Origin of the sequence: Pedobacter suwonensis, from assembly GCF_044762335.1 — a bacterium.
GTDB lineage: Bacteria > Bacteroidota > Bacteroidia > Sphingobacteriales > Sphingobacteriaceae > Pedobacter.
This window is the reverse complement of record NZ_JBIWEB010000002.1, coordinates 1-57,671: the sequence shown is the minus strand read 5'-3', so window position 1 is coordinate 57,671 and position 57,671 is coordinate 1. Positions and strand designations below refer to the sequence as shown.

At 39.2% G+C, this 57,671-nt stretch carries 53 protein-coding genes, 1 tRNA gene and 1 pseudogene (1 of these 55 running past the window's edge); 20 read left to right on the top strand and 35 right to left on the bottom strand.

Going from position 1 to position 57,671, the window contains the following annotated elements:
* Together ACIQXP_RS03895 and ACIQXP_RS03890 are read left to right on the top strand one after the other, a co-directional pair.
* Positions 1-1,615, top strand: partial view of a TolB family protein gene (locus ACIQXP_RS03895; protein ID WP_387504549.1) — the 3' portion only. It extends 1,190 nt beyond the left edge of the window; the window shows 1,615 of its 2,805 coding nt (coding positions 1,191-2,805); its start codon lies beyond the left edge, outside the window; it ends in the stop codon at positions 1,613-1,615.
* A 2-nt stretch (positions 1,616-1,617) separates the two neighbouring features.
* Positions 1,618-1,905 carry a LapA family protein gene (locus ACIQXP_RS03890; RefSeq protein WP_293741516.1) on the top strand — a complete coding sequence of 96 codons (288 nt, stop codon included), beginning with the start codon at positions 1,618-1,620 and terminating at the stop codon, positions 1,903-1,905.
* A gap of 341 nt (positions 1,906-2,246) precedes the next feature.
* Here ACIQXP_RS03890 and ACIQXP_RS03885 read toward each other — a convergent pair whose 3' ends face one another.
* Together ACIQXP_RS03885 and ACIQXP_RS03880 are read right to left on the bottom strand one after the other, a co-directional pair.
* Positions 2,247-2,543, bottom strand: a complete 297-nt coding sequence (locus ACIQXP_RS03885; protein ID WP_293741515.1) for a response regulator — start codon at positions 2,541-2,543, stop codon at positions 2,247-2,249.
* Positions 2,544-2,600: 57 nt separating this feature from the next.
* Positions 2,601-3,323: a pirin family protein gene (locus tag ACIQXP_RS03880; RefSeq protein WP_293741514.1), complete on the bottom strand. Its 723-nt coding sequence runs from the start codon at positions 3,321-3,323 to the stop codon at positions 2,601-2,603.
* 315 nt (positions 3,324-3,638) lie between these two features.
* Here ACIQXP_RS03880 and ACIQXP_RS03875 point away from each other — a divergent pair, with 315 nt between their 5' ends.
* The gene (locus ACIQXP_RS03875) at positions 3,639-4,895 is read left to right on the top strand and encodes a hypothetical protein (protein WP_387504548.1); all 1,257 of its coding nucleotides are present in this window, start codon (positions 3,639-3,641) and stop codon (positions 4,893-4,895) included.
* Between the two features lie 73 nt (positions 4,896-4,968).
* On the opposite strand, the gene ACIQXP_RS03870 is transcribed toward ACIQXP_RS03875, so the two are convergent.
* From ACIQXP_RS03870 to ispE, 3 genes are all read right to left on the bottom strand, one after another.
* Positions 4,969-6,135 (bottom strand): trans-sulfuration enzyme family protein, encoded by a 1,167-nt coding sequence (locus ACIQXP_RS03870; protein ID WP_387504547.1) that lies wholly within the window; start codon positions 6,133-6,135, stop codon positions 4,969-4,971.
* A 108-nt stretch (positions 6,136-6,243) separates the two neighbouring features.
* Positions 6,244-6,663, bottom strand: a complete 420-nt coding sequence (locus ACIQXP_RS03865) for an OsmC family protein (protein ID WP_387504546.1) — start codon at positions 6,661-6,663, stop codon at positions 6,244-6,246.
* A gap of 134 nt (positions 6,664-6,797) precedes the next feature.
* Complete coding sequence (gene ispE / locus ACIQXP_RS03860) at positions 6,798-7,601, bottom strand: 4-(cytidine 5'-diphospho)-2-C-methyl-D-erythritol kinase (protein ID WP_387504545.1); 804 nt, start codon at positions 7,599-7,601, stop codon at positions 6,798-6,800.
* A gap of 238 nt (positions 7,602-7,839) precedes the next feature.
* Here ispE and ACIQXP_RS03855 point away from each other — a divergent pair, with 238 nt between their 5' ends.
* The 5 genes from ACIQXP_RS03855 (at position 7,840) to ACIQXP_RS03835 (ending at position 15,407) form a co-directional block, all read left to right on the top strand.
* Positions 7,840-8,634 carry a thymidylate synthase gene (locus tag ACIQXP_RS03855; RefSeq protein ID WP_387504544.1) on the top strand — a complete coding sequence of 265 codons (795 nt, stop codon included), beginning with the start codon at positions 7,840-7,842 and terminating at the stop codon, positions 8,632-8,634.
* A 166-nt stretch (positions 8,635-8,800) separates the two neighbouring features.
* On the top strand, positions 8,801-9,310 hold the full coding sequence (locus tag ACIQXP_RS03850; RefSeq protein ID WP_387504543.1) for a dihydrofolate reductase: 510 nt from the start codon (positions 8,801-8,803) through the stop codon (positions 9,308-9,310).
* A gap of 341 nt (positions 9,311-9,651) precedes the next feature.
* On the top strand, positions 9,652-12,633 hold the full coding sequence (secDF, locus tag ACIQXP_RS03845; RefSeq protein ID WP_387504542.1) for a protein translocase subunit SecDF: 2,982 nt from the start codon (positions 9,652-9,654) through the stop codon (positions 12,631-12,633).
* A gap of 450 nt (positions 12,634-13,083) precedes the next feature.
* Entirely contained in the window at positions 13,084-14,418 is a 1,335-nt protein-coding gene (locus tag ACIQXP_RS03840) for an NAD(P)/FAD-dependent oxidoreductase (RefSeq protein ID WP_387504540.1), read from the top strand.
* A 128-nt stretch (positions 14,419-14,546) separates the two neighbouring features.
* Positions 14,547-15,407 (top strand): hydroxymethylglutaryl-CoA lyase, encoded by an 861-nt coding sequence (locus tag ACIQXP_RS03835; protein WP_387504539.1) that lies wholly within the window; start codon positions 14,547-14,549, stop codon positions 15,405-15,407.
* A 139-nt stretch (positions 15,408-15,546) separates the two neighbouring features.
* Here the strand turns inward: ACIQXP_RS03835 and ACIQXP_RS03830 are convergent, their stop codons facing one another.
* The 3 genes from ACIQXP_RS03830 to fbaA form a co-directional block, all read right to left on the bottom strand.
* The gene (locus ACIQXP_RS03830; RefSeq protein WP_387504538.1) at positions 15,547-15,969 is read right to left on the bottom strand and encodes a GNAT family N-acetyltransferase; all 423 of its coding nucleotides are present in this window, start codon (positions 15,967-15,969) and stop codon (positions 15,547-15,549) included.
* Positions 15,944-16,450 (bottom strand): low affinity iron permease family protein, encoded by a 507-nt coding sequence (locus ACIQXP_RS03825; RefSeq protein WP_387504537.1) that lies wholly within the window; start codon positions 16,448-16,450, stop codon positions 15,944-15,946. Before ACIQXP_RS03825 ends, ACIQXP_RS03830 begins: the two co-directional genes overlap by 26 nt.
* Positions 16,451-16,586: 136 nt before the next feature.
* The gene (gene fbaA / locus ACIQXP_RS03820; RefSeq protein WP_293741504.1) at positions 16,587-17,666 is read right to left on the bottom strand and encodes a class II fructose-bisphosphate aldolase; all 1,080 of its coding nucleotides are present in this window, start codon (positions 17,664-17,666) and stop codon (positions 16,587-16,589) included.
* Between the two features lie 309 nt (positions 17,667-17,975).
* Here fbaA and accD point away from each other — a divergent pair, with 309 nt between their 5' ends.
* The 3 genes from accD to ACIQXP_RS03805 all read left to right on the top strand — a co-directional run bounded on the left by accD (position 17,976) and on the right by ACIQXP_RS03805 (position 22,031).
* Positions 17,976-18,821, top strand: a complete 846-nt coding sequence (gene accD / locus ACIQXP_RS03815) for an acetyl-CoA carboxylase, carboxyltransferase subunit beta (RefSeq protein ID WP_090987525.1) — start codon at positions 17,976-17,978, stop codon at positions 18,819-18,821.
* Positions 18,822-19,151: 330 nt separating this feature from the next.
* Positions 19,152-20,699 carry a M20/M25/M40 family metallo-hydrolase gene (locus ACIQXP_RS03810; RefSeq protein ID WP_387504536.1) on the top strand — a complete coding sequence of 516 codons (1,548 nt, stop codon included), beginning with the start codon at positions 19,152-19,154 and terminating at the stop codon, positions 20,697-20,699.
* A 117-nt stretch (positions 20,700-20,816) separates the two neighbouring features.
* Positions 20,817-22,031: a S41 family peptidase gene (locus tag ACIQXP_RS03805; protein WP_293741501.1), complete on the top strand. Its 1,215-nt coding sequence runs from the start codon at positions 20,817-20,819 to the stop codon at positions 22,029-22,031.
* A gap of 124 nt (positions 22,032-22,155) precedes the next feature.
* On the opposite strand, the gene ACIQXP_RS03800 is transcribed toward ACIQXP_RS03805, so the two are convergent.
* The 6 genes from ACIQXP_RS03800 to glmM all read right to left on the bottom strand — a co-directional run bounded on the left by ACIQXP_RS03800 (position 22,156) and on the right by glmM (position 30,033).
* A complete protein-coding gene (locus ACIQXP_RS03800; protein ID WP_387504535.1) occupies positions 22,156-23,160 on the bottom strand; it encodes a cytochrome d ubiquinol oxidase subunit II in 1,005 nt (334 codons plus the stop codon).
* 67 nt (positions 23,161-23,227) lie between these two features.
* Positions 23,228-24,562, bottom strand: coding sequence for a cytochrome ubiquinol oxidase subunit I (locus ACIQXP_RS03795; RefSeq protein WP_387504534.1), 1,335 nt, complete (start codon positions 24,560-24,562; stop codon positions 23,228-23,230).
* 305 nt (positions 24,563-24,867) lie between these two features.
* Positions 24,868-25,767, bottom strand: coding sequence for an MBL fold metallo-hydrolase (locus ACIQXP_RS03790; protein WP_387504533.1), 900 nt, complete (start codon positions 25,765-25,767; stop codon positions 24,868-24,870).
* A 74-nt stretch (positions 25,768-25,841) separates the two neighbouring features.
* Entirely contained in the window at positions 25,842-26,045 is a 204-nt protein-coding gene (locus ACIQXP_RS03785; protein WP_205058282.1) for a hypothetical protein, read from the bottom strand.
* A 1,323-nt stretch (positions 26,046-27,368) separates the two neighbouring features.
* Positions 27,369-28,517 carry a cysteine desulfurase family protein gene (locus tag ACIQXP_RS03780; protein ID WP_293741497.1) on the bottom strand — a complete coding sequence of 383 codons (1,149 nt, stop codon included), beginning with the start codon at positions 28,515-28,517 and terminating at the stop codon, positions 27,369-27,371.
* A gap of 130 nt (positions 28,518-28,647) precedes the next feature.
* Positions 28,648-30,033, bottom strand: coding sequence for a phosphoglucosamine mutase (gene glmM, locus ACIQXP_RS03775; protein WP_293741496.1), 1,386 nt, complete (start codon positions 30,031-30,033; stop codon positions 28,648-28,650).
* 331 nt (positions 30,034-30,364) lie between these two features.
* Between glmM and ACIQXP_RS03770 the strand changes: the two genes are divergently transcribed.
* The 4 genes from ACIQXP_RS03770 (at position 30,365) to ACIQXP_RS03755 (ending at position 33,139) form a co-directional block, all read left to right on the top strand.
* The gene (locus ACIQXP_RS03770; protein WP_293741495.1) at positions 30,365-31,096 is read left to right on the top strand and encodes a class I SAM-dependent methyltransferase; all 732 of its coding nucleotides are present in this window, start codon (positions 30,365-30,367) and stop codon (positions 31,094-31,096) included.
* Positions 31,093-31,656 carry a phosphatase PAP2 family protein gene (locus ACIQXP_RS03765; protein ID WP_387504532.1) on the top strand — a complete coding sequence of 188 codons (564 nt, stop codon included), beginning with the start codon at positions 31,093-31,095 and terminating at the stop codon, positions 31,654-31,656. The genes ACIQXP_RS03770 and ACIQXP_RS03765 overlap by 4 nt, the downstream gene beginning before the upstream one ends.
* A 3-nt stretch (positions 31,657-31,659) precedes the next feature.
* The gene (locus ACIQXP_RS03760) at positions 31,660-32,376 is read left to right on the top strand and encodes a ZIP family metal transporter (RefSeq protein WP_387504531.1); all 717 of its coding nucleotides are present in this window, start codon (positions 31,660-31,662) and stop codon (positions 32,374-32,376) included.
* 169 nt (positions 32,377-32,545) lie between these two features.
* Complete coding sequence (locus ACIQXP_RS03755) at positions 32,546-33,139, top strand: Uma2 family endonuclease (RefSeq protein ID WP_387504530.1); 594 nt, start codon at positions 32,546-32,548, stop codon at positions 33,137-33,139.
* 73 nt (positions 33,140-33,212) lie between these two features.
* Here ACIQXP_RS03755 and ACIQXP_RS03750 read toward each other — a convergent pair whose 3' ends face one another.
* From ACIQXP_RS03750 to ACIQXP_RS03715, 8 genes are all read right to left on the bottom strand, one after another.
* Positions 33,213-33,356 carry a C1orf53 family protein gene (locus ACIQXP_RS03750; protein WP_293741492.1) on the bottom strand — a complete coding sequence of 48 codons (144 nt, stop codon included), beginning with the start codon at positions 33,354-33,356 and terminating at the stop codon, positions 33,213-33,215.
* Between the two features lie 93 nt (positions 33,357-33,449).
* Entirely contained in the window at positions 33,450-34,391 is a 942-nt protein-coding gene (locus tag ACIQXP_RS03745; protein WP_387504529.1) for an exonuclease, read from the bottom strand.
* Between the two features lie 44 nt (positions 34,392-34,435).
* Entirely contained in the window at positions 34,436-35,053 is a 618-nt protein-coding gene (gene coaE, locus ACIQXP_RS03740) for a dephospho-CoA kinase (RefSeq protein ID WP_387504528.1), read from the bottom strand.
* Complete coding sequence (locus ACIQXP_RS03735; RefSeq protein ID WP_387504527.1) at positions 35,053-36,000, bottom strand: YbbR-like domain-containing protein; 948 nt, start codon at positions 35,998-36,000, stop codon at positions 35,053-35,055. Before ACIQXP_RS03735 ends, coaE begins: the two co-directional genes overlap by 1 nt.
* A gap of 121 nt (positions 36,001-36,121) precedes the next feature.
* Positions 36,122-36,439: a preprotein translocase subunit YajC gene (yajC, locus tag ACIQXP_RS03730; protein WP_090987555.1), complete on the bottom strand. Its 318-nt coding sequence runs from the start codon at positions 36,437-36,439 to the stop codon at positions 36,122-36,124.
* 64 nt (positions 36,440-36,503) lie between these two features.
* Positions 36,504-36,962: a DUF1573 domain-containing protein gene (locus ACIQXP_RS03725; protein ID WP_134203270.1), complete on the bottom strand. Its 459-nt coding sequence runs from the start codon at positions 36,960-36,962 to the stop codon at positions 36,504-36,506.
* 2 nt (positions 36,963-36,964) lie between these two features.
* The gene (gene nusB, locus ACIQXP_RS03720; RefSeq protein ID WP_293741488.1) at positions 36,965-37,915 is read right to left on the bottom strand and encodes a transcription antitermination factor NusB; all 951 of its coding nucleotides are present in this window, start codon (positions 37,913-37,915) and stop codon (positions 36,965-36,967) included.
* A gap of 50 nt (positions 37,916-37,965) precedes the next feature.
* A complete protein-coding gene (locus ACIQXP_RS03715) occupies positions 37,966-39,054 on the bottom strand; it encodes a Glu/Leu/Phe/Val family dehydrogenase (RefSeq protein WP_090987560.1) in 1,089 nt (362 codons plus the stop codon).
* 565 nt (positions 39,055-39,619) lie between these two features.
* Here ACIQXP_RS03715 and ACIQXP_RS03710 point away from each other — a divergent pair.
* Both ACIQXP_RS03710 and ACIQXP_RS03705 read left to right on the top strand, forming a co-directional pair.
* Positions 39,620-41,410 (top strand): ABC transporter ATP-binding protein, encoded by a 1,791-nt coding sequence (locus ACIQXP_RS03710; RefSeq protein WP_387504526.1) that lies wholly within the window; start codon positions 39,620-39,622, stop codon positions 41,408-41,410.
* Between the two features lie 79 nt (positions 41,411-41,489).
* Positions 41,490-41,813, top strand: coding sequence for a DUF3276 family protein (locus ACIQXP_RS03705; RefSeq protein ID WP_090987565.1), 324 nt, complete (start codon positions 41,490-41,492; stop codon positions 41,811-41,813).
* Positions 41,814-41,881: 68 nt separating this feature from the next.
* On the opposite strand, the gene ACIQXP_RS03700 is transcribed toward ACIQXP_RS03705, so the two are convergent.
* Positions 41,882-42,346 (bottom strand): hypothetical protein, encoded by a 465-nt coding sequence (locus tag ACIQXP_RS03700; RefSeq protein ID WP_293741486.1) that lies wholly within the window; start codon positions 42,344-42,346, stop codon positions 41,882-41,884.
* 259 nt (positions 42,347-42,605) lie between these two features.
* Between ACIQXP_RS03700 and ychF the strand changes: the two genes are divergently transcribed.
* Entirely contained in the window at positions 42,606-43,706 is a 1,101-nt protein-coding gene (ychF, locus tag ACIQXP_RS03695; protein ID WP_387504525.1) for a redox-regulated ATPase YchF, read from the top strand.
* A gap of 906 nt (positions 43,707-44,612) precedes the next feature.
* Here the strand turns inward: ychF and ACIQXP_RS03690 are convergent.
* Complete coding sequence (locus ACIQXP_RS03690) at positions 44,613-45,227, bottom strand: HAD hydrolase-like protein (RefSeq protein WP_145860654.1); 615 nt, start codon at positions 45,225-45,227, stop codon at positions 44,613-44,615.
* Positions 45,228-45,236: 9 nt separating this feature from the next.
* Complete coding sequence (gene mgtE, locus ACIQXP_RS03685) at positions 45,237-46,613, bottom strand: magnesium transporter (RefSeq protein WP_293741484.1); 1,377 nt, start codon at positions 46,611-46,613, stop codon at positions 45,237-45,239.
* A 388-nt stretch (positions 46,614-47,001) separates the two neighbouring features.
* On the opposite strand from mgtE, the gene ACIQXP_RS03680 reads away from it, so the two are divergent.
* Positions 47,002-47,742, top strand: a complete 741-nt coding sequence (locus ACIQXP_RS03680; RefSeq protein ID WP_293741483.1) for a LytR/AlgR family response regulator transcription factor — start codon at positions 47,002-47,004, stop codon at positions 47,740-47,742.
* Between the two features lie 225 nt (positions 47,743-47,967).
* Positions 47,968-48,039, top strand: a tRNA-Arg gene (locus ACIQXP_RS03675).
* A 586-nt stretch (positions 48,040-48,625) separates the two neighbouring features.
* Here the strand turns inward: ACIQXP_RS03675 and ACIQXP_RS03670 are convergent.
* The 10 genes and pseudogenes from ACIQXP_RS03670 to ACIQXP_RS03625 all read right to left on the bottom strand — a co-directional run.
* Positions 48,626-49,555, bottom strand: a pseudogene (locus ACIQXP_RS03670) (recombinase family protein); the annotation flags it as partial.
* Positions 49,556-49,646: 91 nt separating this feature from the next.
* Positions 49,647-49,817, bottom strand: coding sequence for a hypothetical protein (locus ACIQXP_RS03665; RefSeq protein ID WP_387504524.1), 171 nt, complete (start codon positions 49,815-49,817; stop codon positions 49,647-49,649).
* A 987-nt stretch (positions 49,818-50,804) separates the two neighbouring features.
* The gene (locus tag ACIQXP_RS03660; RefSeq protein ID WP_387504523.1) at positions 50,805-51,668 is read right to left on the bottom strand and encodes a hypothetical protein; all 864 of its coding nucleotides are present in this window, start codon (positions 51,666-51,668) and stop codon (positions 50,805-50,807) included.
* A gap of 573 nt (positions 51,669-52,241) precedes the next feature.
* Positions 52,242-53,042 carry a hypothetical protein gene (locus ACIQXP_RS03655; RefSeq protein ID WP_387504522.1) on the bottom strand — a complete coding sequence of 267 codons (801 nt, stop codon included), beginning with the start codon at positions 53,040-53,042 and terminating at the stop codon, positions 52,242-52,244.
* Positions 53,043-53,048: 6 nt separating this feature from the next.
* Positions 53,049-54,299, bottom strand: coding sequence for an ArdC family protein (locus tag ACIQXP_RS03650; RefSeq protein ID WP_387504521.1), 1,251 nt, complete (start codon positions 54,297-54,299; stop codon positions 53,049-53,051).
* Positions 54,256-54,897: a M23 family metallopeptidase gene (locus ACIQXP_RS03645; protein WP_387504520.1), complete on the bottom strand. Its 642-nt coding sequence runs from the start codon at positions 54,895-54,897 to the stop codon at positions 54,256-54,258. The genes ACIQXP_RS03650 and ACIQXP_RS03645 overlap by 44 nt, the downstream gene beginning before the upstream one ends.
* Positions 54,857-55,279, bottom strand: coding sequence for a hypothetical protein (locus ACIQXP_RS03640; protein WP_387504519.1), 423 nt, complete (start codon positions 55,277-55,279; stop codon positions 54,857-54,859). The genes ACIQXP_RS03645 and ACIQXP_RS03640 overlap by 41 nt, the downstream gene beginning before the upstream one ends.
* 39 nt (positions 55,280-55,318) lie before the next feature.
* Complete coding sequence (locus ACIQXP_RS03635) at positions 55,319-57,355, bottom strand: type IV secretory system conjugative DNA transfer family protein (RefSeq protein ID WP_387504518.1); 2,037 nt, start codon at positions 57,353-57,355, stop codon at positions 55,319-55,321.
* 9 nt (positions 57,356-57,364) lie between these two features.
* Complete coding sequence (locus ACIQXP_RS03630) at positions 57,365-57,556, bottom strand: DUF4138 domain-containing protein (protein WP_387504855.1); 192 nt, start codon at positions 57,554-57,556, stop codon at positions 57,365-57,367.
* The coding region (locus ACIQXP_RS03625; protein ID WP_387504517.1) for a hypothetical protein at positions 57,478-57,671 on the bottom strand (194 nt) is incomplete at its 5' end. The genes ACIQXP_RS03630 and ACIQXP_RS03625, both read right to left, overlap by 79 nt.

The following is a 57,671-nucleotide window of genomic DNA, read 5'->3' as shown; positions in this document are numbered from 1 at the left end:
GAGCAGCAAAAGCAGGCTCTTCTCTCCCAGCCTATCTGAGGACGGAAAGAAAATTATTGCAGCTAAGATTGAACTTAATAATAAATTTAATTTAGTAGAGATCGATGCCAGCTCAGGAAAGATTTTAAAGACTTATGCAAATCCTGAAAACGAAATCCAGCAAACAGCTTCTTTTGACCGGTCAGGAAATAAGGTAGCTTATATCAGCGTAAGCGAGAAAGGAAAAAGTTTATGGCTCGTTGACGGAGAGAAAAAATCCATACTCATTTCCAACAGCCGACAACAACTCAGCCGACCGGTTTTTATTCAAGATAAAATTGTTTTCAATGCACACTTTAACGGCATCGATAATATTTACGAAATAGATCCCGTTTCAAAAAAAATCACAGCACTTAGCGCATCTAAATACGGAGCCTTCAACCCTACAGAAAGCGGTGATGGAAAAATTATATTTAACGATTACAAAATCAACGGTTATGAAATTGCCGAAATTCCTGTCAAAGAGAAACCGTTAGGCGAAAATAACTTTGTGGATTTTTCGGCAGCAGCAGAAAAGCAGGAAAATGTTGGTAATGTTTTTCAAAACATTCCAGATAGCATCTACCCATCGAAGCGGTACCATACAGCCTTAAATCTTTTCAACATCCACAGTATAGTTCCGGTAATTGACAACGAATATGTTTTTGGTTTAGCACTGCAATCAAACAACCTGCTTAACACAATGGATTTTTATTCCGGCGCAAAATACCACCGGGATTTAAAGCGTTTTGAATACACTGCAGATATCAGTTATAAGGCACTTTATCCTGTATTGAGCATCTTGTATCGGAACAGACCTAAACGCACGTTCTACCGCACTAAAAACACCATACAACAAGGCGATTGGCGGGAGAACTATATCAAACTTAACGCATCCCTTCCATTATCATTTAATGCACGCAATAACAACTATAGTTTTACCCTGAATACAGCAACCAGTTTTACGCAAAGGTACATGCCTGAAAACATGCCTGCCGGTTTTATACGCGAGCTTAAATTTCCGATGGAGTATAATTTTACTTTTAACCACAGCGTACGCACGACCGAGAGAGACATTGCACCCAGATGGGGACAGGTGTTCAGGGCAACTTACAATCACCAGCCCTTTGATCAAAATTTGAAAGGAGAAATTTTAGCGCTCGAAAGCTTCCTTTACTTTCCGGGTTTTGCAAAAAACCATTCCTTTCTGGCGAGCTTCAATTATCAAAAAGCAACCGGGGTAAATCAGTACGCAACAGAGATTGCAACTGTTTATGGGTACAACAATATTTTAGCTAAAAGTAAACTACAAAACAGCCTGCTTTTCAATTACCGTTTTCCATTTGCCTTTCCTGATTGGGAGTTAGGTCCTTTGGCCTATGTCAGAAATTTTAGGGCTGGTTTATTTTGCCATTATGAGAATATCGGGAAAGGCACAACTTTTAATGATCCTAAAACATATGGGGTAGAATTAAACACCAGTGTAAACATTTTACGCTACCAACCTGTTGTAGATTTAGGGGCAAGATTGGTTTTTGTTAATCAGATTTACAATCAAAATCCGATATTAGAGTTTTCATTTAATTATAGTTTTTAAACATGAGCGCAAAAACAATTTCGATAATCATATTAACGGCCCTATTAACCGCCTTCTTATTTCTGAACAGTGATGAGGTACCATTTAACTTTATCGTTGCAAACGATGTTCAGGTTTCCAAACTGATCGTTATCGGTGTTTGTATCATCGTCGGTTTCATTATTGGCTTTGTGGTTGGCCGGCCAAAAAAGACAGTAAGCAGTTATGATGATGAGATTGAGAGAAATCAACCTACGATAGAAAATAATAAAAATACCTTAAGCGACGAGGATAGAGATTACATTAGCTAAAGCCAAAAAATCCCATGGTCTGTGTCTCACAGACCATAAGGATTTATTTTTCCTGCGTACAACTAGCTTTAATGAGATTAGCTTAAAGTCTTTTGAAAAGCAAGTCCTGCAGCGCTATTGACTGACAGTCGGGCTTTTCGCTAAATCTTTTAAAATGCAATTGTCATGCTGAGGTACGAAGCATCTGTTTCATCGCTTAAAGATGCTTCGTACCTCAGCATCGCAGTGAAATGGCAGCAGGTGCTAATTTTAAAAGGATATCGCTGCAATCCCGTTTAGGTGGATTGGCAACTGCTGCTATTTGAGGGAGTAATAGCAAAGTGCAAAAAATATTTCTTTACTTAATTTAGTGCCGTCATAATTTCACCATAAAGAAGCCCGCTTCCACCGCCATAATGCTGGATAATTTTAATCTGAGGTTTAATTTCAGTTAATTTTGCCCTCAATATCTTTTCACATCCTTCATCAATTCCGTTTCCGAGCAGAACCAGATCTATTTGCTGTTCCCTGCAAATGGAAATGGCTTCATCATCCGAACACACGCAGATTCCTTTCCACTCCGGTCTGGCATTTAACAATCGGTTCATCACAGTTGTAATTTCAGTATCCCTGCCGATATAAAGTATGGTAGTTTGCATATTTTTACATAAATAAACCCCGCAGGTTTTAAATCTGCGGGGTTTGGTTAAATTATTTTAATTCAATTCCATCGGCACATCCATTAACAATACCTCTGCATCTGCAGTATTGGCTTTAAAACTGATTTTATCGGTATCCCAAACACCCAGGCCATCTCTTTTGCTCAACACTTGTTCGTTTATGGTTACTTCGCCATTGATCACAAAAGCATAAACACCGTTGCCAGCTTTTTTGATTTTGTATTCGGTATCAAATCCGGCATTGAATTTACCTAATGAGAACCAGGCATCCTGATGGATCCATACACCGGCATCATCAGCATTTGGCGATAAAATCTGCTGGAAGTTATTGTGTCTGGCTTCCACATCCAATGTTTGCTGATCGTAGCGTGGCGTAACATTTTTCTTGTTAGGGAATAACCAGATCTGCAGTAAATTCAATTGCTCATCAGCATTAGCATTAAACTCGCTATGACTTACACCTGTTCCGGCACTCATCACCTGAATTTCTCCATTCTTAATAACGGCCGAATTACCCATACTATCTTTGTGTGCAATTGCACCAGCTAACGGAATGGTAATAATTTCCATGTTATCATGCGGATGGGTACCAAAACCCATACCACCATCAATCAAGTCATCATTTAAAACCCTCAAAACCCCGAAATGCATTCTTTCCGGATTGTAGTAATTGGCAAAACTAAATGAGTGATGCGCATTTAACCAGCCATGATTGGCATGACCCCGGGTGTTTGCTTTATGCAAAATAAACTGTGACATAAATTTCCTTTCTTATTTATGATACAAATTTACAGCAGTGATGTTTAACAGGCATTGATGTAGGGTAAGAAAGTTTGGTGTGGAGAGCGTAGAACCTCTGGCATTGATTTAACTAAGCATTCAGCTTTACAGGTATAATGCCTCGTTTAAGCTATCAATATATCATAGCATTTGAAATTCTTTCCACATCAATCGAAAGGCATATAAATGCAAATCATTAAAGATAATCTATCGTTAACATGGTTTCAGTTTTAAGTTTATCTGTACCCCATAAACTTGCGCTAATTTAACCAGAACAATCAACCTTATAAACTCATGCAAAAAAATATGTTCGGGATACTATTGGTGTCCTGCCTATTTACATTCTCCTGCGAAAAGAACACCTCGACAGCAGATCAGACCAGTACGCCAAACCACGACAAAAACATATTGATGGCCGGTAACGTAGCAGTTAGCGCTGCCGCAAGCGTAAATACTTATTCTAATACATCGGCTTATATCAGCGCCGGTTTTTCATTTTTAAACCCTACACAAATTGATAAAAACCGCCAGGCCATTGGTGGTAGTGCTTATACTGAGGTATACGGCTTTAATGTGCCCGAAGAAAACAGGGTAAGGGGTATCAGATGGAATGAAGATGATGAAACCACTTCTGTTTGGCGCCCTCAGGGTATTGCAGGTTTCTCCAGGAATGGTGTGCGTTACTTGCTGGTGAGCTGGTACGCCAAAGATGCGGCTGAAAGCAAAGGATCGAGAATAAGCCTCATCGATATTAGTCCGAGTTCGAGCACTTATTTAAATTACAGGCACATTTTGCTGGTACAGCCTACCCTACCAACCGGGACGTTAGATTATACACAATACGGTTCGTATGCGCCACTAAATGTACATGCAGGTGGAATCGCTTATTTTAATGGTAAAATTTATTTAAGCAGTACAAGCTTAGGCCTAAGGGTATTTGATTTAGATAAAATTATCGAAGTAAGTTCTGGAACCGGCACCGAAAATAAATGCGGCAAGGATGCCAGTGGTAACCTTTATGCTTTTAATTACAGGTATATCCTCCCACAAGTAGGTTATTATAAAATCAATGATGCAAGTCCATTTTCTACAGTACAGGTAAATTACGAAAACAACCAGCTATGGACGGGCCAATATTATGCTGGCAGCGCCGATGCCTCAATTGTACCCAAAATATTTGGATTTCCAATTAACGGTTCTGGAGAACTGCAAAATTCTGGTATACAAACCGTGATCCCTAAAAACAGTTTGTTTGCTTCCGATCATGCCCATGGCATACAGGGCGTTTTCAGAAAAGGCAACAGAACATGGCTCTCCTGCACAGGATCACCCAGCGAATCATACGGGTCTACCGCCCGCCTGGCAAGATACACCGATGGCGATACCAATGCGATAAGATACAGGTGGCCTTATGGTGCCGAATCATTATATCTTGAAACGCAATATGGATATTTATGGAGTTTAACAGAATTTGAACCTAACGCTGGTGCCAATAATGGAAGTCAGGTTAACCGTTGCATCTTTGCAGTTGATTTCTCCAAATATGAATAAGATATTGACTCAAAGCAAAAAAAGGGAGATGTAAATAAACCTCCCTTCTTCATCATTTATTTTTGAGATTAAACTAAGCCAGAGCCTGCTCAATATCAGCCAAAATATCGTTAATATGCTCCAAACCGATCGACAAACGGATAGATCCCTGCTCAATCCCCACTTCATTACGTTGCTCTTCAGTGAGCTTGCTGTGCGTACTTGTTGCAGGATGTGTTGCTATGGAACGGGTATCAGCCAGATTTGCCGAGATAGAAAACAGCTGCAAACCATCCATAAATTTACGTGCGGCATCGATACCGCCCTCAACCACGATGGTTACAATGCCTCCACCTTGCTTCATTTGCTTTTTAGCAATATCATATTGAGGGTGCGATGGTAAAAAAGGATATTTAACCAGCTTAATTTTCGGGTGCTTTTCTAAATATTCAGCAACTTCCAAAGCATTTTCGCAATGGCGGTCCATACGGATGGCCAGGGTTTCTAAACTTTTAGACAATACCCAAGCATTGAAAGGCGACAATGCTGGTCCGCTGTGACGGGCAAAACCAATTACATCGGCAATCAGTTCTTTTGCACCTAAAATAATCCCTCCCAATACTCGGCCTTGTCCATCGATGTATTTGGTAGCTGAATGAATGGAAATGTGAGCGCCCAACTTAATTGGCTGCTGCAGATACGGCGTGGCGAAGCAATTATCCACAACCAGCAACAGGTGATGTTTTTTAGCCAGGTTCCCCAGGAACTCCAGATCAATAATATCAATACCGGGATTGGATGGGGTTTCTACAAAAATCATTTTAGTGTTTGGCTTAATTAAAGCCTCCCAGTCCTGTGGTTTATCAAGATCGGCATAATCAAAAGTTACGCCCCAATTCGAAAAAACATTGGTTAACAACTGGTGCGTAGAACCAAAAACAGAACGGCTTGATACCAGATGGTCGCCATTTTTCAAAAATGCACCAAACGTGGTAAAAATTGCCGCCATACCAGTCGCTGTAGCAAATCCATCTTCTGCTCCCTCCAAAAGACACATTTTTTCGATAAACTCTGAAGTATTTGGATTTGAATAACGGCTATAAACATTCCCCTCCTTTTCATTGGCAAACAATGCACGCATTTCTTCTGCATCATCGAACTTATAACTCGAAGTTAGATAAATCGGCGATGAATGCTCCTTATGTAAACTGCGTTCGGTTTGTGTGCGTATAGCTATGGTTTCAAAATTTTCGGATTTCATTTTATTGTGAGATGTGAGATATGAGATGTGAGATGTGAGATATGAGATGTGAGATTTGAGATGTTAGACAGGAGATTTTCACCCTAAACCCTACACCATAAACCTTTTTTACCCCTTATTAATGGTATAAGTAAAATTAATTCTGGCTGAACGGCCTAAAATGTTCGATACGGAGCAGTATTTATCGAAAGTCATGGCTAATGCACGCTCCACTTTTTGGATGCTTAAATCACCGAATAAATCGAAGCGGATATCAATTACATCAAAAATCGGCGGCATTTCTTCCTCTTTTCTTGTGGCATTTATAGCGATTTTGATATCATCAAGCGGCTCCTTCTGCTTGGTAAGCACATTTACCATATCAATGCCACTACAGCCCCCTAATCCGACAAGTAACATTTCCATCGGCCTGAAACCTTTTCCCTCGCCACCAATAGCTGCTTTTGCATCGAGCTCTACCGTAAAACCGTTCTCGTTTTCTGCTTCAAAATTAAATTTCCCGCTCTTGCGGACTAGATTTATATTCATATCGATAGTATCAAGTATTAAGTACCAGGCATCAAGACCTTAAGCCTTCTACCTACAACTCTCTACCTTAATTTTAATTTAATATTTATACCCTAACATTTTGCTATCCCAATGCCATGCGCCACGCGCTCAGCTTATACACCGTAATAGACAAAGTTGTTTTGCTCCAGTTCAGGCAATTTAACCGGATGGTCAAACATTGCAAAAACCGACGAACCGCTGCCACTCATTAAAGCGAATGTTGCGCCTGCATCGTATAAACTGGTTTTTATTTGACGAATTTGGGGATACTTTGCGAATACCGATGGCTCGAAATCGTTGATAACCTTATTTTTCCATGTTGTTGGATGCAAATGTATCATTTCTTTTAACGATTGCAAAGGTTTTTGCGGTTTTACATGGGCGTAGGCATCGGCCGTGCTGACATGTACAGGCGGCTTCACCAAAACTTTAAACCAGGCTGACAAATCTACTTCGCACTTTTCAAATTCATCCCCCTTACTAAAGGCATAAACGGGCTTGTTTTCAATAAAAAATGCACAGTCAGCGCCTAACTGACGAGCATAACCCTCCATTTTATCAACAGACAGCCCCAAACTGAATTTATCATTTAAAAGTTTGATCAGAAAAGCACAATCTGCTGATCCGCCACCTAAACCTGCGCCAACCGGAATGTTTTTTAACAAATTAATTTGCTGAGCAGGGATATCATAATCCTTTTTCACTAACTGATAAGCTTTGAAACACAGGTTATCATTCGGATCGCCGGGGATATCAATACCATGAATTTTGCAGGAAGTTACTGCTGCATCGGTAATCTCAACCGCGTCTTTAATATTGATCGGATAAAATACCGTTTCGAGGTTATGGTAACCATCGGCACGTTTTTCGGTAATATTTAAACCTAGGTTGATTTTTGCGTTTGGGAAAGATAGCATACAGATTTGAGATTTGGGATTTGAGATTTGAGATTCCCCTCAAAACCAAATACCGTCCAGGTGCAAACATACAAACAAGTCGCGAGTTTTGAATACCCGCAGGTCCCGGCTTAACTTCTGGATTACCGTAAATGTTAATAAATAGACCTGCTGATGATTTACAACACCTGATAAATTTTAGATATTTGTAATTAATTATTTATTTAAAATTTAAAGCCCCAAAAGGGGTTTGGGGTGTATGAAACAATATTTGGATTTAATGCAGCATGTGCTTGATCATGGTACGCAAAAGCACGACCGTACGGGTACCGGAACCATAAGCGTTTTTGGCTATCAGATGCGTTTTAACCTTCAGGAAGGCTTTCCCATGGTGACGACAAAAAAACTGCACTTGAAATCTATTATCCATGAACTGATCTGGTTTTTAAGTGGAGACACCAATATTAAATACCTGAAAGACAATGGCGTACGTATCTGGGATGAATGGGCTGACGAAAACGGTAACCTGGGACCGGTTTATGGTTCGCAATGGAGAAGCTGGCCCACGCCAGACGGACAGCACATCGATCAGATTACCAATATCATTAACTCCATAAAAAACAATCCCGATTCTCGCAGAATTATAGTTTCTGCCTGGAATGTAGCAGAAATCGAAAATATGGCATTGCCCCCTTGCCACGCTTTTTTTCAGTTTTATGTTGCTGATGGAAAGTTAAGCTGCCAATTGTATCAGCGCAGTGCTGACATTTTCCTTGGCGTACCTTTCAACATTGCCTCCTATGCACTGCTTACCATGATGGTGGCTCAGGTTTGCGATCTTGAAGCCGGAGATTTTATCCATACCATGGGCGATGCGCATTTGTACAACAACCATATTGAACAGGCCAACCTTCAGTTAAGCCGGGTGCCTAAACCACTTCCTACAATGAAGATAAATCCCGAAGTAAAAAGCATTTTTGATTTTAAGTTTGAAGATTTTACATTGGAGAATTACGAGGCGCATCCTCATATTAAAGGTATTGTTGCGGTGTAAGCTTATTAAAAAATATCGACAAACTAAATAGATTGCTTCACCCCTCTTCACATCCCTTGCTTCAGTTCGCAATGACGCTGTGATTGTCGTCATCGCGAGGAGGAACGACGAAGCAATCTTTTTAAAACATGACATAACCAGTCATAAAACTTTAGTCTACAAATTTATGAACACTGAACAAAAGAGCCATTCGCTTTCAATAGCCGTAGCAATAGGTGAAAATTACGCAATAGGTAAAAATAACCAGCTTTTGTGGCACATGCCTGCTGATTTAAGGTTTTTTAAACAAACAACATCTGGACACACCGTGATCATGGGACGCAAGACGTTCGATTCTGTAGGTAAGCCGCTACCAAACCGCAGGAACATTGTGATTACCAGAGATACTGAATTAAAAATTGAAGGTGTTGAAGTAGTAAACAGCTTAGATGAAGCGTTAGCAATCAGCAAGACAGAAGAAAAATCAGTATTCATTGTTGGAGGGGCAGAGATTTACAGACAAGCACTACCTAAAACCCAAAAAATTTATTTAACCACCGTTCATCATCGTTTTGAGGCTGATACCTTTTTCCCGGAAATTGATCGGAAAGAATGGAAGGTGATCAGCAGTGAACACCATAAAGCAGATGAAAAAAATAAATATGATTATACTTTTGAGGTTCTGGAAAGGGAATAAGTTACTTCAACCGCAAATTATATAAAGAAAAAGGCGCAAAGTTTCCCAACTTACTGCTGGGAGAACTTTTAAGTAATGATGCTGCTCACTTCAGACCCCGAACTATTTTTAACAAGAAAGGGAAAGCACATAGAGCCGGTAGTTGATATTGGATTACTTTCCTTTTTATGCCTAAAACTTCGGTCTCCCGACCTCAGACTCCGGACTATTTTAACAGGATAATTCTATCTTAGAAACTAATCTTAATAAATTATCAATTAAGGGGTTCTATAATTTAAAAATTTAATTAGATTTGCCGACTTGTTAAAAAACAGCGAAAGACAAATTATTTTAAACAAACAATGCAAGGAAAAGGTTTTATTAAGTTTATAGCGATAGTATTGGCTATCGTTTGTGCGTATGCACTTTCTTTTACTTTGGTGGCATCCAAGGTAGAAAAAGACGCGAAAAACTATGCGAAAGGTGACTTAGCCAAAGAAAAGGCTTACTTAGATTCGATGAGTACCGAAAAAGTTTATCCAGTTGTTGGGTTTACTTATCAAGAGGTAAAAGCGAAAGAGATTAATTTGGGTCTGGACTTGAAAGGCGGAATGAACGTAACGATGGAGATATCGTTGGCAGAGTTGGTTAAATCATTGGCAGGAAACCCTACTGATGCAAATTTCAACAAAGCAATTCAAAACGCGCAGATCAAATTAAATGCCGGTGGTAAAGATTACATCAAAATTTTTGTTGATGAATTCGAAAAATTAAGCCCTGGAGTAAAACTTGCAGATTATTTTTCTAATCAGGATAACGCATCTCAGTTAAAACCTAATGCAAGCAATAATGAAGTTGAATCTTTCTTGGAAAAAGAAGCAACCAGTGCTATCGATCGTTCATTTACTGTTTTACGTTCACGTATTGATGGTTTCGGGGTAGTTAGTCCGAACATGCAAAAACAAGAAGGCAGTAACCGGATCTTAATCGAAATGCCAGGTGTACAGGATAAAGAACGTATTGCTAAACTTTTACAGGGTTCTGCCGAATTACAATTCTGGCAGGTATACCAGGTACAGGAAGTTGCACCATTGTTAGAAAACATTAATAAAATTTTAGCGGCAACATTAAAAACCGATGCTCCGGCCGCTAAAGATACCACCGCCGCTCCTGGAGCTGGCGGTAAATTGGCGGGCTTAGAAAAAGCCGCTGCTAAAGATTCTTCAGCTAAAGGAGGCAAACTTGCAGGCCTGGGCAAAAAAGATTCGAGTGCAGTTAGAGCCGAATTGTTAAAATCCAACCCATTGTATGCTGTTCTTAACCTTCCTATTTATCAAGGCGAAAACGGACAACAACAGTTAATGCCGGGCGCAGTTGTAGGTATGTCTTTACAGAAAGATACTGCAAAGGTTAATGCTTACCTAAAACTTCCTGAAGTTGCTGCATCTATTCCATCAACGATGAAATTTATGTGGAGCGTTAAACCTCGGGAAGGCTCGAAAGTTTTTGAATTATATGCCATTAAAATGGTTAGTGCAGATGGTAAACCAGACTTAGGTGGTGAGGCAATCAGCGATTCGCGTGCTGACTTTGACCAAAAAGGCAAACCGGAAGTAACCATGTATATGACCAGCGAAGGTGCTGCAAAATGGAAAAAAATTACTGCTGAAGCTGCAGCTGATCCAAACAACAAAAAATCAATCGCCATTGTATTGGATAATCAGGTTTATTCTGCCCCTACCGTACAAAATGAGATTGCAGGTGGCGTTTCATCAATCACCGGTAACTTTACACAGGCCGATACCAAAGATTTATCAAACATCTTAAAAGCGGGTAAATTACCTGCTCCTGCACGTATTGCTGGTAGCTATATCGTTGGTCCGACATTAGGCGCACAGGCTATTCATGATGGATTAATCTCATTTGTAATTGCCTTTATTGTTATCCTGATCTTCATGGCGCTATACTATCACCGTGCAGGCTGGGTGGCTAACTTTGCCTTGTTAATCAACTTATTCTTCATCATTGGTATCCTGGTATCACTTGGTGCAGTATTAACCTTACCTGGTATTGCCGGTATCGTATTAACGATTGGTTTATCGGTAGATGCGAACATCCTTATTTTTGAACGTGTACGTGAAGAGCTTGCACATGGCAAGAATACTGCTTCAGCAATTCAAGAAGGTTTCAAACATGCGATGCCTTCCATTATCGACTCAAACGTAACCTTGTTTATTTTAGGTGCGATTCTTTACGTTTTTGGTAGCGGTCCGGTTCAGGGTTTTGCCACTACATTATGTATTGGTATCCTATCTTCATTATTTGCAGCTGTAGCCATTTCGAGAGTAGTTTTCGAATCGTTGTTAAACCGCAAAATTGATGTAAGTTTCGATAACAGCCTTACCCGTAATGCATTTAAAAACTTAGCCTTCAACTTTGTTGGCCGTCGTAAAATCTATTACATTATCTCTACCATCATCATTGTTGCAGGTATCGGTATGTACTTCAAAAATGGCGGTTTAAACCTAGGTGTGGATTTTAAAGGAGGTAGAACTTATTTAGTTCACTTTGATAAAGCTGTTAATACTGAAGATTTAAAAACCAAGTTAAACCCGGTTTTCGGCAACGAAACGCCAGAGGTGAAAACTGCAGGTGAAGATAGTCAGGTAAAAATCACCACTACTTTCCACATCGAAGATCAGGACATTAAAACGGATAAAGTTGTAGAAGATGCCTTAAATAAAGGATTGGCAGGTTCAAAATATGAAATTGTAAGTTCACAAAAAGTAACGCCAATCATTGCAAGTGATATTGTAAACGGTGCTTTCTACGCAGTATTGATTTCATGTTTGTTCATGTTTATCTATATTGTCGTGCGATTCAAAAAATGGCAGTATGGTTTGGGTGCGGTAATCGCATTATTCCACGACGTTTTAATGGTATTGTCTTTCTATACTATTTTAGATGGTGTGATGCCATTCTCATTGGAAATTGGTCAGGATTTTATCGCTGCAATTTTAACGGTAATGGGTTACACCATGACAGAAACCGTTGTTGTATTCGACCGTATCCGCGAGAAATTAAAAGAGTCTGGCAAAGAAGATTTACATGGCGAAGCGCGTAACAACTTAATCAACTTTGCGTTGAACAGTACCTTAAGCCGTACCATTTTAACTTCATTAACCGTATTCTTCGTATTATTGGTAATCTTCATTTTCGGTGGCGATAGCATCCGCGGATTTATATTCGCCTTGTTAATTGGTCGTATCATTGGTACGTACTCATCACTATGTATTTCTACTCCTATCGTAATCGATTTAGGTAGTTCTGCAGAGAAGAAATAAGATCAAAATCTTAAAATATACAAGCGCCTCGGGAAATCGGGGCGCTTTTTTTGTGCTAAACCTATCAGGTTTAAAAGATAAAAGTATCAAAGCTTTTTATTTCTTTCGAAAAGCAAGTCCTGTAATTCTTCGGTTCCGATAGCCCTGCTATGCATTCCAATCTTTTTAATACGCACTATTATACCGGAGTACGAAGCACGTGTTTCATCGGTTACAGATGCTTCGTACCTCAGCATGACGGCAGATTCAGGGCTGCTGCAAATTAAAAAGGATTTCCATTTCTATCAGGTTTAAATCATTTAAGGTGTTGCTAAACACCTGCAAATCCCCCTTCGTCATGAAAACGTTATATATGTGGCAAAAGAATGATTGATACTGCCAAAAAACCTCACTTAATAAACCTTTTGGCTATTTTTTTGTTACGTTAGCATTAGATACAAGAAGATAAAAATGGATTTACAACTTCCTAAAAGCGAGTACCCGAGAGTAGTTATAGTTGGCGGTGGATTTGGTGGTATTGAATTAGCAAAACGTTTAAAGAACAAACCTTTTCAGGTAGTGATGCTTGATAAGCATAATTATCACACGTTCCAACCCCTACTCTATCAGGTAGCTACAGGAGGTTTAGAAGCCGATTCGATCGCGTTCCCGCTAAGAAAGATTTTTAAAGGTCAAAAAAACCTGATTTTTCGCGTAGCCAAAGTTACGGAAGTGAATGCAGCAGAAAACTGTTTACAAACTGATATTGGCAGAATTAAATATGATTATCTGGTTATCGCTACAGGTTCTACCAGTAATTTTTTTGGCAATAAAGAAATCGAGGCCAATTCAATGCCCATGAAATCTATACCGGAAGCACTGGATTTGAGAAGTTTGATTTTACAGAATTTCGAAAAATCGCTGATCGAAAAAGATCCGGATAAGAAAAATGCACTGTTAAACTTTGTCGTGGTTGGCGGTGGCCCAACGGGCGTTGAAACCTCCGGTGCCATTGCAGAGCTTAAAAGACATGTTATTCCAAACGATTATCCGGAAATGGATTTAAGCAAGGTTAATATATACCTGATTGAAAACTCGCCGGAATTATTAGGCGTAATGTCTCCACAGGCACAGAAAAAAGCCAAAGATTTCCTTACCGATATGGGTGTACAGATTATGAACGAAACCCGGGTATTAGGTTATGACGGGTTAAAACTCAGCTTACAGGGTAAAGCGCCTATTTTAAGTTCTACGGTAATCTGGAGTGCTGGAGTAAAAGGAGAACTATTGGCCGGCTTAGACCAGGCAGAAGTTGTTCGCGGAGGCCGGTTGAAAACCGACACTCAAAATTTAGTGGTAGGCTATCAAAACGTATATGCCATTGGCGACGTAGCCGCTATTATTGATGAAGAAACACCTAATGGTCACCCGGGAGTTGCGCCGGCAGCCATCCAACAGGGACATCATCTGGCCAAAAACCTGATCAACATTAAAGAAAATAAACCTTTAGAGAAATTTAAATATTTCGATAAAGGCTCAATGGCTACAGTTGGCAGAAACAAAGCAGTTGTTGATATAGGCAAAATCCGTTTTCAAGGGGTATTCGCCTGGTTTACCTGGATGTTTGTCCACTTAATGACTTTGGTAGGCTTCAGAAATAAGATTATTGTTTTTGTCAATTGGGTTTGGAGTTATTTCAGTTATGATCGGGGAACACGTTTAATTATCAGAACCTTTGCAAAGGACAGAAGTGTGGATTACAGAGCCGAAGTACCCTCTGTAAAAGATGAAGTTAAGGTATTTTAGTCTTTAGTCTTTAGTCTTTAGTCTTTAGTCTTTAGTCTTTAGTCTTTAGTCTTTAAGAGAACTGTCGGGTTAAAAAATTGTTTTTTCATTGCGAAAAACTTTGCGCAATTTGCGGTTAAACCGAAAATATGAGCCAAAACAATTTCAAATTGATTGAATGTCCGCGCGATGCCATGCAGGGATTGCACAATTTCATTCCGACTGAGCTTAAAGTTGAATATTTAAACCTACTGCTTCAGGTCGGTTTTGATACGCTTGATTTTGGAAGTTTTGTATCTCCCAAAGCCATTCCGCAGATGGCCGACACCGCTGAAGTTTTAGCAAAGCTGGATTTAAGCAATACAAATACTAAACTGTTGGCTATTGTAGCGAATTTAAGAGGCGTAGAAGATGCAATAAAGCATGAAGCAGTTAATTACCTTGGATTTCCATTTTCAATCTCTGAAACCTTTCAACAGCGCAATACCAATTCCAGCATAATGCAGTCTTTAAATACGGTTGAAGAAATGCTTTCACTTTGTGCAAAAAAAAATAAGAAAGCGGTCATTTATCTATCTATGGGTTTTGGAAATCCTTATGGTGATGAATGGAATTACGGGATTGTAGAACAATGGGCTGATGTATTAGTGAGCAAAGGAGCGGAAATTCTATCGCTTGCTGATACGGTAGGCGTTTCCACACCAGAAAAGATAGAAAACATATTACCAAAACTGATTTCAAAATTGAAAAATACCGAAATCGGCATTCATTTACACTCCACTCCCGCCGATCGTTTCGAGAAAATTGAGGCTGCTTATCGCTCAGGCGTAACCCGCATAGATTCTGCATTAAAAGGATTTGGCGGCTGCCCTATGGCTGCCGATGATTTAACAGGCAACATCGCTACTGAAGATGTAATTGGCTTTTTGAGTACAAAAGGCGAAAACTTAGGCCTGAATATGAATAAGTGGAACGAGTCGATTGCTTTTTCCGGGAAGATATTTGGGTAGTTTCCTTTTAACTCCCGAAGTCGTCATTTCGAGTGGAGTGAAATCCAGTCGAGAAATCTATATCAAAAAGATTTCTCCATTTCGCTGTGCTTCAGTCGAAATGACGATATTTTCTATGCAGTGGCTCATGCTGTGTGGATCAGACTTGCTTTACCATTTTAAAATGTTGTATACCAGCCTCCTCAAATTGCTCACCCTCTGATACAAAACCGAACTTGGCATACAAACTCATGGCATCCAGTTGTGAGTTTAAATAAATATAATGTGCATCTTCCGGCAAATCAGATAAAGCCTCGGCGATCAGTGCCCGGCCTACCCCTTGCCCTCTAAACTCCTTTAAAACAGCAAAACGCTCTAATTTATAACCTTTGTCCGTTTTACGCCACCTACATGCACCACAAGGCTGTCCGTTATTGGTGGCCAAAAAATGTACTGATTCGTCCTCATGCTCCCATTCCAGCTCTGGCGGACAATTCTGTTCATCTACAAAAACAATTTTACGGATCGCAAATACTTTATCTAAATCTTCGGGATGGTTAACTTTTTGAACGTGCAGACTCATTATCGTGTTTTTTAAAGTGTTTATTTGATTTTACTTTTATTTCATTCAATTGCTTCGCAACATCTATTGAATGCGAGCAATGAATATCGGCCTCTTTTTTGGCAAGTGTAGCAATCGCAACGTAAAATTTATGCAATTGATCCAATTCTTTTTCGCTCAGGTCTTCAATATCTACCATGCGGTTACTCGCACCTTGTTGCGCGGCAATTAACTCATTCAATTTTAGCTGGATCGCTTTCCCGTCTTTATTCTGCGCTTTCTGGATTAGAAATACCATTAAAAAGGTAATAATTGTTGTTCCGGTATTAATTACCAGTTGCCATGTTTCAGAGTAATGGAATATCGGGCCACTCACCGCCCAAATTACAACAATTGCTGTTGCACTGATAAATGCTGCAGAACTCCCGGTGAACTTGGTTGCCGCGTTAGCAAATTTTTCAAAAAAATTGTTGCTTTTATTATTGCTTTTAGATTTTGTCATCACCATTTGTTTGCTTAAAGATACCATAAAACAAACAAAAGCGCCATAAGTTTTAAACCTATGGCGCTTTCACTAATGTTGTAATGTTGAAAGTTTGAAAAGTTTCAACGTTACAATCTTTTAACCTTTTAAGCTCTTAGAGCTTATCGTTAACGTTGATACAGTTTAAGTCTTCAAAAGCGGTAGTTAAACGCTTAACAAAAGCTTCTTCTCCTTTACGTAACCATACACGTGGATCGTAATATTTTTTGTTTGGCTTATCATCGCCGTCAGGATTACCGATCTGGCCTTGAAGATAACCTTCATTCTTTTTGTAATATTCTAAAATACCTTCCCAGAATGCCCATTGCATATCCGTATCAATATTCATTTTAATTGCACCGTAAGAAATGGCTTCCCTGATCTCTTCCTGAGACGAACCGGAACCACCGTGGAATACGAAATTGATTGGTTTCTCGGCTGTTAAGCTGAATTTTTCTTTGATAAAATCCTGAGAGTTTTTCAAAATTACCGGTTGCAATTTTACGTTACCCGGTTTATAAACACCATGTACGTTACCAAAAGCTGCAGCAACCGTAAAACGAGGAGAAACTTTGCTTAACTCTTCGTAAGCATAAGCGACTTCACTAGGTTGTGTATATAATTTCGAGCTGTCTACATCACTATTGTCAACACCATCTTCTTCACCACCCGTTACACCAAGCTCGATTTCGATAGTCATGTTCATTTTAGCCATACGTGCTAAGTATTTAGCAGAAATTTCCATGTTTTCTTCGATAGACTCTTCCGATAAATCTAACATATGAGATGAAAACAAAGGCTTGCCGGTTTCAGCGAAGAATTTTTCACCATGATCCAATAATCCATCAATCCATGGCAACAATTTTTTAGCTGCGTGGTCAGTGTGTAATACCACAGCAACACCATAATGTTCTGCCAATAAATGTACATGTTTAGCTGCTGATACAGCACCTAGAATGCATGCTTGTAATTTCTCATTATCCAACGATTTACCAGCATAAAACTGGGCACCACCATTAGATAATTGAATCATAACAGGCGAATTTACTGCCTTTGCAGTTTCCATTACCGCATTTACCGTATTGGTACCGGTAACATTTACTGCTGGTAAAGCAAACTGATGTTTTTTAGCCTGCTCAAATAATTCTTGAACGGCATCTCCGTAAATTACGCCTTTGTAGCCTTTTAAACTCATTTCTTGTTAATTTTATTAAGTCCGAAGTTATAAAAAAAATTAACATTACCAGCTTTTGTAACAACAGAATTATCTGCCTAAAAGCAAAACAAAGCCTGTTTAGTGTAAAAAACACATTATCCTTAGTGTAAAAAAGACACACTTCAGTTCGTGAGTCGCAGCTGGCAACAGACAAAAAACAGTTTTCCATTACCTTTAACATTGGCAATCAACCACCAACCCATAAACCATTCACTATTTTTACCGCTAATAAGGTTCGAGTTTATTTTATTTTTCGTTTCTTTGCAATCCAATTCTTCAAAAAATTATATGGCTTGGTTTAAGAGAGAAAAAAAAGGTATCATTACTACAACAGAGGAGAAAAAAGAAGCACCGGATGGGTTGTGGAATAAATGTCCGAATTGCAAAAAACCGCTACATCAGGCAGAGCTTCAGGAAAACAAATATGTTTGCCACTATTGTAGCTACCATCTGAGAGTAGGCTCTAAAGAATATTTCGAGGTTTTATTTGATAATAATCAGTTTAAAGAGTTGTTTCCTAACCTCACTTCGGGCGACCCTTTAAATTTTAACGATAACAAACCTTATACCGATAGAATTAAAGAAAGCCAGGCTAAAACGGGCTTAAAAGATGCGATCCGTTCGGCGGTTGGTAAAATTGAGGGAGAAGACATCGTGATTGCCTGCATGGATTTTGCTTTTATTGGCGGTTCAATGGGCTCAGTTGTAGGTGAAAAGATCGCAAGATCGATCGATTATAGCATTAAACATAAAGTTCCGTTCCTCATGATCTCGAAATCAGGTGGTGCACGGATGATGGAAGCTGCATTTTCATTAATGCAAATGGCTAAAACGTCAGCGAAACTGGCTTTATTAAGTCAGGCAAAAATTCCATATATCTCTTTATTAACCGATCCAACTACTGGCGGTGTAACGGCTTCTTATGCCATGTTAGGCGATATCAATATTGCAGAACCAGGCGCATTAATCGGTTTTGCAGGTCCGCGGGTAATTAAAGAAACCATTAAAAAAGATCTGCCTAAAGGTTTCCAGACTTCAGAATTTGTGTTGGAACATGGCTTCCTGGATTTTATTGTAGACAGAAGGGCCATGAAAGCTAAACTGGGCGCTTTTGTAAAAATGATGAATAATTAAAAGTAGTTTGATGGTTCATTAGCCATTAATTCATTGGTCTGGGTGCCAAAATAAATTCTTGATACTTAGAAAAGCAGGACTTGAATAAATAGGTTATTCAGCCCTGCTTTTTACTTCAGGTCCTCGATGCGCTGTGGGCTTTCCACTTCAATCAGGTTTACTTACAGTAGTCCTGTAATGCTTAGGTTCGGCAGTTTCCCCGCCACAGCCCAAAAATATTCAGTCTTTCAAAAAAACCAGAAGGTTTGCTGCTATCTGCAACATTTCCATTAATATCCATTTCCACAGTCCTTATTCATTAAATTAGCGGATCATTAACTAAACCCAATTATGAATAAAAAACTACTCTTACCAACCTTACTCCTGTTTACCTCTTCTTTTGCTTTTGCACAAGACCGGAAAGTAATTGATAATATCATTAAAGAAGTAAACGAAAATTCTCAATTGGAGAAACTGGCGCACGAACTTTTGGATGTTGTTGGACCACGATTGGTTGGTTCGCCACAGATGAAACAAGCTAACGACTGGGCGGTAAAAAAATATAGCGACTGGGGCATTTCGGCTAAAAACGAAAAGTGGGGCGAATGGGCCGGTTGGGAACGCGGCATTACACACATTGATTTAGTAAGTCCGAGGGTTCGGACATTAGAAGGCACACAATTGGCCTGGAGCCCATCAACTAATGGTAAAACCATTAATGCAGAAGCCATTATCCTTCCGGAAATTACAGATTCGGCATCTTTTCAGAAATGGTTACCCAACGTAAAAGGTAAAATTGTTTTAATTTCAATGAACCAAATATCTGGGCGACCAGAAAAAAATTGGGAAGAATTCGCTACAAAAGATCTTTTTGAAAAATTTAAGAAAGAAAAAGCCAATGCAGCAAAAGCATGGACGGCCAATTTAGCTAAAACAGGTCTTACCGCAAAAACACTGCCTGTAGCTTTAGAAAATGCTGGTGCGGTGGCTGTGGTCATCAATAACTGGTCGCAGGGCTTCGGTGTAGACAAGATTTTTGGCGCCAATACCACTAAGGTGCCAACATTAGATTTATCTGTCGAAGATTATGGCCTTGTTTACCGTTTGGCTTTAAACGGCAACAAACCGATGCTTAAAATTGAATCAGAATCAAAAAAACTGGGAACTGTACCAACCTTTAATACCATTGCGGAGTTAAAGGGCAAGCAAAAACCAAATGAATATGTGATGCTCTCGGCACATTTCGATTCTTGGGATGGAGCAAGCGGCGCAACAGATAATGGTTCGGGTACCATTTTAATGATGGAAGCCATGCGCATTTTAAAGAAATTTTACCCCAACCCAAAACGCACAATTTTAGTGGGGCATTGGGGTAGCGAAGAGCAAGGATTAAACGGTTCGAGGGCATTTGTAGAAGATCATCCGGAGATCGTGAACAACCTGCAGGCGCTGTTTAACCAGGATAATGGTACAGGCCGTGTGGTTAACATCGGCGGACAGGGTTTTGCAAAATCAAAAGATTACATTACCCGTTGGTTGGCAGCCGTACCAGATACGATTAAAAACCAGATCAAAACCAGTTTCCCGGGCACACCAGGCGCAGGGGGATCAGATTTTGCTTCGTTTGTAGCCGCCGGAGCTTTGGGTTATTCGTTAAGTTCTACCAGCTGGGACTATGGAACCTATACCTGGCACACCAACCGCGATAGTTATGATAAATTGGTTTTCGATGAAATCAGAAGTAATGTGATCCTGGCCGCCATCATGGTTTATATGGCTTGTGAAGATCCTGAGAAAACCTCAACCGAAAAAGCAACCGATTTACCTGTAAATGAGCGTACCGGAAAACCAGCAACCTGGCCGGTACAAACGAAATCAAACAGAAAAGGTGGGTTGTAGAGAAAGAATTCTAATATAATTTAAAGGAGCATTTGGAAACAGATGCTCTTTTGGTTTTTTCAAAAAATACGACGTGCAACATTATTAAAAAAGGGTCGTCTTTTAGACAAAAATAGGATGAAAAATATAAGTAAAATACTACTCTCTCTTTTATTCGTTTTCACCAGTAACATGTGCTTTTCGCAGTCGCTATCGCAAAGTGATTTTATCGAAGACCTGGAGTACATTAAAAAAACTTTACCAAGCAAACACACCAATCTTTTTGCCAAAATAGATTCTTTGGCATTCATCAAAAAGATTGATATGATTGAAATCAAGACGGGTTCTTTAGATTATGAATCATTTAGTACTGAGTTGTTTAAGCTCACTGTTGCAATTGGTGATGAACACACTTTCATAGAACGAAAATTCACTAAAATACTCCCAATTCAGTTTGAGTTGTTCAAAGAAGGCATCTATGTAAAAAGGATTGATACTACAAATAAAGCGATGTTATACTCGAAGTTATTTGCCATCAACAACATACCTGTTGATAAGATAATTAACTTATTTAAAGAAGTTATATTGAGTGAAAATCAATCTTACTTTAACGATCACCTTTTGCGATATCTTAATAATCCTGCATTTTTAAAGGGTTTAGGGATTTTAAATTCCGACCAGAAAGCAGAATTTACTTTAATCGATAAAAATAATATAACTAAAAAGATAACGCTTAATGCGATTACTAGCAATAACATTATGGACCTGCAATTGGACAAAGGCAGTACTGCTTTGCGCGCTCAAGAGAAAAAAGGTCATTACTGGTTCGACTTTAATCCAAGTCTCAAAACCGTATATGTCAATTATAATGAATGTAAGGAAGATCCTGGCAACCCTTTTTTGCAGTTTAACGACGAATTATTTAAAACCATTAATCAATATCAACCCGAAAAGCTAGTGCTTGACATACGGGAAAACAGTGGAGGAAATTCGGGTATTCTATGGCCATTTATAACTGAAATCAAGAAAAGCTACCTCAACAAAAAAGGAAAATTCTTTGTACTCATTGGCAAGAAAACTTTTTCATCAGCTGTAATGAATGCCGTAGAGTTGAAAAAAAACACCAACGCCACATTTATAGGTGAGGCAAGCAGTGGGAATATCAATCATTATGGAGAAGTTAGAGGCTTTAAATTACCAAAATCGAAGATAATTATTGCTTATTCTACCAGATATTGGGAAAACTGGAAAGGTAAAAAAGGTCCACTAAGACCCGATGTAAGAATTAAGTATTCAATTAAAAATTATATACAAGGCAAAGATGAAGCGCTGATAGCAGTAAACAAAATTTAAAAGAGGTTAACATTAAAAAAAGACTTTATAAAAGCGATTCTTAGCCCTTTATAATAACAAAAATCGTACTTGATAAAAGTCCAATGATTTAAGTATTATAAACAAATGGCTTTCAGTTGCGAACTTACTCCTCTTTCCTCTGAAATTTATAGAACAGATACCCCAGAAAAGGCAAAATTAAAACACTACCTAACAATAAAGCTAAACCCAAACTATAAATCGTTTTGTCCGGTCCGGCAGTATCGAGTAATGAAATTGAATCTCCACTTTTTAAACGGATAAAATTTGGAAAGTGGGCATAACTTATCGCCAACAGGATCATCGTTACCTGGAATCCCGCTAAAATGCGTAAAACCTTAGTTTTTCCTTTAATTAACAGGTACCATAGCAGCATAAGCGATAAACTGGCTAAAATAATGGCTGATAAACCTACATGGCTTCTAAAAACCCAATCAATAAGTGGAATTTTATCCCGTTGCGCAGCAACAAATACCATTGCACCAAAAACCACTGCTGCCACATTCATAAACATTGCCTTTTTTATAAACCGGCGTTTATCATGAGTTTCTGTTGTTTCGCCGATGAGATAAATGGCCGCAAGGAAACCGCAAAGTGAAACCGTAAAGAAACCCACAGCAACAGAAAACCAGTTTAACCAACCTGAAATATAGGCTGTATAAAAATCGGTGGCCTGCGCATCAATATGGCCTGAAATTAAACTTCCTGCAATGATGCCCAAAAATAAAGCAGTTACAAAGCTCGAATACCGAAATATCCGGTTGTATAACCATTGCATATCATCTTTTACAGCATCATAATGGCGAAATACGAACGCGGTACCACGGGCTATAATCCCGATGAGCATAATGGCCAATGGGATATGCAGGTAAACCGACATAGTGGTGTAAATAAACGGAAAACCAACAAAGAGGATTACAATCGCAATAATCAGCCACATGTGGTTAGCTTCCCATACCGGACCAATGGCATGATACATAGTTTTACGTGTTCGGCTCCTATTTTTTGTTGAGGTAAAGAGTTCTATGATTCCTGCACCGAAATCGGCTCCACCCAATAAAAAGTAAAGCAGAATGGCCATGCATAAAAATGTGATAACTACTTCTTTCATATTCAATATGATTACACCGGTATTTTGATTACACTGATTAATAAGATTTGCTTCGTGTTGTTCATCCTTAGCTATGCAAATGAGTATTGGATTCGACTTTATCATATAACACAGGTACCATTTTAATCTGCCGGTAAAGCAAAAACGTTACTATTATGCTTAACGACAGGTAAATGGCGGTGAAAATATAAAAGGAATACGCAATACCGGGCATTGGTGTAACCGCATCCCTGGTACGCATAATACCATAAATAATCCACGGTTGACGCCCTACCTCTGTAACTACCCAACCAGCCTCTAAAGCAAGGTAACCAAGCGGAATAGCCAAAACAAATAGTTTTAAAAGCCATCTTTTTTCTATCAAGGGCTTCTTTTTGAGAAGGGTAAAAAAATAGGTTAAAGAGATAAAGAGCAATAAAGTACCAATCCCCACCATGATCTGAAAAGCATAATGGGTAATGGCTACCGGTGGATGCTGGTTTTCAGGAATCTGATCCAGCCCTTTAACTTCAGCTTGAAAATTGCCATGTGCCAGAAAACTCAGTGCCCCCGGAATTTTGATTGCGCCTGTTACCGATTTATCTTTTTCATTTACGATACCACCAATCAATAGCGGCGCTGGCTTTTCGGTTTTGTACAATGCTTCCATCGCCGCCAGTTTTGCAGGCTGACGTTTGGCAACGTCTTTTGCAGAAATATCGCCACTCAAGGGTTGTAACAATGCCGCAATACAGGCAAATACAGCCGCTATTTTAAAGGCTTTTAAATGAAAATAGGTATTTCTGTCCCTTAAAATCATTAATGCATGTACGCCTGCTACAGCAAAACCAGTTGCTGTAAATGCGGCTAAACACATATGCAGCGCCTGAGTAAACCAGGCTTTATTGAACATGGCCTGGATAGGATCGATATTAAGGTATTGTCCGTTTACAAAATAAAATCCTGCCGGACTATTCATCCAGGCGTTGGCGGCAACCACCAATATCCCGGAGGCTAAACCGCTTACCCCTACCACCATTCCTGTAAACCAATGAAACCACTTATTTAACTTATTCCAGCCATAAAGAAAAAAACCGAGCGCTATCGCTTCAATAAAAAAGGCCGTTCCTTCAAGTGAAAAAGGCATTCCGAATATTGGCCCGGCATGATCCATAAATTTGGGCCATAACAAGCCCAGTTCAAATGACAACATGGTACCGGATACCGCGCCAGTTGCGAAGAATATGGCCACACCTTTACTCCAGGCTTTAGTCAGGTTTTTATACACCTCATCGTTAGTTTTAAGCCACTTATAATGAGATACGGCCATAAAGAAAGGCATCACCATACCAATACAGGAAAAAATAATGTGGAAGCCTAGTGACAAGGCCATTTGCGAGCGGGCTGCGATAAAATCATCCATGGGCTGTAGATTTTGTATGTTAACAAATATAGTCGTTAATGATTAAAGCCTGTGGTCATTCAATGATGTTGAAAGGATTATTTAAAATATAGAACGTTTATAAATTGAAAAAAGATTTGGAGGGCTGTCGTAAAGGAACCATTTTTTTTTGCCACAGATGAGTACAGGCAGATATCGTCATTTCGAGCGGAGTGCAACGCAGTCGAGAACCACATAGTGCTCAGCGAAGCTAAATCTGTCAAGACAGATCTCTCCATTCCGCTGAGCTTCAGTCGAGATGATGACTTTTCTTATGGAATATGAGGTTAGGCTCCCTTCAATTCATCATAAGCAGCGGTTAAGCTCCTTTCAATGCCTTCTCCTTTCCATTCGGGTGCATTTGGGATAGTAGTGGTTTTTAAGATATCTTCTTTGCTTTTACCTGCTTTAATTTCGCCGCCTACATAGGTTAAAAGGTTTTGAAGGTAATTTTGATAAGCTTTAACATCAGCTTTACTTCCGGTTACTTTTGCCGGATCAAGACTATGTCCCCAGATAAACAAGGTGTCATTATCAAACTCATTCTGAATCTTATCCAAAGCAGTGATCCAGTTACCGATGTGGGCACCATTTTCACGATCAATATATGGAAATTTACGGTTGAATACCAGATCGCCTACATGCACGATATTGGCGTTTTCAAAATGATAAACGGCATCACCATTGGTGTGACCAGAGCCATAGTAATAAGCCTTTATATTTTCGTCGCCTACTTTAGCGCTCCATCTTGTACCAAAAGTGCTATCAGGCAAAAGCTGTTTATCTAAATTATTGGCTTTCTCTGCCCCTCTTTTTTGGTTGACCAGTGAATTTTGGTGAGCCACGACTTTTTCTGCCAATCCTTTAAAAGAAATATTCCCTGCGGTATGATCACCGTGGTGATGTGTATTGATCAGGTATTTAAAAGGTTTTTCACCTAACTTTTTCAATTCATCAATCACATGCGGTGCCGTAGTTGGGAATTGGGCATCCACTACTACAAAACCGCTGCTTGAATTTAACCAGCCAATGGTCCCACCCTGCTCGGTAAATATACCAACATTATTACGGAGCGGCTTAAAATCATAAGCGCGCAATAACTCTTGCTGTGCAAAAACATCGGTTTTATAAATTGAAAGCAAGGCCATGGCGAGTGCCGAATTTTTAATAAAATTTCTTCTTTCCATTTTTAAGATTAAGCTAAAAAACCACAGCAAATGCCGTGGTTTAAATTAATGATTTAAATCCTGAAATAACAGAATTATATACCTGCACCTGGCGTAGTACCCGGCTCATGCCCCGGACCAAATGAATTATTCTTACGGTCTTTATCCTTGTTAAATAAATTTGTACCCACTTTCGATGATTTATTTTCATCAAGTGTTCTATCTTCTTTAATATCCTCGGCAGTTTTATCCAGTAAATCGTTCTCAACAACTTTACCTTTTTCTTTATTCGTTTCCATAGTAATTGTAAATTGATTTACTATAGGAACAACCTAGAAATAATATTGTTTTCTTTAATCCTAAAAGTCCGTGTTTAGTGGCCTACCAAACAAGTAAACAATCACCAACCAATGAAAATGGAAATGCAAGTTTACCTTAACAATTAAAACATTGCCCCGGGCAATTTCCCTAGCTCATGAATGCAGCCGAAAGAATGAAACTTTCTTTTATGGATTTTATTGAAATGGTTTGAGGACTCGAATGAAAACGGACTGAAGATAAACCTGTAAATATGTTTTCTTTCTTCATTTGATTTTTCTTCCAATTTAGCATTTTCCTGATTTTGAGTGTTGTGGTTCGTTTCCATGTTGACATAAATTATTGAAAACCTTGCAGGCTTTCAGGGTTAAAAAATTTTAATAATGATTAAAAGCTTTTTTAAAATTTGCTTAACCTTATACCATGGGAATCTGATAAGGTTTCTTGCCGCAACAACAGGTTAAATGGCGTGGATTGCCATATGTTTGATTAAATATAAGTTTATTACTTGGGTTTTGCAAGTTAATTTTCGTGCGCAGACATATTTACGCTTAGTTTTTCCTAAATCATTTTTTTTTTGGAAAGCAATGGCAATACTTCTTAGCTCAATACAGTCCTGCTCTCCACTTTACTACGCTGTGCTACGTGTTCGTTCCGATCAGGTTTAGGTGGCACGGCCGGTAATCCTATCTGGGGCCTCTGGGCGCAAAGAATTTGTTTATCAGAACAAATATCTCCTGCAACATACAACCTTCAATAGCAGCAGCGGCTTAACGGAGCTAAACCTGATTGAAGCGGATACCGGCACAGGCGCATAAGGCCTGCAGGCGTATGAACGTAAAGCAGGACGAACATAAAATGGAATACTACATATGTTTCACAGTAGCTAGTGATTCAATATTACACTATTTATACCATTGTTTTTTTAAGAAAAGCAATGGCAATACCTCTTAGCTCAATACAGTCCTGCTCTCCACTTTACTACGCTGTGCTACGTGTTCGTTCCGATCAGGTTTAGGTGGCACGGCCGGTAATCCTATCTGGGGCCTCTGGGCGCAAAGAATTTGTTTATCAGAACAAATATCTCCTGCAACGTACAACCTTCAATAGCAGCAGCGGCTTAACGGAGCTAAACCTGATTGAAGCGGATACCGGCCCAGCGCATAAGGCCTGCAGGCGTATGAGCGTAAAGCAGGACGAACATCAAGGTGAAAAGCTGCATCTGCTTTTCTAAACATCATTAAATACTGTCCACAAAAAAAGTCCCGACTTACACCGGGACTCTCCTATTTGGCTGATGATATTTACGCTAAAGCATTCTGCTTCACTACCATTTTAACTTTTTCGATTACGTAATCCAAATCTTCTTTAGTGGTGTATTTACTGAATGAAAAACGGACTGAAGGACGGTTTGGATCGGCCTTAATACCATTTAGCACATGTGAGCCTATATTTGAACCCGATGAACAGGCACTACCGCCGGAAGCGCAGATTCCATTAATATCCAAATTGAACAATAACATATCGGCCATATCCATTTCCGGGAACGAAACGTTTAGCACGGTATAAAGACTTTTATCGGCATCCGTTTCGCCATTAAAAGCAATCCCCGGGATTTCGGCAATTAGTTGTGTTTTCAGATAATCTTTTAAGCCCTGGATATAAGATTGATGCTCATCCATCTCTGCATAGGCAATTTCCAGGGCCTTCGCTAAGCCTACAATGCCATATACATTTTCGGTACCACCACGCATATTGCGCTCTTGTGCGCCACCATAGATCATAGGCGGAATTTTAATATTGCTATTTACATATAAAAAGCCAACACCTTTAGGTCCATGGAGTTTATGCGCAGCGCATACGATAAAATGCGCTTTAAGTTCGCGTACATTATGTGGATAGTGTCCCATGGTTTGAACGGTATCGGCATGGTAAATGGCATTGTATTTTTCGCAGATATCGCCGACCTTCACCATATCCGTTAGCGTGCCTAACTCATTATTGGCATGCATTAACGAAACGAAAGTGCGTTCGTTATTTTGAAGCAGTTCTTCTAAATGGTTGTAATCTATATTACCTTTCTCGTCGATATTGACGAAACTTAACTTATCAATTTCGCCATTTTTGAGCATTGTATTTAAAGTATGCTCAACGGCGTGGTGTTCTATTTTTGAAGTGATGGCATGTTTAATACCATAGGCTGAAATGCCGCAGCGGATAGCGGTATTATCTGCCTCCGTGCCACCGGATGTGAAAAATATTTCAGATGGAGACGCATTTAAAAGACCGGAAACAGTTTTACGGGCCTTCTCAACCAATGTTCTCACCTCGCGGCCAAGTGCATGAATGGCAGACGGATTACCAAAATAGTTTTCCATCACGTTTGTCATCTCCGCGATTACCGCCTGATCTAAGGGCGTTGTGGCCGCATTATCTAAATAGACCCTTTTCATTTTATGAATATTTAAAAAGTTAGTGTTGCAAAGCTGCCTGGTTAAGGTCCGCCCTGTTTAAATGTTCAGGATTTAATTGTTTTATTAAATCCTGAACAGGTATGCCTGATCCCAGAATCCCTATTAGAGATTATAGGTGTAATATTTCTTTAATATCAGAAATAATTTTATTTGCCAAATTTTCGGCAATGGTTTCATTTTCTGCCTCACTATAAATCCTGATGATCGGTTCGGTATTAGAGCGGCGCAAATGTACCCAAGTTTTATCAAATTCGATCTTCAAACCATCAATTGTGCTGTAAGGTTGATTTTTATACTTCTCTTCTACCTGCTTTAATAAATAATCGATATCCATTTCAGGTGTAAGGGTAATCTTATTTTTAGAGATATGGTATTGCGGATAGCTGGCCCTGAGTACCGAAATAGATTTACCAAATTTAGCTAAATGCGTTAAAAACAAGGCAATTCCCACCAAGGCATCCCTCCCATAGTGCGATTCGGGATAAATAATCCCTCCGTTTCCTTCACCGCCAATAATGGCTTGGGTAGCTTTCATTTTGTTAACCACGTTTACCTCACCTACAGCCGAAGCATGATATGATGATCCCGCTTTTTCGGTTACATCGCGTAAGGCACGGGTTGATGATAGATTTGAAACGGTATTTCCTGGCGTATTTTTTAATACATAATCAGCTACGGCTACCAAGGTATACTCTTCGCCAAACATGCTTCCATCTTCATTCACAAAACATAACCGATCAACATCAGGATCTACTACAATGCCTAAATCAGCATGCTGTTTCTGTACTTCTTTCGATATTTCAGTTAAATTTTCTGGTAAAGGTTCAGGATTGTGCGGGAAGTATCCGTCTGGCGTGCAGTACAATTCTACCACCTTACTTACGCCCAGGGCTTTTAATAATGCCGGGATAAAAATACCGCCTGTAGAATTTACACAATCAATTACCACTTTAAAATCAGCCTTTTTTATTGCTTCAACATCAACCAATGGCAAAGCCAAAACTTTATCGATGTGTTTTTGCAGGTAAGTATCATTTTTGATCACTTTCCCTAGCTTATCTACCTCGGCAAAATCAAAATCAGCACTTTCTGCCAAATCTAAAACTTCTTTTCCATCAGCATCGCTGATGAACTCCCCACTGTCATTTAATAATTTCAGTGCATTCCATTGCTTAGGGTTATGGCTAGCGGTTAAAATAATGCCACCTCCTGCATTTTCATCAGGAACGGCCACCTCAACAGTTGGTGTGGTTGATAAGCCTAAATCGATTACTTCAATACCAAGTCCTTGCAAAGTTCCAATAACCAAGTTGTTGACCATCTCGCCGGAGATCCTTGCATCGCGGCCTAAAACAATCCTTTTATTGCCGGTTTTGCTTACCACCCAGCTACCAAAGGCAGCTGTAAATTTTACAATATCAAATGGAGTTAAGCCCGCTCCTGCCCTTCCGCCAATGGTTCCCCGTATTCCTGAAATCGATTTTATTAGAGTCACTTCTTATAATTTATTAGAGGCTCCAAAAATAAGAAAAAAAACAAGATAGCTACTATTTAAACCTGGCTATATACCTGAATTTATGTAGCCCTTATGTCTACCTACGCGGTCAATTTAATAGAGCAGTATAGCGCTTCACATTAAAATGGTGTGTAACTAAATTCCTTACAGAGAATCTTTTCAGGTGCTAACATCAGAAGTTGATTTAGTTGATATAAAAAATAAACCCATAATATTTTTGCAACATTATTGCATAAAAGCACATTCTAACTTTACTAGCGATTGTAAAACCTTATATTTGCATCTTTTTAAAGATACAAACAGCTTTTATATGCAGCGCAAGTGGTTTCAATATTGGTTCAATTCGCCATATTATCATATTCTTTACCAACAAAGAAATGATGCTGAGGCCGAATTTTTTATTGATAAGCTTACCTCTTTTTTAAATCCTGAAGCTGATGCCAAAATGCTTGATATTGCCTGCGGAAAAGGCCGGCATTCTATTTACCTGAATAAAAAAGGCTTTGATGTTACGGGTATTGATTTATCTGAACAGAGTATAAAATACGCAAAACAATTTGAGAACAGCAAATTACACTTTCTGGTGCATGATATGCGAAGGTTGTTTTACATCAATTATTTTGATGTCGCTTTAAATCTGTTTACCAGTTTTGGTTATTTTGATACAGAGAAAGAACACATAAATGCACTTAAAACTTTCCGCAAATGTTTAACAGCTGAGGGGATTCTGGTGCTGGATTATTTTAATACAGAGAAGATCATCCGGAATTTAAATTCCTGCGAAACGAAATCACTGGACGGCATCACTTTTCAAATCACCAAAAGTGTTGTTGATGGGAAAATCATTAAAAAGATCGATTTCGAAGATCAACAAAGGGTATATCATTTCGAAGAGCGTGTACAGGCTTTTAGTTTTGAAGACTTTGAACGCATGCTGGGTAAAGCGGGAATGATTATCCAGAAAACCTTTGGCAATTACGACTTAGCTGATTTTGACAAAACTAATTCAGACCGGTTAATTTTAATCTGTAAAAAAGCATGATCGAAAGCATACAGCAATTTGATGTAGAATTGTTTTTGAAAATTCACCGCGGACTTTCAAACGGCTTTTTTGATTGGCTGATGCCCCTTATGCGCAACCGTTTCTTTTGGTCGCCGCTTTACCTGTTTATTGTTATTTTTTGTATCAGGCAGTATAAAAAACAAGGCTATTATATCATAGGCATGGTGCTTTTTACTTTCGCCATGGGCGATTTAACCGCCTCCAGGCTTTTAAAACCCTGGATATCACGCGTGAGGCCTTGCAATGATTTAAGCCTGGCGAATGATATCATCCATCGTGTACCCTGCGGGAGTGGTTTGAGTTTTCCTTCGGCACACGCTACCAATCATTTTGCTATAGCTGTTTTTTTGATCTGCGTTTTTTACAGCAGATGGAAACCGATTCTCCCAATTGGTTTGTTCTGGGCATTTATCATCAGCTTTGCACAGGTATATGTTGGCGTCCATTACCCTGTTGATGTAACTACCGGCGCTTTATTAGGAATAGTAATAGGCGTGATCTGTTCAAGAATATTTAAAAAATTACAACCTGATTTTTAACCTATGGAAATCTGGAAACTTTGCGTACTCTTTTTCTGTGCCTTTTTAGGCGGAACGGCTATCTTTTTGGTTAAAAGTGATAAATCTAAATTGCTCAAGCTGATTTTATCTTTCAGCGGCGCCTATTTATTTGCCATAACCGTTTTACATTTAATTCCTGATGCCTATAGCGGACCGGACAAAGGGCAGATTGGCATTTTTATTCTTATTGGCTTCTTGTTACAAATTTTCTTGGAACAGTTTTCAGAAGGTGTAGAGCACGGCCATATCCATAAACAACACGATGGGCATGTATTTCCATTTGGGGTGATGATCAGTTTGTGTTTACATGCCTTTTTAGAGGGCATGCCGCTGGCCAAAGAACAGCACAACGAATTGATTTTTGGGATTTCGCTACACCATATTCCTGCTGCCTTTGCATTGGCAAGCATATTGATGCAGAATCATTTCAAAAAAAGCAGTATCATTTTTTACCTCATCGTGTTTGCCATTATGGCTCCACTGGGCTTTTATGTAAGTGTTGGTTTAAGCAACGGCACTATTGGGGGCATTGACGCTTATTTTAACAAAATCATGGGGATTGTAATTGGTATTTTCTTACACATCTCTACTACGATCCTGTTTGAATCAAGCAATGATCATAAAATCAACACCCGCAAAATGATTGCTGTTTTGTTAGGAATTGGCGTAGCATTGATCGGTTTCTTTGCCGGACACTAATTCAGTTTGCAGTTTTCAGTTGGCACTTTTCAGTTAACAATTGGCAGTTTACAATTCTTGGTCGGCGATTAACCGGTTAGACCGCTCGACAGTTAATCCTCTAGCCGTTTTAAACGTTTAAATCGTTTATTTATTCAATCTTTACGGGAAAACATCTGTAAATTTAGATATGGATAAAATCGTAAATGAACCGGCCATAGCCTATCAAAAAAGGCATTATACTATTGAAGAATACCTGGAGATGGAAAAAGCATCAACAATGAAACATGAGTATTACCAGGGAGAGATCTTTGCCATGTCCGGTGCAGGAGAGAATCACAACGAGATTTTCAGTAATGTTTTTGGAGATATAGCCAGCAAACTTAAAGGCAAGCCATGCAGACCTTACGGAAGTGATAAACGAATGAATATTCCGGAAAATACGTTGTTTACCTATCCGGATATTTCCATTTATTGCAATGGTTCAACACATAGTAATTTTGATAAAGACACTTCCATTTTACCAACTGTGATTATTGAAATTCTTTCTCCTTCAACCAGAAATTACGACAGGAATAAAAAGTTCAACTTGTATAAAGATATTCCATCGCTAAAAGAATACATTATGATTGATTCGGAATCTGTTTTTGTACAATCGTATCATATTAATGAAAATAGAAATTGGCTTTTAAGAGAATACAAAGAGATTTCTGATACATTAACCCTTGTTTCAATGGGATTTGACATGGAACTAAGCGACATCTACTATTTTGTCCGTTTTTAACAATTGAACTCAGAACGATGCGGTACCAATTGGCCTATTTCCAGTCAATTGAAAACTGAAAACCGTCAACTGATTACTTTTTCTCTTTTTTCTTCCCATAACTCCAGGGGCAGTGTTTGCATTTATTTTTACAGCAATAACCACGTTTTAAATGGTAGGCTTCTGTGAAAACCATTAGTCCGTCTTCATTGAAATAAAAGTCTTCGCCTTCTTTCATAGCCAAGATTGAATGATTGAATGAATAATGAATGATTGAGTGTTCATTTAATAGCTAAGGATCATGAAAGAAGTTCAGAATGACGAACCGTGATTAATTTAATATTTTAAGCTCGATTTTATCTTTAAAATAATCTTTAAGCTGTCTACCATCGCCGTGCAAAGTCCAAACCTGCTTGGGTTTAACTTTTTCTATGGTTTCCAGAATCGCATCCCAATCGGCATGATCAGAAATGTAAAGTGATATCCCGTTTCGCTGCTGCAGGTTCTTCCATCCTGACGCAAAGGCACGGACTACATTAATGGCCTTATGGTAACTATGGAACACCATCGGCGGCACAATGTAAACCTGATGTTCCTGATTATTTTTCATCACCTTCCTATCGTACATTTTGTAATTTCCCACTTTCACACCATAATCTTCATATATTTTAACAAAAGGCATAATGCTATGATGAACCATAATATTTTTTGTAGGGCAATGCTGGTTGAGCAACTGGATTATCCGCTGGCTTTTACCTAAGGCATAAGCACCCAGCATGATATTCGAATGGGTTTCGTTGAGCTTTTTAATTTCGGTTATGGGAGAAGGATGTTTGGTTTCCGGATTGGCGAAGGTGCTTTCTGTAATTAAAACATCAGCTTCTAGAAATTCAAAAGGTGCGCAAGAACCATCAGGTTCAATTTTATAATCACCAGTATACAGATACTTTACACCGTTATATTCCATTAATACCTGTGCCGAACCTAAAATATGTCCGGCAGAATAAAAAGTGATGGTAACTTCTTTTATTTTAAAAGATTCGTGATAATTTTTGGTAAAAAAATCAACCGCTGCAAATTTACGGTACCGGTGTTTCATAAAAGTTGCAGTAGCAGCAGTGCAGTACACGTTCTGGCTCCCACCGATAGCATGATCGCCATGGGCATGCGAAACAACCGCTTCTTTAACCGGTTGCTGTGGATCAAGATAAAAATCCCCGTAAATACAATATAAGCCCGTTGGGGTAATGGTAATAAAATCTGCTAAAATCATGTTGAAATGAAAGGATTTAAGAATGGTATGATTGGAGTAGATCGTTATACATTGGTAAGCTTAAGGGCCTCCGAAGCCTTTAGAAACTGCTGATGCAAGGTTAATACCTGACCGATGATGGATTGTTGTTCATCATTTGCAATAAAATGTCCGGCTAGTTTAGATTTCTCTTCGTCATTAAATTGTTTGTCCATGCGCGCTTTAACCTGTTCTGCCGAAACACTGTCGCGCTGCATTACCCTTTTAAGCTTCATTTCATATGGTGCAGTAACCAGAACAGTGGTATCGCACATCTTGTAAGAACCACTTTCAAAAAGCAGAGCTGCCTCTTTAAGCGTGTAAGGAACCGTTTTTGGTACGGTCTCTTCCCAGGCATCAAATGCCCTAAAAACGGCCGGATGAACTAACGCATTTAATTTTGCCAGTGCTTCTTCATTATTAAAAACGATGCCGGCAATATGTTTATTGTTCAGTTTTCCATCTGCAAAATAACTTTCTTCACCAAAAGCAGATTTGACTCCGGCAACTAACAAAACATCTTTGCACATGATTTCCTTAGCAACCGTATCAGCGTAAAATACCGGAATCCCCAGTACCTCAAAAACCTTGCAGGCCGTTGTTTTGCCACTGCCTATGCCACCTGTTATGCCTACTTTATACATTATTTTTCTACAATGAAATCTATTTTTGAAGGTTTCACGCTAACCAATTTACAGTAGTCGGGAAATTCGGTTATCTTAACCGTAAACTGGTGATGCCCTAAATCCTTCCATTCATCAACATCAATAGTTGCAGTAATAAAACTTTCATCAACCTGATCGTAATTACTCAAAGCAACCAAAAAAGCAACCTTAACTTTTTTAGGATAAAGTTTAATGCTGTTATAACTCCGGTTATTGATGATTTTTAAAGGCACTTCAATGGTCTTTTCCGTAAACTCATCAACGGGCACTTTGACTTCAACAGATGATGGGTAAATGCTTACGTTTTTATGAATGCTGTGCTGTAGAGCTACCCTTGCGGTAATACTGTTCTGTATTTTATCCTGTTTAAGCGTATCAGTTGGCCAAAATGTTATTTTAGAAAGTTCTTCCAAGGGGCCGGCAACCTTTACATATTTAGGATTGAGGATCACGTCACTTGACCTGCCATATTGTTTTGCAAACCCTAATTTATCAATCAATTTTACAGGAACTTTTTTTACGACGCGTTTGGTGAAATCGAAATAAAGGGTATCGGGCTTAACTGAAATTACTTTCTGCGTACTTTCCAACTGCCTGTTGATATTAAAAAGCTGATCGGAAAAAACGATAAAATCTTTGGTATTGAGCTGGCTCAAACTAACAGAAACAGAAGGTGGATTGATTCTTAAACGGGCAAAAAGCAGCTGCCAGCCCGTCCCTTCTACCTGTAAATCTATCGTATCAGACTGTAAAGGATAAAATGCTCTTTTGGTGGGACTGTTTTTAAAAACCAATACGGTTTTAGCAACATAAACATACTTATTATTTAATGCCATAAAAAGCCATGCGGCTATGGCCAGCAACAGGCAGGCCAGTAAGCTAAATACACGTCTTTTTTCAATCTTCGTTAATGTAATGAAGGGCATAATAAATTAAATATGGACTATGATCCGGAAAAACAATTTTCCAAAATGCATTTAATCAAATGTAATAAAACAAAAACAGTCCCGAAAGTTTTCGGGACTGCACTTAAATTTTATTAATTTATTATGCTTTAGGTGTAATCACCGCTTTGGTTGCATCTAAAGAAACTGCCGATTTATCGAAACGGATCTTCACGCCACCTTCAACCTCAATTAAAAAAGTAGTTTCATTCATATCTGCAATACGGCCGTGAATACCAGCAGTCGTTACAATTTTATCTCCTTTTTTCAATTCTTCAACCAATTTTTTATGGTCTTTAGCTTTTTTAACCTGCGGACGGATCATGAAAAAGTAGAAAACTACCATGATCAGTACCATTGGTACAATTGTAGTTAACGTGCTACTTCCGCCTGCTGCTTGTAATATTACTGTTGATATCATTTCTTTTTTATTTGTTTATTATGAATTTTGATCGTTAAGGATGACGCCCAAACCACCAAACGATTTATTTTTTTTCCAGCACCTCTCCTACCAGATGGACGGTACTTACGGTCGGGTTGGCATTAGATGTTACCGTTATCACCTTATCCTGCATCCCCATTTTACCTTCGCTATTGAAAACTACACTGATGATACCTTCTTTACCTGGTAAAATAGGTTCGCCAGGTACCTGCGGAATGGTGCAGCCACAGGTTGCCGTTGCATTGGAAACAATGAGCGGACTCTTACCTGTATTTTTAAATTTGAAATCGTGTTTAACTTTTTCACCTTGTGTGATTTTACCGAAATCAAAAATATCGCGTTCGAAAACGATAACAGGTGCATCTGCCGGGGCAACTTTAGCTGTTTTTGAAGTGTCATTGCCAACCGAAACAGCCGAAGCAGTTTCGCTGGTTTGATTATTTGCATTGCGACAGGCTACGAATGAAAGTGCAGCAATAGCCAGGATAAATGTTCTTTTCATTTTTAATCTTCGATTAATCCACGGCCGATCTTTTTAATGGTATTATTTTTCTTCAGATCGCCTAAAATTTTGTCTAAAATACCGTTAATAAATGAATTACTTTTCGGTGTACTGTAATCTTTTGACAACTCTAAGTACTCATTAATAGTTACTTTAACCGGAATAGATGGGAAATTTAACAGCTCGCAAATGGCCATTTTCATTAAAATCGTGTCCATCAAAGCAATACGTTCCGATTCCCAGTTTTTGGTCCGGTCAGCAATCATTTCCTGGTATTTCGCATCATTCTGTAAGGTGTGCACAAATAAATCCTGAACAAATTTGCTGTCTTCAACCCAATCGGCACTAATTTCGGTTAATTTGTTTTTAAAAGGATCTTCGGATGTAAAGTTTTTCAAGGTTTTGGCTACCATCCCCTTCATCACTTCATGATCTACCTGCCAATTGATAAATTTCTCTTCAAAAACCTGGATAATAGCCTGATTTTTCAAGATAATTTTACGAAAAATGTATTTAATGATGTCTTTTGATGATTCTAAACTTTCGTTTGGATCGGCCAGATAATCAGCATATTCTTTTGACGCCTTTAAAGAATTGTAAACGGTTTTACGGATTTCAGGATCGAATCCCCAATCAACCTTATATTTTTTAATTGCGGAAGCATATTCAGGATTTTGCTGCAATAAAACGCTAAACTTATTGTGTAGCAATTTCATGTTGGGATTGATATCCTCTGCTGTTTTGATAAACTTATTTGCGCGCTCTGCTGCGTCGTTAGCAGTAAATTCTGTAACCTCTACCATTAAAGATAGCATCCAGATGTACATTTCGTACACGCTATCGATGCTTTGCATTAAAGTTTTTAAATCTCCTTTAATGTCTTTTTTGTCTGCCATGTGCCAAGCAAAAATATTTTGCAAAGCTTTGATTCTTAAGTGCCTTCTGTTTAACATGAATGTAAGAACGAGTGCGGTTATTTAAAACCTGTTTTAATAATTATGATTTAATATGACGATTTAATTTTTTTAATATCTGCAATCCGTTTCTCGGCAATACGGTTTGCGGCAATGTTTGTTGATATATTTTCCGCTTTACTTAATTTAATTACACTGCGTGTAGCATCATAAATATTCTCAGTAAGTTGTACGGTACGTTTTTTGCCGAAGCCCGTTAACTCCGAATAACAGGAAATTAATCCACCTGCGTTAATCAGGTAATCAGGCGCAAATAAAATCCCTTTTTTTAAGAGTAATTCGCTATCCAGAACCTCATCTTTTAACTGGTTATTGGCAGAACCTGCAATAATTGCAAATTTCATTTTTTCGATGGTTTTGTTATTGACGGTAGCACCCATTGCACATGGCGCATAAACATCAGCATCGGTTGTAAAAATTTTATCTGCCTCGATCGGTTTTGCTTTATACTTCCGCGCAACATAAGTTAGTTGTTCCTGGTTAATATCGCTGATCAACACTTCAGCATTTTCTTTTCTTAATAAGGCAACCAGGTGTTCACCAACATTTCCAATTCCTTGCACTACAATGGTTCTTCCGGCAAGCATATCTGTACCAAAGACCTCTTTAACACTCGCTTTAATACCTAAATAAACACCTTGCGCAGTAAAAGGAGCCGGATTGCCAGCGCCACCGATCGATTCGGGCACACCTGTAACATAATTGGTTTCCATACGGATATATTCCATATCGCGTGTATTGGTACCCATTTCTTCTGCGGTAATAAATTCGCCATTCAGGTTTTTGATAAACCTTCCATAGCTACGCATTAAAGTTTCGGTTTTGTCTTTTCTGGAATCGCCAATGATTACACCTTTTCCGCCACCCAGGTTTAGGCCAGTGATCGCAGCTTTATAGGTCATTCCGCGGGATAACCGCAATGCATCTTCCAATGCTTCGCTTTCCGTGCTATAACTCCACATACGTGTTCCACCTAAAGCGGGGCCCAATGTGGTATCATGTATAGCAATAATTGCTTTTAAACCTGTATCTGGATCATTACAGAAAACCAATTTTTTGTGCCCGTAAGCACTTAACTGATCTAAAATTGATGAATCTGACGGAGAATTTGCTGGCATATGAACGTTCGGATAACCTGCTGCAAAATTAAAATAAAAAACGATTATTACACGTATTTAAGAAAACTATGACAAAATTTATTCGTTAAGGCCGCCATCTCCTTACTATTATCACTTTGCGTACGAAAGATCTGTAACCTATTAAAAAGTCTATTATTCTGCTATCCATGAATTTATCCGCATCATTATCATTGCTAAGCAGGCCTATCGCGCAGATAGATTTTATTAATCCAGATTGATTTTTCCTATTTGAGCGGATTGAACGTCATGCTGAATTAAATGAGCCACTGGAGAAATATAGCAGTGTCAGATGGAAACATCCGACACCACGAAAACTGCATAAAAAAGATCTGTAATTAACATAATGTAAAGTCCAGTCATTTAACATACTTTAAATCAACAGCAGGACTATAGTCGCTATGAAAGGCATACCATACATTTTCAAAAACCGAACAGACGGACAACGGACGGCATTTGCACTCAAAATGTCATTAATTATTAAAGCTCAATTTCCAATGGACAAATAACTAGTATGAAATAACAAATTTATCTAAGTTTGTAGAACATGAAACATCTGAGCCGATTAAACAAATACTTTCTTAAATACAAGTGGTGGATTATTCCCGGAAGTATTTTTGTGGTGATTTCTAATATCTTCGGTGTAGTACCGGCACAGGTAATCGGTTATGCAGTTGATTTAATTAGCGAAAACATTCAGCTGTTTAACCTTTTTGCTGGTTTTGATCGTCAGGCCATTATTTATAATATCTTCAGCAGTAACCTGTTATTTTTTGGTTTACTGGTTATTGCACTTTATCTATTGCGGGGACTGTTCCTTTTCTTTATGCGCCAAACCATTATCTTAATGTCGCGGCATATAGAGTTTGATATGAAGAATGATATTTATCAGCATTACCAGGAGCTGAGCTTAGGTTTTTACCGCAGAAATAATACCGGCGATTTGATGAACCGCGCGACAGAGGATGTGAACCGGGTAAGGATGTACGTTGGTCCGGCAATTATGTATACCATTAACACTTTTGTTTTATCTGTACTCATTATCTGGTCGATGTTTGATGTAAATTCCAAACTGGCTATTTATTGTTTATTACCCCTACCTTTTCTGGTGGTGATCATTTATTACGTAAACACCCTGATTTTTAAAAAAAGCGGAAAGATCCAGGAGCGTTTATCAGATCTTTCCAGCTTTGTACAAGAGCGTTTCTCGGGAATCAGGATTATCAAATCATATGTGCGAGAAGATTATACCCGCAACATGTTTGAGATCCAGAGCAATGATTATAAAAAAGACTCCATGAGCCTGGTTAAAGTATCGGCTTTATTTTACCCTACCATGTTGCTGTTAATAGGATTGAGCACCATTTTAACCATATATATAGGTGGTATACAGGTGATGAACGGCAGCATTACGGCAGGGAACATTGCCGAATTTATCATTTACATTAATCAATTAACATTTCCCGTAACCATGCTGGGCTGGGTTACTTCTTTAATCCAGCGGGCTGCTGCATCGCAAAAAAGAATAAATGAGTTTTTAGACATCCCATCAGATATTCGACCTAACGAAACAGCAGAAATCGAGCTGAAGGGTAATATCAGATTCGATAATGTGAGTTTTACCTATCCGGATACAGGCATTGAAGCTTTGAAAAATGTGAGTTTTGAAGTTAATGCCGGCGAATTTGTAGCCATTATCGGCAAAACGGGATCGGGAAAGTCAACTCTGGCAAACCTGATGATGCGGATGTATGATGTAGAAAATGGTGCAATAAACATCGATAAAAAAAATATAAAAACACTAAACCTTAAAGACTATCGCGGCCAGGTTGGCTTTGTACCGCAGGAAGTTTTTCTCTTTTCGGATACCATAAAAAACAATATAGCCTTTGGTTTAGATGCGGTTACGGATGAAGAAGTACATACAGCCGCAAAAAATGCCTCGGTTTATACCAATATTATTGATTTCGAAGAAAAATTCGAGACTATGCTGGGTGAGCGGGGAATAACCCTTTCGGGAGGACAAAAACAGCGTGTCTCTATCGCCAGAGCCTTGATTAAATCGCCAAAGATCCTAATATTCGACGATTGCCTTTCGGCTGTTGATACTAAAACAGAGGAGGAAATACTACAAAACCTGGGTAAAATCATGGCCGGAAAAACCAGTATTTTAATTGCCCACAGAATTTCGACCATTAAAAATGCAGATAAGATTCTGGTGCTGGACAACGGAAAAATCATTGAACAAGGCACACACAATGAATTACTTAGCCTAAATGGCAGTTATAAGGAGCTTTACAACAACCAACTTTTGGAAGAGGAAACGCGAACGATTTAAATTGTATTAAAATTGTATTTTGAACTTTAAATATTTGCTTTATATTTACCGAAACCAAAAACCAACATCAATACCAACCATGGGAGAATTCGACAACAAGGAAAGAGAAGAAGTTTTTTCAAAGAAAGTAAGAGCAGGAAAGAGAACTTATTTCTTCGACGTGAAGGCTACAAGATCGGGTGATTACTATTTAACAGTTACCGAGAGCAAGAAAAGATTAGAAGACGGTGTGTTTGTAAAACATAAAATCTTTTTATACAAAGAAGATTTCGAAAAATTTGCAGAAGGATTAAATGAAACTGTAGATTATATCAAAACTCATCAGGATGTGGTTGAAAAACGTTATGAATATTCTGAAAATGGAGAACATAGCACGAAAACAAGCGACGATTTTACTTTTTAAGTAATATAATTTCAATAAAAGCCTCCTTATTTAATAATCCGGAGGCTTTTTTTTATCGTTCGATATTTCTATTTTATACCTGCGCCGCTTACTGCTACGGCGAGAATTAACAGAAAATAGCTTACCAAAAAGATAATGGTGAGTATGCCCCAAAATTTAAACAGTGATTTTACACTTGAAATGGCATCGTTAAAAGTTTCCTGGTCGCCGAACAGCACACCTTGCTTGCCCTTGGACGAAAAACGCAAGAGCAATAAACTTGGGTAAAAAAAGAGTAAGGCTAATAGCAGGTAAAATATGGTGATGCCTGTTGCACCAATGCCGGCCAATGGCCCTAATTGATTAAGCATTGCTGGGTTTGCAGATATTGCAGCTCCTATCCCAAATGAGCTCAAGGTTAAAAAAGCAGAGACAATAAAGCCTACAACCGATAGAAATCTTGCCCATTTACACATATCGTAAAAATAGCTGCGCATTTCTTCCGTAACAACCAACTTCACTTCATGAGGCACTTCTTTTTCAAAATCTTCCATTTAATCTCTATGTATTTTGGGCTAAACTTAGATAAAATATAGATTTGATACAAGAGCAAGGGTTTAAATAAAGGTTTTAAAAGCTTATCTTTGCGCGGAATTTAGGGCGGAAAGCGGAAAGCAGGAAAGGTAAAATGGCTGATGGTTTGATAGATCATGGCCAAAGCGCCCAAACTAAAGATCAAAAAAACGAGCATAGGGCTATTGACCTAAGATTACGAATCAGTAGCCCGGAACTAGACATAAAGACTAATAAATAATGGCATTACAATGTGGTATAGTGGGTTTACCAAATGTGGGAAAATCGACTCTTTTTAACTGTTTATCGAACGCAAAAGCGCAGGCTGCAAACTTTCCCTTTTGCACAATTGAACCCAATGTTGGTGTAATTACAGTACCTGATGATAGGTTAACCAAACTGGCGGAGTTGGTTAAGCCAAACAAAGTACAACCGAACACCATCGAGATTGTAGACATTGCCGGTTTAGTAAAAGGTGCATCAAAAGGTGAAGGCTTAGGAAATCAGTTTTTAGGAAATATCCGTGCAACCAATGCCATTATCCACGTTCTGCGTTGCTTTGATGACGGAAATGTCATCCACGTAGATGGTTCTGTTGACCCGATCCGCGACCGTGAAATTATTGATACGGAGTTACAGCTTAAAGACTTGGATACCGTTGAAAAACGTATTCAAAAAGTTGAAAAAATGGCTAAAACAAGTGGCGATAAAGACGCTAAACGTACTTATGAAATCTTAACCGTGGTTAAATCTCATTTAGAAAGCGGTAAATCTGTTCGTACCGCACCATTGGCGCAAGATGATTTCGATTTTATTGAAGATTTAGGTTTACTTACGCAAAAACCGGTCATGTATGTTTGTAATGTGGATGAAGCATCGGTAGTTACCGGAAACAAATATGTTGACCTGGTGAAAGCGAATGTTGCTGATGAAAATGCGGAAGTTTTGGTAATCTCGGCTAAAATTGAGTCAGAAATTGCCGAACTGGACAGTTACGAAGAGCGCCAGGAGTTTTTAGCCGACTTAGGTTTAACTGAATCTGGCGTAAATAAACTGATCCGTGCAGCTTATAAATTATTAAACCTGTATACTTATTTCACTGCGGGCGTACAAGAGGTAAGGGCATGGACCATTACCAAAGGTTTTACGGCGCCGCAAGCTGCAGGGGTAATCCATACCGATTTCGAAAAAGGATTTATCCGCGCAGAAGTGATCAAGTATAACGATTTTGTAACCCTGGGCTCTGAAAATGCCTGTAAAGAGGCTGGTAAATTGGGTGTAGAGGGAAAAACCTATGTAGTGGAAGATGGTGACATCATGCACTTCAGGTTTAATGTTTAAATCTCATTACTCCTAAACCCCAAAAGGGGACTTTAAAAAACAGGGAGGCTGTATCATAATTTGCGATTTTATCTTTAATTTGTCACGTTGAGCCTGTCGAAACGCCTATAAAGCGCTTAAGCAAACTCCTTCGACAAGCTCAGGATGACATTTGGCATTTTATGATACAGCCTCTTTTTTTTGCAAATGAACCTTTAGCGGAGATCCACGTTACCTATTTTAGCGTTGACAACTTTAAGAGCACAGCTGCCCGGAAAGTTGTCAACTCTTCTAATCAAATGTGTCACAACACCGAAAGATCCTGAAATAAATTCAGGATGACGAATGCTAGAGAAGATTCAGAAAAAAATTATCGGTGTACCCAGCTTCAAGTATTAGCAGCGGATTTGTGCTTTGATCCAGATCGAAATGAAAAACCCGCAACGAAGTGAGCATTTGCAATGAGCAGGACGAAACTTTAAAACGGTCTGCTGTATGTGCTTTCAAAACATAAAAGATATTTTTCAACTGCAGTATGAGATCACATTCACGCCCCTTAATTTTTTTGAGTTTGGTGTCAGAATCGAACTGACTACACTGGTTTTGCAGACCAGCACAAATCCATTGTGCATACCAAACGATAGGAAACAAAAAAGCCGCTTATTACATTTGTAACAAGCGGCTTTAAATTCATTTTATATTTTATCAGATAAATAAAGTCGACCCGTTACTTTTTGAGTAACCAAAACACAGGTTAAAACAATATTTTGCTGTTGTAATTTTCACGATGTAAAGATACATAAACTTTCCCAAGCAGCAAATATTTATACTCTATAATTGACCAACAATTGTCAATCCCCTTAAAACCCAGAAAATAGATCTCTTCATTCCAATGTGTTTCAGTCGAGATGAAGATGATGACTTATTTTAAACCTCCAACCCATGAGCAGCCAATTGCGCTTTGGTATCTTCATAATCGGTATGATGAATGCCCTTTAAGCCCAAACCTTCGGCAACCTGCACAAATAACATCCTGTCATCAATGTACAAGCTCGTTTCTACATCACTCTGCGAAATATCAATGGCTACTTTAAAAATATCGGCATCGGGCTTACGGAAATGCACGAAACTTGACGACACAAAAAAATCGACAAACTCATTCAGTTTAAAAGTATTAATGCGATACTGGTTGAGTTCCCTGCCTTCATTGCTGATAACGGCGACCTTTAAATTGTATTTCTTTTTTAAATTACAGATCAATTGGATCATCTCCGGATAAGGAAGTGATTTTTTGAACATGAATTCCTTAAAATCATCGTAGGTAAAATTGCGTTCTTTGAAGAAAACGATCCGCTCCAGGTATTCATCAAGCGTTAATTTGCCCACTTCATAGGTATCGAAAGTAAGGTGATGCCGTTCTTCGAGATCAACGGAATCGAGGTTGAAAAGTACAGAAGCCTCTCCCCTTGCCTGCCTATCCCAGCCATTTGTCAATAAAACGCCCCCGATGTCGGTAAAAAGTGTGGTTATTTTCTTTTGCATGATTTAAATTTAAAGTAAAACGCCTTTCAAAATCAATACGGCTACACTAAAATAAATAACAATTCCGGTTACATCTACCATAGTTGCTACAAATGGTGCTGATGAGGTTGCAGGATCAAGTCTCAGTTTTTTCAGGATAATTGGCATCATCGAACCGATTAAACTGCCCCAAAGTACAATGCCAACAAGTGTAAAGAATATAGTAGTAGCAATTAAAAACCAATGTGGCCCATAATTATAAAGGTGTAACTCTTGCCAGGTTACAATACGGACAAAACCAATAGTTCCCAGAATGATGCCCAGTAAAGCCCCTGAAACAAGTTCGCGGCGCATTACCTTCCACCATTCTGCAATGGTTACTTCGCCTAAGGCCATGGCCTGGATAATTAGGGTTGATGCCTGTGAACCACTGTTACCGCCACTACTCATAATCAAAGGAATAAAAAGAGACAGTACCACTGCTTTTTCAAGTTCGATTTCGAAATGCTGCATGGCTGTTGCGGTTAACATTTCGCCTAAAAACAGTACAATTAGCCAACCGGCACGCTTTTTTACCAGTTTAAAAATCGGGATATCCAGGTAAGGTTCGTCCAAAGCCTCGGTACCCCCGATTTTGTGCATATCTTCAGTATATTCTTCATTGGCAATCCACAAAATATCATCAACGGTAACAATACCTAACAGGATATTATTCTCATCAACTACAGGTAAAGCCACGCGGTTATTCATCCTAAAGATGTTGATTGCATCTTCCTGAGGGTCATTTGCTTTTAAGGCAATGAAACGTTTATCGGTCAACTCGCCTATAATGGCTTCGGGGTCGGCCAATAAAACTTCCCGTATCCTGATATCATCCAACAGCACCCCATCCTTATTGATTACATATACAACATCGATGGTTTCTGAGTTTTTCCCGTAACGCCTGATATGCGCTAAAACCCTGGTAATAGACCATTCGGGTTTCACAGCAATATAATCAGGCGTCATTAAACGACCTATACTATCCTCTTTATAGCCTAAAAGCGCAAGCGATTCTTTACGTTCTTCCGGCGGCAAAAGGGTGATCATTTTTTTTACCACATCTCCTTTTAACTCACTAAAGAGTGCGGTACGGTCGTCAGGTGGCAGGTCTTTAATGATCTGATTAAGTTTATTGCCTGAAAGCTTTTTAATGATCCGTTCCTGTGTAGGAAAATCGAGGATCCTGAATACATTTACTGCCCTATTGAGGGATAAGGTTTCAATAAATTTAGCTGCATGTTGTGGGAGTTCATCTATCAGTTCTTCAACATCTGATATATTCAGTTGATCCAGATATTGTTTTAATGCTTTGTCGTTCTCTTTTTCCAGTAGTTCCTGAATTTCTTCCACAACCATTTCTTCCATACACAGCTATTTATTTGTTACATGCTTAAACCTATTTAACGGTTCGCAAAGGTGCATTTTATTTCTTAAAAAGCCAACCTAAGCCCCTAAAATCAGTATTGCAGACAGCCTAAATTAAAAATACAGAAGCATAAAGTCAATATAAGGGCGTGTTTAGGCCATAATTTAATCGTTTGTTAACATCAAAATCATCAAATTGACAGAGAATGGCCGGGATGCAGAAATGGTAGCAGGATTAAAAACAATCTCTATTATTGAATTATCCAATTGAGATCTTTCCTGAACATGCTATTGGTTCGGGGACAAAAACAAACGCGTAAAAAGCTTTCAAATGTATTTGATTCTAATCTGGAATATTTTGTATCTTGTCATATCTAATATATCTCTCATGAATAACACAATCCCCTGCATCATTATCGATGATGACCAGTCAGCTATTGACATTCTTCAAGAATTTATCTCCGCATTTCCAAGGCTAAGATTAGATTTCACCTACACAAAATCAGTTTCAGCTTTAAACGATATCACCATGCTCAAGCAAAGCCACATTATCTTCACAGATATCGATATGCCAAATCTTTCAGGCATTGACCTAGCTGAAAATCTAAAGGGCGAACCGCACAATATTATTTTTATCACCTCCTACCCGCAATATGCGATAGATGCTTTCAAAGTCAGGGCTAAGCATTATCTTCTTAAGCCATTTGATCTTTCAGAATTTGCAAAAGTGGTCAATGATGTATTAAAAGAATGTTACGGAAGCCACAATTTTGAAGGAGATAGTGAAGATGTTTTCTATTTTAGAAAGTCCAGTGATAAAAGCACAATCTTAACCGTACAGAAAACTGACATTATCTATATCCAGGGTTCAAATAATCATATCCACCTATACACTCCTACTGAAAATTACTCTGTTTACATGACCATTAAGGAGATGGAAGAAAAACTTAAATACAATACAAGCTTTTTCAGGGTACACAAATCTTACATCATCAATTCGGCTTACGTAAAGAAAATTGAAGGTAATAAGATAAACCTCGGAAAGTATGAGGTATTAATGGCGGCACATTACAAGGCAGCTTTCAGCAAGTTTATTGAAGAACGCTTTTTATTATCAGGCAGAAATTAACCTGAGTTTTGAAGGTCGGATGGTTCGTTGTGGAGATGATCAATCTACTTTGTAAACTCAGGCTGAGCCTATTCAGGGATTGATGTTGACCTAAGGGAATGCGAAGCAGTTAAAACCCTTTCTCCGCTCTAAACAATTGTGGCAAAATATATAGCTGAATTTAACTGTATTTTTTTATTAAAAATGCAAAAAAAATATGTTTTCAAATCCTATATTTGCAGCCTTGCTCCCGTAGTTCAATGGATAGAATTATGGTTTCCGGTACCATCGATATGAGTTCGAATCTCGTCGGGAGCACCTCACGAGACAAACCAGTTTTTAAGCTGTTTGTCTCGTTTTTTATTTCAGATAACTCCTTATTAATCAGATATATTAGCTCCACCCCTTCGTTCATTCTAGGAGTTCGATAACCCTCGTCGTGGTAGACCAATTTTTCAGGGAAAATTGCTGCTATAATTTCGCGTTTTAGCGCTGTTTCAGCCTCAAAATATGCCTTCTCTAGGTTTTTGAGGGAGTTCGATAAACTTTTGATTAGGTTATTAATATTCTCCTTATTTTGATTGAATACATTTATGTTTTTATTTAAATTGTATATTTTATCTTCGAGCTGCTTTTTGATTACGCCATAGTCCTCCGGTGAAATTTGATCGTTAATTAATAGTTCACGGACTTTATCGATCTTTACATTCAGCACCTCAATATCTGCTTTAGTCCGACGCGTACGATCTACACTATCTTTAACCATGGAGTTGTAATTGAACCGTATACATTCCTCATAAAGTTCCTGCATACCATCGATTGGCTGCAAATCGGCGAGTCCAGCCTCGAAGACTTTATTTGCTTTTACTGCACTAACTCTAAACTTGCATGGGGAAACACAATGGTAGTAATAGTAACTCTTGTACTTTCCCTTTGATGGGCTACCTGTAAGGTTCTTCCCACATTTTGGGCATATCATGTATCCTCTTAATGGTAGGCTATCAGGACTTATAACATGTCCTCGATTATGGTTTTTTCTACCATCCATAACATCTTGAACATCATTAAATAGCTCTTCACTTATGATTGGCTCATGAACCCCCTTTATAATTGTTGCCTCCTCATCCTGATATCTGGGAATAAATAACTTACCGCAATAAACGGGATTTCTCAAAGACACCCAAAATTGGTTTTTGCCACATTTTAGGCCCTTTGAAACAGCAAGCCTCCAAATTTCGTTTATTGCGAGCCGTCCCTTAGCCATTTCTTCGAATGCTTCTTTCATTATATTTCCGAATACCGGATGGGGAGCTATATACTTGGTGCCGGTCTCGCTGGATTTATTTAAATAACCAACTGGTGCTGTAGCCATCCATCGGCCCTCCTTTTTAGCTCTTCGCATGCCGTAAAAAACGTTTAAAGAACGTCTGTCATTTTCTACCTCTGGAACGGCTAGATAGAACGCCAGCATCATCTTATTCTCCGGAACGGACAAATCAAGAGGCTGTTCCACTGCATGTGTCTCAACACCTAAAGACTTAAGGCTATTGATGGTTTGATAAGCGTCCGCGGTATTTCGGCTGAATCTGTCCCACTTCGTAAATAGAAGTAAATTAACAGGGTTTAATTTTTTACTACGAAGATTTTTCATCAGTATCAGCCATTGCGGACGATTGAAAGTCTTCGCTGAATGATCCTCAATATAAATTTGATTAATTTTAATTTGATTTAATCCACAATATTTACGCAAGCGCTCCTCTTGATCGCGTTGTGAATATCCCTTATCTTTTTGTTCTTCCGTACTTACTCTAATGTATAAATCCGCAATCTTCATAGAAATAATCAAGTTAACTTAACACCAGTTAATATAAGAAATAAACTACATTTAAACAAGCTTTAACGCCATACTGAAACTTGCCAAAATGCTATTTATCCAAATGTTGTTTGATGACTATTTTCGCAAAGGCATTCATGAACTCCAAAATTTTTATTGCCTGTTCCTTCGTAATAATTATTCCCTTTCCTTTTAAAATTTCCATAGCCTGTTCAGGCTTCACTTGTTCTCGGCTGTACGATTGATTATTTTCATACTCCATCCATTGAAATTTTGGTGATAAATTTTCAATAAAAAGACTGATAATTTGGAAGTCTATCACCAGTCATAAATTCCCTTTAGAAATCAAATTCATGGGATAAAAGACGATCGTTAGAAATTGACCATCTTTTAGTCTAGATCGGTGCATTAGGGTCGCTGGCGATATGATCTATCATCCAGTAAAATGCCCCTAAATTAATGCGCATACCAAAATACCCCGAGCGCTATTGACGCTCGGGGTATTGTCTTCCATTTGTGACGATGGAAAAATCTTGCATTGGTTATCTATAGTTCTATTTTGGTCTTTTAATAGTTGAATTGAACTAATTTTTCCAGGCTTACAAATAACCACGTTGCTCGGAGGCTCTTCAATCCATTTTTCCCAGCATCAATCCCAGTCTATTCCTATTTTCTGAGGTTCATAACTCTATGGCAAATAAGGCCTTCGAATCCTAAAGCCTTGGTTAGATATTCCTTTGAGTTTATTTGGACTGATGAGCTCATCTCAATAAAGTCTATCGCATTTTCAAATGACTTTAATCCTGAAAAGCCGAATGTTTTCAAGCTTGAAAACGGTACATCTACATTTTCCGGATCAAAAGATGGATCAGACACCTCATTTTTAGCCCCTTTGAGGTCGTGGTGTAAAATCCATCGCCATGAGCGTATTCACTCGAACCAATCCCTGTATTAGATTTTACGTTTACTGAATCTCCACTTAGTTCATCAATACCATGAAATAACTCAAGATTCGAAGCATCCTTTCTCAATGCAAGTCATCTATCGTGAAATCCACGTTTTCGCCTTCAACAATAAGTGTCACCCGGCATTTGATATCCGGAGTACCAATACTTTCTAGTTTGAAACGTTTACCGTCGAGATGATACAGAGGGTGGTTCTCGCTCAAATCTAAGTATGCCCATCCGCTAGCCCTAATACGCTCAATTTTTGCCAAAAGCTTTTTCATCTTTCCAGTTGCTAACTACAATTAACGACCTATTTCTGCCTGCTCAGTTGGCGCATTTCCTTTGCTACTTTCCCAGGGGAATCGCTCCTCACCGGATTCATGGCTCATTTCATTTTCCTTTGAAGCAGATCTATCCGAAGATTTACCCTTAGCACTTTCCTCTTCTTTTTTTGGAAAAATCTCATCCTGGCGGATCAGCGACATATTCTTGTCATAGACATCAAGCCCTTTAAACTGCGGATTAGCTGTTATAAATACAGGGACTGCTTTTTTACCCACGGTCATCTCAGCCTGGGCCATGTTACCGTTTCTGAGCAACCTTTCCATCCCTTGCTTGCCAAGCTCGTTTAATCCTTTGAAAGGATACTTATCAATTGCTGAGGACAGATCGAACTTAAATTCTGGATAGAACTTCTTGAGCGGATGGTTGCCATAGGCATCCTGAACATCCAGGTTTAATTTAAACCACACCTTTTTCTTTTCAGGACTTTCACCGTTTTCAGCCTTAACAACCACCTCGCGCTCCAATGCATTCCCAGACAATAGTTTATAAGCCTGCAGGGCTGTGATTCGGTTATCCCTCTCCAGATCAAACACCTGATGAATTGGAACTGCATTACCTGACTTGTTCAGAACAACCTCGTAGTCATTAAGAAAATACATATCACTTTGTTTAGACCTGTTGAAGTTTAATTTAAAGCTAACCTGATCCGCGCCTAAGGCAGAATTTTGTTTGGAACCAATTGGCTTATAATTTTGATTGACGCCGAGTGAAAAGGCAGGAAGTTCCCGTGAGATTGCCGATTCCAGTACATCGTTGAGTTTTGTTCCGAAGCCAAGATAATCAAGGCTATTTTTTAGATAATCTAAATTTTGCTCATTCATAATAAAAAAATTAAAGGTTTAAGAGCTTGCACGAAAGCTCAGATTTTTATGGTTAATTAAAAGCCAATCGATGAAGTTGAATGATTTCAAACTCCGCCAACCCCCGTATACAAAACCGTAACTTTTACCTGAAAGTCTTCATTGGTTTAAGCCGCGTACGAAAGCCTGTCAGCTTGCAGAACCGGCTTAGGGAGAAAAGGGGTATTGGACACTCAAACTGAATGGACTTGTATTGAAAAAACATGGTGTTTTCCTGAGCCATAAATAACGCATCAGTGCATTTAAGCCATAACGAAATTCTGCAAGTCAATACAATGGCAGGTAAATCGTTACCAAAAGCAGACCTGAATCTTGCATTTTGAAAAAGTTGTTGAATGTGTTCAATAATAAATGAATCCGGACAATGTCCAACGGCTACCAATACAAGCTGAAAATTCAAATAGGAATTGCGGTCAAGATAAGCTTGAATATCGGCCTTCTCATAGAACAGCCATACCTCCAAGACGCAAACTGGAGGAAGGCCATTCACATCAAGATATCCAAACCCATTGCAACTGGTCCATTCAACAGACATTATCTGGAGTGACCAGCCCCATAGTCACGATTGTATTCATTTTTAAACTCCTCATAACTATCCTTTAGAATTTCCCGATCAGCTAAGGAATTTTCCGTTCTTTCCATTTCGATGTAAGCAGCCTCGAATGACGCAGTGAAGGGGCTCTGCTGAATGCTATAGTCTTTCAAAGGATGAATCTCCAGAACCAGATAACTTACCGGCGCTTCACTTCCCGCTATCGTAAGAATGAGGACTGGAGTGTTGGCAATAATTCCATTTGGTTCCGATGCCCTGTATTGAATTTTTGTTCCGTCGGCCATCTCAATTAATTTACCATGGGCAAAGGCCAAGCGCTTGCTTTCCTCCAACAACTCTCCATTTACCTGAATCGGCACGATGACCTGTGAGGGTGAATAGGATAGAAATTCCTTAGTTTCACTATCATACTCAAAGATGAGCATTCTTGTCGAATCATCTGTGGAATTTTTAATAACCTTAGCCACATTTGCATCATCATTTGCAATCATCGCCCAACCTTCTTTCGCTTCAAGTTCAGCGCAAATTTTGGGTTCTCTGTAAACCGGGTGCACCAGGATGGCGTCAGTAGCTCCCTCCTTTCCCAGTGACAGCTTTGCTTCCAGGCCCTCAATCACAAAAGTGTCGCTTTTTAGATTCTTTAAGCTCAACATAGACGTCCGGCGACCGGATAAAAGCGCCTTGATGTTTTTCTCAGAAAGTAAATGCCGGCCATTTACGTACAGCCCAAGCTCAGAAAGCGCTACTATGGGCAACGCTTCATTTAAAATCAATTTTTCCATAAATAATTATCTACCAGGTTCTAGAAAAGGCAAAACTTCAGTTTCGTCCACGTTTTTTATTAATTCATTTTGCTGATTGGCCAAAGCTTCCTCTCGCTTTAGATAAAGCAGGGATGTATATAGCCTGTCGTTCCTGTTCATAGTAAAAACATTTCCACTGGAGGTATCCTGCATTTTTACCCTCCCTTTCTTTAAATGCCCTAAAACTTCATAGATAGCGTCATTGTAGTGGATTTTATCTCCTGTGGTAAGGTATGTTGGAACTTTTACGGGAGGTAGCCCCAAAAAGTGTTCTTCTTCATGATCCAAAGAAAGCTCCTGCTTTTTGTCCAGTCCGAGGATGAAGCTTAATATTTTCTCCGCATCCATCGCGGCAGAAAAAATCTCATAAGGATTATCCTCCAAAAGATTTATCCAATTCTCCACATAAGCATAATGTTGGCCCGAATCATGCCCGATTCCCAGTTCCTGACCTAATAACATCGATGCGATCTCAGCCCTCAGTTCCTCTTTGGCATATTTCGGATCACCAAAATCATTACCCATATCCCTGTTTAACCTATCGGGATGCCCGGTCCAGTGACCAAGCTCATGAAGAACCGTAGCGTAATATTTATCGCTATGGGAAAACCAATCCTTATAGGGTAGCGTTATCGAGTCCCGATTCAGATCATAGAAAGCCTTTCCCGAATATTCGTGATAGATCTTTGCGCCAGAAGCTGCGATTAGCTTTTCGGCCTTATCGATAGGATCCCACGCTGAACCTGCAACGGTTCTTTCCAGTATGGGCATACCATCAATCTGCGCAGCATTAAAGACGTAGGCATTTCGTATGACGGCTTGTGGGAGTTTTTTTGATTCCTTGATAGGTTCTCCAAGCTCATCATGGAGAATCTTGCCGGACTGGTCTCTTTTGACACGTTCATCTGAGGTTTTAACGAACTGAATGAGTGTCGATTTTTCACCTTTCCTAACTTGAAAACCGCCTTCCTCAGCCTGCCTGTAGGTCATCCATCTGGGGTCATCACGGCCTGTGGTAAGCAAGGATACCGCATTGATACCATGATAGCGCTTTCCACTTTGAAAGTTGTAAGGCAAAAGAAGTTGCATCCCTTCAACGTCCCATGGACGTTGCCATGGAGCAGTTCCTGCCCTTAATGCATCAATCACTTTTTCAGCAACCTGCTCATGCATCGGTTTTGAGACAACATTTTTAGCCATCGCCCTGATCCTCCCTATCGGCCAGGTCCGTCCCATAGACTTTACTTTCAGCAGCAGTTAAGACAACCTCATCGCTATCTACCAGGAGTTCCAGTTTTTTTCTCAGCGAAATGGATGCTTTACTTTCTATTCCTTTGACAATACTATCCTTATTCATTTCAAGATACCTTAGAAAAAATGTGATTGGATCGATGTAAGTTCCGGCAGAACAGATCGATAAATGGAGATGCTCACCCGTCACTCTACCAGTCGCTCCGGTAATTGCGATCAATTCACCAGACTGCAGATTATCTCCTTTAGCTACCAGAATGACTGACAAGTGCCCGTAAATACTTGTTACCCCATTGTGATCAACCCTGATGAAATTGCCAAGTATAGGATGATTACCTGTAAGTGAAACTATGCCCTCCAGGATGGCAAAAACAGGTTCATTACGGGCATATAAATCTATACCCTTATGATAATCGGATTGATGGGTCACAGGATGTCTCCTGAAGCCAAAGCTGGAATTGATCCTCATTTTCTGCAGCGGCATTGACAATTGGGCATTACAGAAAAAGTAGCTTACCAGCAGAATGAGTAGCATAGGGAAGCTAACGTCCCATCGAAGCCTGCGCAGAGGTGTCCATTCCATAATGCTTTGCGATATGATTTTCCAGAGAGATCATGCTGTGCTCAATGAGCTCCTTTTGCCCTGCGACAATTTTCAGGGCATCCGAGATATTGCCATAACCAGGGTTCTCCTGTAGCATATTGATTTTCAGCAATTGCTTAAATGTATCTGCTTCCAGGCTTTTGGGATCGTGCATGATGTCTCTGTAGAGTTCGTTTTTTTCTTTCAATACCAGTAGCGCATCAGCGGAATATCTGCCCAAAGGGCTTCCACCAAAACCAACGGTAATGGTATCACTTTTTAGATCGGCCATGGCTATGACACCTACCTGGCCTTGTCTGGATACCGGATCCTGAATAAGATCCGGATGCACCAGAACGAGTTGTCCGGTTAATTCTTCCATAAAACAATGATTAATTTTAAAACCAGTACTGGATAAATATTAGCACTTGAGGCCACCCATACTTGCTTTTGCTGGTACAGGTGCTGCAGTTGGCTCCGATGTTTTGAATCTGGAAACCAATGAACTTACCTCGGCATTGATCTCTCTGAAGTTCTTCTGAAGCACCTGCTCTTTTTTACCGCCAAAGTCATAGAATACCGGCATTTCGGGATAAGCTTTTTCCTCCTTAGCGATCGCTTTCATATCCAGATTCACCCGGCAGTTGATCGCTGAGGTTTCATATTGACCAGTGTAATTCGTTACTGCATCAGCGGCGAGCATACCAACAAGCTCACCTGCTTTCAATGAGGCAATTTTTCCCGCAGGAATCAATGGCTCCAGCTTTTCAGAAAGAGAGAGTGATGTTTTGGTGCGGTCAATGGAAAGACTTTCAGATTGCTGCTTAACTTTACCAAACAATCTCTCCAGCCATTCCAGGGTTTCCTTGTTTCTTACCGATCCTGATAGTACGTTACCAATGACTGATGTAATCGTAGTTGCGGTATCCTTTCCATATTGCTGTTGAAACTGGGGCAATTCCTGCAGGCCCATCAGCACCGCCACTTTATTTGAACGCGCTGTTGCAATCAGGTTCTCAATCCGGTGTACGAAAAGAGTAGGAAGTTCATCTATGATCAATGCCGAAGGTAAATTGCCCTTAGAGTTGATGAGCCTGGTCAGCCTGTTTAACACCACCGAATAACATGCTGAGTTGATATTCTGCGTATTCGGATCATTAGCTAGTACCAATATTGACGGGCTTTCACTTGATGAAATCTTCAAGTTGAAATCATCACCCGAAAACACCCAAAACGTTTCTTTTGTCGCCAGTCTGGAGATAAATACTTTCAGTGTCCCGATCTGACCCTCGAGTTGATTAAATGCCTTTGCCTGATAAGCGGTAGCGAATGGGGAAAGCAAACTTTTCAACTCCGGATTGGAAAAGAGTACTGTGAATATCTGCTCATAACTACAGTTGAGAAAAGACAGCACGTGTGGAAAGGTCGAATACCTGCCGCCCTCGAACTGAGAAAAAAAGTAGATACAGGCGGCCAAGAAATTTACGGCACTCTGGGTAAAGAACTGATCACTCCCACCGGACTTATCACCTTTTTTCAAGGCTTCCACCAATGCCTCTGCTGTTTCCCCTGCATCAGCTAAGGTGAGAATATAGTCAGACCTCAGTACATTTATTCTTCTACTGCTCTCCACCTGTGTGAGGTTGATGACATGGAAATCGAAACCTGCCAGTCTCCCTTGCTGTTTGCCCAGTAAGTAATGATAATAGGAAATCTGGCCAAGGTCTGGAAACTTGAAATCGTAACAACATAGGCAAAACTGCTTTGCAATAAGCTGCCTGATAAATGGCATCACGACACCAAAGCTTTTACCCGAACCTGGCGTCCCGATCAGCAGCGTCCCCCTGAAGATATTCTCTACATTAATAAATCCTGCATGAATTTTTTTCCGATAGTAAAACAATGACGGAATCACTACTGAGAACGGTGTATCCACTCTTTTTCTGGCCTGCATAAAAGATTCTTCCTCGGTATTCCATCTATCCTTTCCAAGAGAAGAACTAATGATCTTGGAGATATTATCCATAGCCACATGAACTAAAATGGTTCCAATCAGCAAAGAGAGTATATAGCCCAGATTTACCCAACTCGTTAGGTAAAAGATCTCCTTACCATCTTTTCCAAAAAAGAAAATACTGCACATCATGAAGAGCAAGCCTGAGATCAAAGGATAGACGATAGCGGTTTTGGAATTGAAATCCTTCTGTTTTTTACTCAAAGTGCCAATCGAGACCAACGAAATCAAAAGCAGTGAAAACAGCCTGCTATACAATGGATTTTGGTAAATGATGATCCGGGACATGCGAAGCAGAAATTTACTCATCCCTATTCTTTCGGCATCTCCTATCTGCAAAATCCTCGGCGCATAAACGAACATCAGTATATCCAGCAATACAGTGAGATAGATTGCAAACTGGAGGAAGCGGTGCAGGCTTTGTTGTTCCTTACTTTCTTCCATGGAATTCCGCTAAAAAGTTTCGGCATTTAGCAGGTCTGAATACCGAAGCGATAGCTTCAGGTTCCTTCCTGATAGTTGTTTTTCGGACAGTTCTATATTGAAAACACGGTCGCCAGGAAAACTTACTTTTTTAATCGCATATATATTCCGGTAGGATCTCTTAAACCGAACAAATGGGTATAACTCAAAAACAGGCTTAATTTCAATGGACTGGACATTGGTGCATATACCAATAAATTTGACCCCCTTTCGCCAATTTCAAATTGACCCCCAGAGTTGTTGCTTGAAAAAAGCAGAAGTTGTTGTGCAAAAAGGC

Excerpts from the sequence above, each read along its gene's own strand:
- ACIQXP_RS03890 (WP_293741516.1), top strand. The coding sequence starts at position 1,618 with ATGAGCGCAAAAACAATTTCGATAATCATATTAACGGCCCTATTAACC.
- ACIQXP_RS03885 (WP_293741515.1), bottom strand. The coding sequence starts at position 2,543 with ATGCAAACTACCATACTTTATATCGGCAGGGATACTGAAATTACAACT.
- ACIQXP_RS03880 (WP_293741514.1), bottom strand. The coding sequence starts at position 3,323 with ATGTCACAGTTTATTTTGCATAAAGCAAACACCCGGGGTCATGCCAAT.
- ACIQXP_RS03875 (WP_387504548.1), top strand. The coding sequence starts at position 3,639 with ATGCAAAAAAATATGTTCGGGATACTATTGGTGTCCTGCCTATTTACA.
- ACIQXP_RS03870 (WP_387504547.1), bottom strand. The coding sequence starts at position 6,135 with ATGAAATCCGAAAATTTTGAAACCATAGCTATACGCACACAAACCGAA.
- ACIQXP_RS03865 (WP_387504546.1), bottom strand. The coding sequence starts at position 6,663 with ATGAATATAAATCTAGTCCGCAAGAGCGGGAAATTTAATTTTGAAGCA.
- ispE (WP_387504545.1), bottom strand. The coding sequence starts at position 7,601 with ATGCTATCTTTCCCAAACGCAAAAATCAACCTAGGTTTAAATATTACC.
- ACIQXP_RS03855 (WP_387504544.1), top strand. The coding sequence starts at position 7,840 with ATGAAACAATATTTGGATTTAATGCAGCATGTGCTTGATCATGGTACG.
- ACIQXP_RS03850 (WP_387504543.1), top strand. The coding sequence starts at position 8,801 with ATGAACACTGAACAAAAGAGCCATTCGCTTTCAATAGCCGTAGCAATA.
- secDF (WP_387504542.1), top strand. The coding sequence starts at position 9,652 with ATGCAAGGAAAAGGTTTTATTAAGTTTATAGCGATAGTATTGGCTATC.
- ACIQXP_RS03840 (WP_387504540.1), top strand. The coding sequence starts at position 13,084 with ATGGATTTACAACTTCCTAAAAGCGAGTACCCGAGAGTAGTTATAGTT.
- ACIQXP_RS03835 (WP_387504539.1), top strand. The coding sequence starts at position 14,547 with ATGAGCCAAAACAATTTCAAATTGATTGAATGTCCGCGCGATGCCATG.
- ACIQXP_RS03830 (WP_387504538.1), bottom strand. The coding sequence starts at position 15,969 with ATGAGTCTGCACGTTCAAAAAGTTAACCATCCCGAAGATTTAGATAAA.
- ACIQXP_RS03825 (WP_387504537.1), bottom strand. The coding sequence starts at position 16,450 with ATGACAAAATCTAAAAGCAATAATAAAAGCAACAATTTTTTTGAAAAA.
- fbaA (WP_293741504.1), bottom strand. The coding sequence starts at position 17,666 with ATGAGTTTAAAAGGCTACAAAGGCGTAATTTACGGAGATGCCGTTCAA.
- accD (WP_090987525.1), top strand. The coding sequence starts at position 17,976 with ATGGCTTGGTTTAAGAGAGAAAAAAAAGGTATCATTACTACAACAGAG.
- ACIQXP_RS03810 (WP_387504536.1), top strand. The coding sequence starts at position 19,152 with ATGAATAAAAAACTACTCTTACCAACCTTACTCCTGTTTACCTCTTCT.
- ACIQXP_RS03805 (WP_293741501.1), top strand. The coding sequence starts at position 20,817 with ATGAAAAATATAAGTAAAATACTACTCTCTCTTTTATTCGTTTTCACC.
- ACIQXP_RS03800 (WP_387504535.1), bottom strand. The coding sequence starts at position 23,160 with ATGAAAGAAGTAGTTATCACATTTTTATGCATGGCCATTCTGCTTTAC.
- ACIQXP_RS03795 (WP_387504534.1), bottom strand. The coding sequence starts at position 24,562 with ATGGATGATTTTATCGCAGCCCGCTCGCAAATGGCCTTGTCACTAGGC.
- ACIQXP_RS03790 (WP_387504533.1), bottom strand. The coding sequence starts at position 25,767 with ATGGAAAGAAGAAATTTTATTAAAAATTCGGCACTCGCCATGGCCTTG.
- ACIQXP_RS03785 (WP_205058282.1), bottom strand. The coding sequence starts at position 26,045 with ATGGAAACGAATAAAGAAAAAGGTAAAGTTGTTGAGAACGATTTACTG.
- ACIQXP_RS03780 (WP_293741497.1), bottom strand. The coding sequence starts at position 28,517 with ATGAAAAGGGTCTATTTAGATAATGCGGCCACAACGCCCTTAGATCAG.
- ACIQXP_RS03770 (WP_293741495.1), top strand. The coding sequence starts at position 30,365 with ATGCAGCGCAAGTGGTTTCAATATTGGTTCAATTCGCCATATTATCAT.
- ACIQXP_RS03765 (WP_387504532.1), top strand. The coding sequence starts at position 31,093 with ATGATCGAAAGCATACAGCAATTTGATGTAGAATTGTTTTTGAAAATT.
- ACIQXP_RS03760 (WP_387504531.1), top strand. The coding sequence starts at position 31,660 with ATGGAAATCTGGAAACTTTGCGTACTCTTTTTCTGTGCCTTTTTAGGC.
- ACIQXP_RS03755 (WP_387504530.1), top strand. The coding sequence starts at position 32,546 with ATGGATAAAATCGTAAATGAACCGGCCATAGCCTATCAAAAAAGGCAT.
- ACIQXP_RS03750 (WP_293741492.1), bottom strand. The coding sequence starts at position 33,356 with ATGAAAGAAGGCGAAGACTTTTATTTCAATGAAGACGGACTAATGGTT.
- ACIQXP_RS03745 (WP_387504529.1), bottom strand. The coding sequence starts at position 34,391 with ATGATTTTAGCAGATTTTATTACCATTACCCCAACGGGCTTATATTGT.
- coaE (WP_387504528.1), bottom strand. The coding sequence starts at position 35,053 with ATGTATAAAGTAGGCATAACAGGTGGCATAGGCAGTGGCAAAACAACG.
- ACIQXP_RS03735 (WP_387504527.1), bottom strand. The coding sequence starts at position 36,000 with ATGCCCTTCATTACATTAACGAAGATTGAAAAAAGACGTGTATTTAGC.
- yajC (WP_090987555.1), bottom strand. The coding sequence starts at position 36,439 with ATGATATCAACAGTAATATTACAAGCAGCAGGCGGAAGTAGCACGTTA.
- ACIQXP_RS03725 (WP_134203270.1), bottom strand. The coding sequence starts at position 36,962 with ATGAAAAGAACATTTATCCTGGCTATTGCTGCACTTTCATTCGTAGCC.
- nusB (WP_293741488.1), bottom strand. The coding sequence starts at position 37,915 with ATGTTAAACAGAAGGCACTTAAGAATCAAAGCTTTGCAAAATATTTTT.
- ACIQXP_RS03715 (WP_090987560.1), bottom strand. The coding sequence starts at position 39,054 with ATGCCAGCAAATTCTCCGTCAGATTCATCAATTTTAGATCAGTTAAGT.
- ACIQXP_RS03710 (WP_387504526.1), top strand. The coding sequence starts at position 39,620 with ATGAAACATCTGAGCCGATTAAACAAATACTTTCTTAAATACAAGTGG.
- ACIQXP_RS03705 (WP_090987565.1), top strand. The coding sequence starts at position 41,490 with ATGGGAGAATTCGACAACAAGGAAAGAGAAGAAGTTTTTTCAAAGAAA.
- ACIQXP_RS03700 (WP_293741486.1), bottom strand. The coding sequence starts at position 42,346 with ATGGAAGATTTTGAAAAAGAAGTGCCTCATGAAGTGAAGTTGGTTGTT.
- ychF (WP_387504525.1), top strand. The coding sequence starts at position 42,606 with ATGGCATTACAATGTGGTATAGTGGGTTTACCAAATGTGGGAAAATCG.
- ACIQXP_RS03690 (WP_145860654.1), bottom strand. The coding sequence starts at position 45,227 with ATGCAAAAGAAAATAACCACACTTTTTACCGACATCGGGGGCGTTTTA.
- mgtE (WP_293741484.1), bottom strand. The coding sequence starts at position 46,613 with ATGGAAGAAATGGTTGTGGAAGAAATTCAGGAACTACTGGAAAAAGAG.
- ACIQXP_RS03680 (WP_293741483.1), top strand. The coding sequence starts at position 47,002 with ATGAATAACACAATCCCCTGCATCATTATCGATGATGACCAGTCAGCT.
- ACIQXP_RS03665 (WP_387504524.1), bottom strand. The coding sequence starts at position 49,817 with ATGGAGTATGAAAATAATCAATCGTACAGCCGAGAACAAGTGAAGCCT.
- ACIQXP_RS03660 (WP_387504523.1), bottom strand. The coding sequence starts at position 51,668 with ATGAATGAGCAAAATTTAGATTATCTAAAAAATAGCCTTGATTATCTT.
- ACIQXP_RS03655 (WP_387504522.1), bottom strand. The coding sequence starts at position 53,042 with ATGGAAAAATTGATTTTAAATGAAGCGTTGCCCATAGTAGCGCTTTCT.
- ACIQXP_RS03650 (WP_387504521.1), bottom strand. The coding sequence starts at position 54,299 with ATGGGACGGACCTGGCCGATAGGGAGGATCAGGGCGATGGCTAAAAAT.
- ACIQXP_RS03645 (WP_387504520.1), bottom strand. The coding sequence starts at position 54,897 with ATGGAATGGACACCTCTGCGCAGGCTTCGATGGGACGTTAGCTTCCCT.
- ACIQXP_RS03640 (WP_387504519.1), bottom strand. The coding sequence starts at position 55,279 with ATGGAAGAATTAACCGGACAACTCGTTCTGGTGCATCCGGATCTTATT.
- ACIQXP_RS03635 (WP_387504518.1), bottom strand. The coding sequence starts at position 57,355 with ATGGAAGAAAGTAAGGAACAACAAAGCCTGCACCGCTTCCTCCAGTTT.